Origin of the sequence: Rhodococcus sp. IC4_135, assembly GCF_011602025.1 — a bacterium.
Classification (GTDB): Bacteria; Actinomycetota; Actinomycetes; order Mycobacteriales; family Mycobacteriaceae; genus Rhodococcus_F; species Rhodococcus_F baikonurensis.
This window is the reverse complement of record NZ_JAAOLG010000002.1, coordinates 287,381-343,780: the sequence shown is the minus strand read 5'-3', so window position 1 is coordinate 343,780 and position 56,400 is coordinate 287,381. Positions and strand designations below refer to the sequence as shown.

At 62.8% G+C, this 56,400-nt stretch carries 57 protein-coding genes and 1 pseudogene (2 of these 58 only partly in view); 30 read left to right on the top strand and 28 right to left on the bottom strand.

Features of this window, described 5'->3' with window-relative positions; all coding sequences use genetic code 11:
• The 6 genes in view from G8767_RS06425 to G8767_RS06400 are tightly spaced (at most 25 nt apart) and all read right to left on the bottom strand, a layout consistent with a single transcriptional unit that may run on beyond the window.
• Nucleotides 1-310 carry the start of an ABC transporter permease subunit gene (locus G8767_RS06425; protein WP_166809655.1) on the bottom strand. Its footprint begins 476 nt before the window's first position, so only the first 310 of its 786 coding nucleotides appear in the window; it begins with the start codon at nucleotides 308-310; its stop codon lies beyond the left edge, outside the window.
• A complete protein-coding gene (locus G8767_RS06420) occupies nucleotides 285-1,187 on the bottom strand; it encodes a 2-aminoethylphosphonate ABC transporter permease subunit (protein WP_166809654.1) in 903 nt (300 codons plus the stop codon). Before G8767_RS06420 ends, G8767_RS06425 begins: the two co-directional genes overlap by 26 nt.
• On the bottom strand, nucleotides 1,184-2,359 hold the full coding sequence (locus G8767_RS06415) for an ABC transporter ATP-binding protein (RefSeq protein WP_166809653.1): 1,176 nt from the start codon (nucleotides 2,357-2,359) through the stop codon (nucleotides 1,184-1,186). The genes G8767_RS06420 and G8767_RS06415 overlap by 4 nt, the downstream gene beginning before the upstream one ends.
• Nucleotides 2,360-2,361: 2 nt before the next feature.
• Complete coding sequence (locus G8767_RS06410; protein ID WP_166809652.1) at nucleotides 2,362-3,411, bottom strand: 2-aminoethylphosphonate ABC transporter substrate-binding protein; 1,050 nt, start codon at nucleotides 3,409-3,411, stop codon at nucleotides 2,362-2,364.
• Nucleotides 3,412-3,436: 25 nt separating this feature from the next.
• Complete coding sequence (locus G8767_RS06405; protein WP_166809651.1) at nucleotides 3,437-4,114, bottom strand: phosphonatase-like hydrolase; 678 nt, start codon at nucleotides 4,112-4,114, stop codon at nucleotides 3,437-3,439.
• Nucleotides 4,115-4,139: 25 nt separating this feature from the next.
• Complete coding sequence (locus G8767_RS06400) at nucleotides 4,140-5,267, bottom strand: TIGR03364 family FAD-dependent oxidoreductase (protein WP_166809650.1); 1,128 nt, start codon at nucleotides 5,265-5,267, stop codon at nucleotides 4,140-4,142.
• A gap of 96 nt (nucleotides 5,268-5,363) precedes the next feature.
• On the opposite strand from G8767_RS06400, the gene G8767_RS06395 reads away from it, so the two are divergent.
• A complete protein-coding gene (locus tag G8767_RS06395; RefSeq protein WP_095970707.1) occupies nucleotides 5,364-6,107 on the top strand; it encodes a GntR family transcriptional regulator in 744 nt (247 codons plus the stop codon).
• A gap of 100 nt (nucleotides 6,108-6,207) precedes the next feature.
• Nucleotides 6,208-7,059, top strand: a complete 852-nt coding sequence (locus G8767_RS06390) for an SDR family oxidoreductase (RefSeq protein WP_166809649.1) — start codon at nucleotides 6,208-6,210, stop codon at nucleotides 7,057-7,059.
• A gap of 15 nt (nucleotides 7,060-7,074) precedes the next feature.
• Here G8767_RS06390 and G8767_RS06385 read toward each other — a convergent pair whose 3' ends face one another.
• The 7 genes from G8767_RS06385 to G8767_RS06355 all read right to left on the bottom strand — a co-directional run bounded on the left by G8767_RS06385 (nucleotide 7,075) and on the right by G8767_RS06355 (nucleotide 15,473).
• Nucleotides 7,075-8,202, bottom strand: coding sequence for an NAD(P)/FAD-dependent oxidoreductase (locus tag G8767_RS06385; protein WP_166809648.1), 1,128 nt, complete (start codon nucleotides 8,200-8,202; stop codon nucleotides 7,075-7,077).
• A 9-nt stretch (nucleotides 8,203-8,211) separates the two neighbouring features.
• A complete protein-coding gene (locus G8767_RS06380; RefSeq protein WP_166809647.1) occupies nucleotides 8,212-8,898 on the bottom strand; it encodes a TetR/AcrR family transcriptional regulator C-terminal domain-containing protein in 687 nt (228 codons plus the stop codon).
• 305 nt (nucleotides 8,899-9,203) lie between these two features.
• Nucleotides 9,204-10,364 (bottom strand): serine hydrolase domain-containing protein, encoded by a 1,161-nt coding sequence (locus G8767_RS06375; protein ID WP_166809646.1) that lies wholly within the window; start codon nucleotides 10,362-10,364, stop codon nucleotides 9,204-9,206.
• Between the two features lie 126 nt (nucleotides 10,365-10,490).
• Nucleotides 10,491-11,381 carry a hypothetical protein gene (locus G8767_RS06370; RefSeq protein WP_206028988.1) on the bottom strand — a complete coding sequence of 297 codons (891 nt, stop codon included), beginning with the start codon at nucleotides 11,379-11,381 and terminating at the stop codon, nucleotides 10,491-10,493.
• A gap of 126 nt (nucleotides 11,382-11,507) precedes the next feature.
• Nucleotides 11,508-12,866, bottom strand: a complete 1,359-nt coding sequence (locus tag G8767_RS06365) for an L-serine ammonia-lyase (protein ID WP_166809644.1) — start codon at nucleotides 12,864-12,866, stop codon at nucleotides 11,508-11,510.
• Nucleotides 12,863-14,077, bottom strand: a complete 1,215-nt coding sequence (locus tag G8767_RS06360; protein ID WP_166809643.1) for an amidohydrolase — start codon at nucleotides 14,075-14,077, stop codon at nucleotides 12,863-12,865. Before G8767_RS06360 ends, G8767_RS06365 begins: the two co-directional genes overlap by 4 nt.
• Before the next feature lie 52 nt (nucleotides 14,078-14,129).
• Complete coding sequence (locus G8767_RS06355) at nucleotides 14,130-15,473, bottom strand: DUF3100 domain-containing protein (protein ID WP_124566279.1); 1,344 nt, start codon at nucleotides 15,471-15,473, stop codon at nucleotides 14,130-14,132.
• Between the two features lie 135 nt (nucleotides 15,474-15,608).
• Between G8767_RS06355 and G8767_RS06350 the strand changes: the two genes are divergently transcribed.
• On the top strand, nucleotides 15,609-16,607 hold the full coding sequence (locus tag G8767_RS06350; protein WP_260395226.1) for an Lrp/AsnC family transcriptional regulator: 999 nt from the start codon (nucleotides 15,609-15,611) through the stop codon (nucleotides 16,605-16,607).
• A 35-nt stretch (nucleotides 16,608-16,642) separates the two neighbouring features.
• Here G8767_RS06350 and G8767_RS06345 read toward each other — a convergent pair whose 3' ends face one another.
• Both G8767_RS06345 and G8767_RS06340 read right to left on the bottom strand, forming a co-directional pair.
• A complete protein-coding gene (locus G8767_RS06345; RefSeq protein WP_166809642.1) occupies nucleotides 16,643-17,608 on the bottom strand; it encodes an endonuclease/exonuclease/phosphatase family protein in 966 nt (321 codons plus the stop codon).
• A 47-nt stretch (nucleotides 17,609-17,655) separates the two neighbouring features.
• The gene (locus G8767_RS06340; protein WP_166809641.1) at nucleotides 17,656-19,350 is read right to left on the bottom strand and encodes a SulP family inorganic anion transporter; all 1,695 of its coding nucleotides are present in this window, start codon (nucleotides 19,348-19,350) and stop codon (nucleotides 17,656-17,658) included.
• A 143-nt stretch (nucleotides 19,351-19,493) separates the two neighbouring features.
• Here G8767_RS06340 and G8767_RS35695 point away from each other — a divergent pair, with 143 nt between their 5' ends.
• Both G8767_RS35695 and G8767_RS06330 read left to right on the top strand, forming a co-directional pair.
• Nucleotides 19,494-19,745 carry a hypothetical protein gene (locus G8767_RS35695; protein ID WP_124566276.1) on the top strand — a complete coding sequence of 84 codons (252 nt, stop codon included), beginning with the start codon at nucleotides 19,494-19,496 and terminating at the stop codon, nucleotides 19,743-19,745.
• A 132-nt stretch (nucleotides 19,746-19,877) separates the two neighbouring features.
• Nucleotides 19,878-20,255: an SHOCT domain-containing protein gene (locus G8767_RS06330; RefSeq protein ID WP_095970695.1), complete on the top strand. Its 378-nt coding sequence runs from the start codon at nucleotides 19,878-19,880 to the stop codon at nucleotides 20,253-20,255.
• Here the strand turns inward: G8767_RS06330 and G8767_RS06325 are convergent.
• Together G8767_RS06325 and G8767_RS06320 are read right to left on the bottom strand one after the other, a co-directional pair.
• Nucleotides 20,233-21,678 carry a hypothetical protein gene (locus tag G8767_RS06325; protein WP_166809640.1) on the bottom strand — a complete coding sequence of 482 codons (1,446 nt, stop codon included), beginning with the start codon at nucleotides 21,676-21,678 and terminating at the stop codon, nucleotides 20,233-20,235. The genes G8767_RS06330 and G8767_RS06325 overlap by 23 nt on opposite strands.
• Nucleotides 21,679-21,756: 78 nt before the next feature.
• Complete coding sequence (locus G8767_RS06320) at nucleotides 21,757-22,155, bottom strand: hypothetical protein (protein WP_124566273.1); 399 nt, start codon at nucleotides 22,153-22,155, stop codon at nucleotides 21,757-21,759.
• A gap of 162 nt (nucleotides 22,156-22,317) precedes the next feature.
• Here G8767_RS06320 and G8767_RS06315 point away from each other — a divergent pair.
• Nucleotides 22,318-22,821, top strand: a pseudogene (locus G8767_RS06315) (GNAT family N-acetyltransferase); the annotation flags it as partial.
• Between the two features lie 161 nt (nucleotides 22,822-22,982).
• On the opposite strand, the gene G8767_RS06310 reads toward G8767_RS06315, so the two are convergent.
• From G8767_RS06310 to G8767_RS06295, 4 genes are all read right to left on the bottom strand, one after another.
• Nucleotides 22,983-24,059 (bottom strand): ABC transporter substrate-binding protein, encoded by a 1,077-nt coding sequence (locus G8767_RS06310; protein ID WP_283376259.1) that lies wholly within the window; start codon nucleotides 24,057-24,059, stop codon nucleotides 22,983-22,985.
• Nucleotides 24,060-24,201: 142 nt separating this feature from the next.
• Entirely contained in the window at nucleotides 24,202-25,038 is an 837-nt protein-coding gene (locus tag G8767_RS06305; RefSeq protein ID WP_166809639.1) for an AraC family transcriptional regulator, read from the bottom strand.
• A 54-nt stretch (nucleotides 25,039-25,092) separates the two neighbouring features.
• Nucleotides 25,093-25,419 carry an SMR family transporter gene (locus tag G8767_RS06300; RefSeq protein WP_166809638.1) on the bottom strand — a complete coding sequence of 109 codons (327 nt, stop codon included), beginning with the start codon at nucleotides 25,417-25,419 and terminating at the stop codon, nucleotides 25,093-25,095.
• On the bottom strand, nucleotides 25,416-25,766 hold the full coding sequence (locus tag G8767_RS06295) for an SMR family transporter (RefSeq protein ID WP_166809637.1): 351 nt from the start codon (nucleotides 25,764-25,766) through the stop codon (nucleotides 25,416-25,418). The genes G8767_RS06300 and G8767_RS06295 overlap by 4 nt, the downstream gene beginning before the upstream one ends.
• A gap of 53 nt (nucleotides 25,767-25,819) precedes the next feature.
• Between G8767_RS06295 and G8767_RS06290 the strand changes: the two genes are divergently transcribed.
• From G8767_RS06290 to G8767_RS06270, 5 genes are all read left to right on the top strand, one after another.
• Complete coding sequence (locus G8767_RS06290) at nucleotides 25,820-26,539, top strand: transglutaminase domain-containing protein (protein ID WP_166809636.1); 720 nt, start codon at nucleotides 25,820-25,822, stop codon at nucleotides 26,537-26,539.
• A gap of 29 nt (nucleotides 26,540-26,568) precedes the next feature.
• Entirely contained in the window at nucleotides 26,569-27,426 is an 858-nt protein-coding gene (gene map / locus G8767_RS06285; RefSeq protein ID WP_007734970.1) for a type I methionyl aminopeptidase, read from the top strand.
• Nucleotides 27,427-27,434: 8 nt separating this feature from the next.
• Nucleotides 27,435-28,946, top strand: coding sequence for a cobyric acid synthase (locus G8767_RS06280; protein ID WP_166809635.1), 1,512 nt, complete (start codon nucleotides 27,435-27,437; stop codon nucleotides 28,944-28,946).
• An 84-nt stretch (nucleotides 28,947-29,030) separates the two neighbouring features.
• Complete coding sequence (locus G8767_RS06275) at nucleotides 29,031-29,600, top strand: RNA polymerase sigma factor (protein ID WP_021333021.1); 570 nt, start codon at nucleotides 29,031-29,033, stop codon at nucleotides 29,598-29,600.
• A 76-nt stretch (nucleotides 29,601-29,676) separates the two neighbouring features.
• A complete protein-coding gene (locus G8767_RS06270; RefSeq protein ID WP_166809634.1) occupies nucleotides 29,677-30,510 on the top strand; it encodes a GAF and ANTAR domain-containing protein in 834 nt (277 codons plus the stop codon).
• Here the strand turns inward: G8767_RS06270 and G8767_RS06265 are convergent.
• Nucleotides 30,507-30,932, bottom strand: coding sequence for a DUF6069 family protein (locus G8767_RS06265; protein WP_166809633.1), 426 nt, complete (start codon nucleotides 30,930-30,932; stop codon nucleotides 30,507-30,509). The genes G8767_RS06270 and G8767_RS06265 overlap by 4 nt on opposite strands.
• A gap of 88 nt (nucleotides 30,933-31,020) precedes the next feature.
• Entirely contained in the window at nucleotides 31,021-31,890 is an 870-nt protein-coding gene (locus G8767_RS06260; RefSeq protein WP_240951950.1) for a PhzF family phenazine biosynthesis isomerase, read from the bottom strand.
• A 121-nt stretch (nucleotides 31,891-32,011) separates the two neighbouring features.
• On the opposite strand from G8767_RS06260, the gene G8767_RS06255 reads away from it, so the two are divergent.
• The 3 genes from G8767_RS06255 to G8767_RS06245 are packed head-to-tail and all read left to right on the top strand — an operon-like array spanning nucleotide 32,012 to nucleotide 33,944.
• On the top strand, nucleotides 32,012-32,473 hold the full coding sequence (locus tag G8767_RS06255; protein WP_124566266.1) for a PPOX class F420-dependent oxidoreductase: 462 nt from the start codon (nucleotides 32,012-32,014) through the stop codon (nucleotides 32,471-32,473).
• A gap of 50 nt (nucleotides 32,474-32,523) precedes the next feature.
• The gene (locus tag G8767_RS06250) at nucleotides 32,524-33,141 is read left to right on the top strand and encodes a TetR/AcrR family transcriptional regulator (protein WP_253252882.1); all 618 of its coding nucleotides are present in this window, start codon (nucleotides 32,524-32,526) and stop codon (nucleotides 33,139-33,141) included.
• Nucleotides 33,138-33,944 (top strand): enoyl-CoA hydratase-related protein, encoded by an 807-nt coding sequence (locus G8767_RS06245; protein WP_166809631.1) that lies wholly within the window; start codon nucleotides 33,138-33,140, stop codon nucleotides 33,942-33,944. Before G8767_RS06250 ends, G8767_RS06245 begins: the two co-directional genes overlap by 4 nt.
• Nucleotides 33,945-33,978: 34 nt before the next feature.
• Here the strand turns inward: G8767_RS06245 and G8767_RS06240 are convergent, their stop codons facing one another.
• Nucleotides 33,979-35,010 carry a phosphotransferase family protein gene (locus G8767_RS06240; protein WP_166809630.1) on the bottom strand — a complete coding sequence of 344 codons (1,032 nt, stop codon included), beginning with the start codon at nucleotides 35,008-35,010 and terminating at the stop codon, nucleotides 33,979-33,981.
• Nucleotides 35,003-36,148, bottom strand: coding sequence for a hypothetical protein (locus G8767_RS06235; protein ID WP_166809629.1), 1,146 nt, complete (start codon nucleotides 36,146-36,148; stop codon nucleotides 35,003-35,005). Before G8767_RS06235 ends, G8767_RS06240 begins: the two co-directional genes overlap by 8 nt.
• 26 nt (nucleotides 36,149-36,174) lie before the next feature.
• On the opposite strand from G8767_RS06235, the gene G8767_RS06230 reads away from it, so the two are divergent.
• Complete coding sequence (locus G8767_RS06230) at nucleotides 36,175-36,876, top strand: TetR/AcrR family transcriptional regulator (RefSeq protein WP_240951948.1); 702 nt, start codon at nucleotides 36,175-36,177, stop codon at nucleotides 36,874-36,876.
• A gap of 243 nt (nucleotides 36,877-37,119) precedes the next feature.
• Nucleotides 37,120-37,665 carry a hypothetical protein gene (locus G8767_RS06225; protein ID WP_003942671.1) on the top strand — a complete coding sequence of 182 codons (546 nt, stop codon included), beginning with the start codon at nucleotides 37,120-37,122 and terminating at the stop codon, nucleotides 37,663-37,665.
• A 78-nt stretch (nucleotides 37,666-37,743) separates the two neighbouring features.
• On the opposite strand, the gene mtr is transcribed toward G8767_RS06225, so the two are convergent.
• On the bottom strand, nucleotides 37,744-39,120 hold the full coding sequence (gene mtr / locus G8767_RS06220) for a mycothione reductase (RefSeq protein WP_020969385.1): 1,377 nt from the start codon (nucleotides 39,118-39,120) through the stop codon (nucleotides 37,744-37,746).
• Nucleotides 39,117-40,166: an alpha/beta hydrolase gene (locus tag G8767_RS06215; RefSeq protein WP_166809628.1), complete on the bottom strand. Its 1,050-nt coding sequence runs from the start codon at nucleotides 40,164-40,166 to the stop codon at nucleotides 39,117-39,119. Before G8767_RS06215 ends, mtr begins: the two co-directional genes overlap by 4 nt.
• A gap of 146 nt (nucleotides 40,167-40,312) precedes the next feature.
• Here G8767_RS06215 and mqo point away from each other — a divergent pair, with 146 nt between their 5' ends.
• The 10 genes from mqo (at nucleotide 40,313) to G8767_RS06165 (ending at nucleotide 51,715) form a co-directional block, all read left to right on the top strand.
• Nucleotides 40,313-41,851, top strand: a complete 1,539-nt coding sequence (gene mqo, locus G8767_RS06210; protein WP_003942820.1) for a malate dehydrogenase (quinone) — start codon at nucleotides 40,313-40,315, stop codon at nucleotides 41,849-41,851.
• A gap of 11 nt (nucleotides 41,852-41,862) precedes the next feature.
• Nucleotides 41,863-42,339, top strand: coding sequence for a GNAT family N-acetyltransferase (locus G8767_RS06205; RefSeq protein WP_003942808.1), 477 nt, complete (start codon nucleotides 41,863-41,865; stop codon nucleotides 42,337-42,339).
• 224 nt (nucleotides 42,340-42,563) lie between these two features.
• Nucleotides 42,564-44,528, top strand: a complete 1,965-nt coding sequence (locus G8767_RS06200) for a magnesium chelatase subunit D family protein (protein WP_346842961.1) — start codon at nucleotides 42,564-42,566, stop codon at nucleotides 44,526-44,528.
• Nucleotides 44,529-44,549: 21 nt separating this feature from the next.
• Nucleotides 44,550-45,164, top strand: coding sequence for a cob(I)yrinic acid a,c-diamide adenosyltransferase (gene cobO / locus G8767_RS06195; protein ID WP_019748043.1), 615 nt, complete (start codon nucleotides 44,550-44,552; stop codon nucleotides 45,162-45,164).
• Nucleotides 45,158-46,534 carry a cobyrinate a,c-diamide synthase gene (locus G8767_RS06190; protein ID WP_095970674.1) on the top strand — a complete coding sequence of 459 codons (1,377 nt, stop codon included), beginning with the start codon at nucleotides 45,158-45,160 and terminating at the stop codon, nucleotides 46,532-46,534. The genes cobO and G8767_RS06190 overlap by 7 nt, the downstream gene beginning before the upstream one ends.
• A complete protein-coding gene (locus tag G8767_RS06185; RefSeq protein ID WP_166809627.1) occupies nucleotides 46,518-46,931 on the top strand; it encodes a cobalamin biosynthesis protein in 414 nt (137 codons plus the stop codon). The genes G8767_RS06190 and G8767_RS06185 overlap by 17 nt, the downstream gene beginning before the upstream one ends.
• The gene (cobA, locus tag G8767_RS06180) at nucleotides 46,928-48,154 is read left to right on the top strand and encodes a uroporphyrinogen-III C-methyltransferase (RefSeq protein ID WP_166809626.1); all 1,227 of its coding nucleotides are present in this window, start codon (nucleotides 46,928-46,930) and stop codon (nucleotides 48,152-48,154) included. The genes G8767_RS06185 and cobA overlap by 4 nt, the downstream gene beginning before the upstream one ends.
• A gap of 107 nt (nucleotides 48,155-48,261) precedes the next feature.
• Nucleotides 48,262-49,662, top strand: a complete 1,401-nt coding sequence (locus G8767_RS06175) for an MFS transporter (RefSeq protein WP_240951986.1) — start codon at nucleotides 48,262-48,264, stop codon at nucleotides 49,660-49,662.
• A gap of 80 nt (nucleotides 49,663-49,742) precedes the next feature.
• Nucleotides 49,743-50,171, top strand: a complete 429-nt coding sequence (locus tag G8767_RS06170; RefSeq protein ID WP_047888847.1) for a CBS domain-containing protein — start codon at nucleotides 49,743-49,745, stop codon at nucleotides 50,169-50,171.
• Nucleotides 50,172-50,206: 35 nt separating this feature from the next.
• Nucleotides 50,207-51,715: a protein adenylyltransferase SelO gene (locus G8767_RS06165; protein ID WP_166809624.1), complete on the top strand. Its 1,509-nt coding sequence runs from the start codon at nucleotides 50,207-50,209 to the stop codon at nucleotides 51,713-51,715.
• Nucleotides 51,716-51,727: 12 nt separating this feature from the next.
• Here G8767_RS06165 and yaaA read toward each other — a convergent pair whose 3' ends face one another.
• Complete coding sequence (gene yaaA, locus G8767_RS06160) at nucleotides 51,728-52,471, bottom strand: peroxide stress protein YaaA (protein ID WP_166809623.1); 744 nt, start codon at nucleotides 52,469-52,471, stop codon at nucleotides 51,728-51,730.
• Between the two features lie 55 nt (nucleotides 52,472-52,526).
• On the opposite strand from yaaA, the gene G8767_RS06155 reads away from it, so the two are divergent.
• From G8767_RS06155 to G8767_RS06140, 4 genes are all read left to right on the top strand, one after another.
• Nucleotides 52,527-54,272, top strand: coding sequence for a proline--tRNA ligase (locus G8767_RS06155; protein WP_095970669.1), 1,746 nt, complete (start codon nucleotides 52,527-52,529; stop codon nucleotides 54,270-54,272).
• A 79-nt stretch (nucleotides 54,273-54,351) separates the two neighbouring features.
• Nucleotides 54,352-55,023 carry an O-methyltransferase gene (locus G8767_RS06150; RefSeq protein ID WP_166809622.1) on the top strand — a complete coding sequence of 224 codons (672 nt, stop codon included), beginning with the start codon at nucleotides 54,352-54,354 and terminating at the stop codon, nucleotides 55,021-55,023.
• Between the two features lie 22 nt (nucleotides 55,024-55,045).
• Nucleotides 55,046-55,705: a rhomboid-like protein gene (locus tag G8767_RS06145; RefSeq protein ID WP_021343988.1), complete on the top strand. Its 660-nt coding sequence runs from the start codon at nucleotides 55,046-55,048 to the stop codon at nucleotides 55,703-55,705.
• A gap of 58 nt (nucleotides 55,706-55,763) precedes the next feature.
• Nucleotides 55,764-56,400, top strand: the beginning of a protein-coding gene (locus tag G8767_RS06140; protein ID WP_095970666.1) for an acyl-CoA dehydrogenase family protein. 1,094 nt of this gene lie beyond the right edge of the window; only the first 637 of its 1,731 coding nucleotides appear in the window; its start codon is at nucleotides 55,764-55,766; its stop codon lies beyond the right edge, outside the window.

Sequence of the window (56,400 nt, the reverse complement as noted above, 5' to 3'; positions counted from 1 at the left end):
CGGCGTCGGTGATGCGCCGCAGCCACATCGGCGCCTCACGAGCAGCCAGCGCGGCCCAGGTTCCGACGATCAGAGCAAGCGCGCCCGAGATGAACGCAGTCTGCAAGCTGACGGTCAGGCTGGCGAAGTTCTCGTCGGACAGCGCCGTGGAGAAGTTCTTTCCACCGAGATTCGACGGAAGTGGCCCGGTCCACGATCCGGCCAAGGCAGCCGCGACGACGGTGGCGATCGGCGCGACGAAGACAACCGCGACGACGAGGGCGAAGAATCCGAGTACGAGAGCCCTAGAGCTTCGGGTCCACAGCAGCACGGCTGCCTCCCATCAATCTGTTGAACGTGAATCGGTAGAGGCAGTACAAGCCGAGCGAGAGTGCGACTTGAACCGTCGCGATCACTGCCGCTCCCGGCAAGTCGAAGGTGACGATGCCACGGGTGTAGATGAGGACCGGAAGGGTCACGACGTCTTTTGCTCCGGTGAAGAGCACGATGCCGAATTCGTTGAGCGTCATCAGAAGGACGAGTGAACCACCGGCCAGCAGGGCGGGCCACGCTTCCGGCATCACCACCTGTCGCAGAACTCGGACAGGAGACGCGCCGAGACTGGCCGCAACGTCGAGCTGTTCACGCGGAATCTGGGTGAACGCGGCCAGTAGCGGTCGGACGACAAACGGCGTGAAGAAGGTGATCTCGGCCGCGATGACTCCGAACGGCGTGTTGAGGAAATTGAACGGACCGCTCGCGTCGCCGGTGATGCGGATGATCAACGCGTTGACGGCGCCGGCAGTGCCGTAGAGAAAGGTGAACGCCAGCGTGATCAGGAACGACGGCAGGGCGAGCACTGTGTCGATCAATCGGCCAACCACCTTGGATCCGGCAAACGGAACGAAGGCAAGCACCAAGGCGAGGAAGGTGCCCAGCACCAGGCAGCCCAGCGTCGACGCCACGGCGATCTGGATGGTCCGCCAGAGTGCGGTTCGGAACAGTTCCGAACCGAGCACGGAGGACCACGTGGACAACCCGGTGCCGCTCTCGGTGCTCAGCGATTCCGTGAGGACACGCGCGGTGGGATAGACAGCAAACACGAGGACAAGAAGCAGTGGCGGTAGCGCCCACCCGATCCGGCGCCACGGGATCGGGTCTTTGTGCTGGGGCACAGCAGTTTCGGGGCGTTCCACGGTGGTCGTCATTGGTGGCGATCCGCGGGAACCAGAACGCTGCCGTCCGTGGGCAAGACGACGCCCACTTCTGTGTCGACCGGTCGCTCGTCGTGCCCTGGAACATCTGCGTCGACGCGGACGTCGTCGAGACCATGGACAGCCAGTGTCAGACGCGTCGTGGAACCGCGCCAGACGCTCGAGACGATATGTGCCGGGAATGATCCTCGCGCGCCGACGCCGGTTACGCCCACCGCGTGTGGACGAACACACAGGTAGGCGTCCATCTCGGACTCCCATTCGATGTGCCCGATCTCGGGCTGCGGGGCGTGAGCAGTGAACGGCGTGCCACCGATCGAGACCAGTGCGGAGGTGCCGATGACGCGTGTGACGGTGCAGGGCAGCAGGTTGGCACCCCCGAGGAAGGCCGCGGTGAAGCTGGACGGTGGACGCTTCCACAAGGCCTCGGCGGTGTCGATGTCCGCGAGTCTGGCGTTGCGCATCACTGCGATTCGGTCTGCGAGCGCCAGAGCTTCACTCTGATCGTGCGTCACATAGAGCATGGCGGTGTCAGGTAGTGCTGCGCGCAGTCTCGCCAGTTCGCCGAGCATGCTCTCGCGAAGTTGAGCATCCAGGGCGGCCAACGGTTCGTCGAGGAGGAGTACTCCTGGGCGAATCGCCAATGCTCGGGCAATGGCGATTCGCTGCTGTTGACCGCCGGAAAGTTCGCGGGGAAGGCGCTTTCCGTACGCCGACATCCCGACCATGTCGAGGGCTTCGGCTACGCGAGGGCCGATCTCCGACCGCGGCACGCGATGGGCTCGGAGTCCGAAGGCTACGTTTTCGGAAACTCGCATGTGCGGGAAGAGGGCGTACGACTGAACGACGACGCCGATACCGCGCTGTGCGGGAGGCAGATTGGTGATGTCTCGGGTGCCGAGCTTGACGGAACCGGACGTGGGGCGGACAAATCCCGCGAGGGCCTTCAGCGCGGTCGACTTCCCGGATCCACTGGGCCCCAGCAGTGCCACAGTTTCACCCGGTGCCACTCGCAGATTGAAATCGACGAGGGCATGGGTTGCGGTCTTTCCACGGCCGTAGGCGACGTTGACGCGATCGAAAGTGATTGCCGGAGCGGAATGTTCGATCGCTCCGTGAACACCGACGGTCTCGGGGAGCGTCCGCCCCAGTCTGGTTCTTGCCATGATCAGCTCCCGGTGGCTTTCTGGTAAGCGGCGATGTCGGCGTCGAGCGAGCTGAGGACGTCGTTCCAGTTCGGGGTCCAGACGTTGACGCCCTGCAGAACTCCGGAAGGCGTGTTCTTGTCGCTGGATTCACCGGCGTTGCTTCGGACGTCCTCGCGGACCGATACGCCGAGTGCATCGGTGGCGACGGTCTTCTGGGACTCTTCGGAGAGCAGGAACTCCATCAACTTCTTGGCTTGTTCGCTGCTGGGTGCGCTCTTGGCGAGGCCCATCACGTAGGGCAGTGCGATGGTGGTGCGAGTGCCGTCGGCTCCAGCGGGGAAGAAGATGTCGAACTTCGATCCGTCGTCGGCGATGGACGCGAGGTTCATCTGGACGTCACCGTTGGCGACCAGCAGCTCGCCGTTGCTGACCTTGGGCTGGAGCTTTCCGGTGGAGGACGAGGGTCCGACGTTGTTGGCCTGGAGCTTTCCGAGGTAGTCGAGGGCGCCTTCCTTGCCCATCAGATGCTGGAGCAGCAACAACACCGCGGTACCGTCGCCGGCCTGCCCGGGCGTGGAGTACTGCAACTTGCCCTTGAACTGATCGGTGAGCAGGTCGTCCCAAGATTGTGGGGCGGGTGATGCAGTTGGATTGGCGATGAACGAGAGGTAATTCTCGACGACGGGTACGTACTTGCCGGCGTCGTCCTTCTCGTCGGCAGGAACGGCGGAGGTGTCGATTCCGCTGGGCGCGAGCAGACCTTGAGCGTCGGCCTTCTGGATGAACGGCGGCAGCGTGATGATCACGTCTGCCTGTGGGTTGGACTGCTCCTTCTCGACGCGGGAGACAACCTCGCCGGATCCAGCTTCGACCAGGTTGACGGCGATACCGGTCTGCGCGGTGAAGGCGTCGAATCTTCCCTTGTACCAACCGGACAGGCCGTCGGCGCTGTAGACGGTGACGGTCTCGGTATCTGATCCGGCGGCAGTGCCGGTGCCACCGCAGGCGGTGGTGAACGAAAGGACGGACACGGCGAGAGCGGCCGCAGCGATGCTCGGGCGTAGACGCATGACGATTCCTTTTTCGGAGGTGAGATCAGGAGTGGGTGAGGAGTTCGGCGAACTCCGTCACGGACGGGACGATGTGGGTGGCACCGGCTTCGCGAAGTTGCCGTTCGTCGTGAGCGCCGGTCAGAGTGCCGGCAACGATCGATGCGCCGGAGCGAATGCCGCTGAGCACGTCGTTGGACGTGTCGCCGAGTACGGCGATCTGGTGGACGTCGTCGATCGAAAGTTTGAGCAGGGCAGTCAGAACCAGGTCCGGGTACGGTCGACCGCGACCGGCCTCGGCGGGGGAGAGGGTGAGATCGGCGAGGGATTCCCAGCCGAGCGCGACGAGGAGTTTGTCCTGCGTCGATCGGCTGAACCCGGTGGTCAAGGCAACTTTGATGCCGCCCTCGCGCAAAGTGGTGATGGCTTTCTCGGCGCCGGGGATCGGCTCGGCCAGGCCCTGGTCGATGAGGGAATCGTAAGTGGTTTCGAAGGCGGCGTTCGCGGCTTGGGCGCGGGATTCGTCCCCGAAGATCGCCCGGAACACGACGATCTTCGACTGGCCCATCGTGTCGAGGACGTATCGGCGAGCGGCGTCGGCTTCGGTGCCTTGGGCAGGCAGTCCGCCGGCTTCGGCAGCGGCGGCGAACGCGCGAAGCACCAGTCCGTCGTCGGCGACGGTGGTGCCGGCCATGTCGAGAACGGCAAGGGTGATGGGAGACATGAGAAGTCTTTCTTGTCGGAAGGATTCAGAGACCGAGCTGGTCGGCGGTGTGTTCCGCCAGGGCCGGGCCGAGCGTCATGCCGCGGCCACCGGGACCGGCAACCACCCAGACGTTGTCGGCGGCTTGTGCGCGGTGAACAAGTTGTGAGTGGTCGAGGCACTGGCTGTAGACGCCCGCCCATCGCTTGACGATGGGCGGAAGATCGCGTCCCAGAAGTGTTTCCACGACTCCGGACAGATGGCGATAGGGCGCCTCGTCGACGTCGAAGTCGAAGGGCTCCTCGTATTCGTGGGTGTCGCCGATGGTCAGGCCGCCGTGCAAGCGCTGCACGCACAGGAGCTGCATGCGGTGCTCCTCGGCCGTCGGTTCCTGCGGCTGCACCGTGCGAAGGTGATCGAGGGCAGATCCGGCGAAACCGGGGTAGTAGCGGAAGCTGTCACCGTCCGCGATTGCGGTGGTGAGCTTTTCGCCGAGTGGGGCTGTCTGCATCATCTGCAGGCGCACACGTCGCAACGGGAGATCGCCGGCGAGATCGCGGGCCAATCCGCCGAGTGTTGCTCCGGGGCAGACGATCACGAGATCGGCCTCGAAGTTGCGACCGTGATCGTCACGGATGTGTACGCCGGAGGTGTTCGTCGTGATCTCGCGGGCTTCCGTTCCGGCGTGGAAGGTGTAACGGCCGGTGGATTCGAGGTAAGAACGGATGGCGGGGAGCGCTTGCCGCGACTCGACAGCGGCGTCCAGGGTGCAGTGCAGTCCGCCGAGAAACTTGCCCCGGAGTGCGGGGTTGACGACGCGAACGGCGTCGGGATCGAGAAGTGCGAACCCTCGGTTGTCGGCGTCCGGCCGAGCGAATGCTTCCTGCGCGACCGCGACCTCCTCCTCGGTGCGCATGAGGGTGATGGAGCCGGCCGGGCGGTATCCGACGCCGGGGACACGGGCGGCTAGGTTCGCCCACAGCTCGCGCGAACGCAGCGCGGCTTCCAGTTCGTTGGGAGCTCGCCCGGATACCCAGACCAATCCGAAGTTCCGTACCGTTGCACCGCGGGCTTCGGGCTCGCGTTCGAGATGGATGACATCGTGTCCCCGGCGGATTGCCTCGTCGGCGTGCGTCGTTCCGAGGATTCCTCCGCCCACAATCAAAATTCGCATGTAGAGATAGTGACGTTTGGTCTAGACCAATAGGGGGAATCGAGACGAACTCCAGGTTAACAATTGGTATAGACCGAATTCTTGTACGCTTGCGCCATGAATCAGCAGACGTCCACCGGGCCGGGGACCTCGAGCGTCGTGATCGAACCCGAGTTGAAGTACTACCGGGTGCGCACCGAGATCGAGACCATTCTCAGCGGGCTCGACGAGGGTGATTCCGTCCCGTCGGAGCGGGAACTGGCGGCGCGGTTCACCGTCGCTCGCGAGACGGTCCGTCAAGCGCTTCGTGATCTTCTCGTCGAAGGACGGATCGAGCGGCGGGGTCGGGGCACCGTCGTAGCGAGTCCGAAGTTGGTTCAGCCGCTGTCGATTCGTTCCTATACCGAAGGCGCTCTGAGTGCTGGGCGAGTGCCCAGTCGTAAGGTTGTGACCTTCGAACGAATGTCAGCCGACGACGGTCTCGCGACGGAGTTGGGTATCGAGTTGGGCGACAGCGTGGTTCATCTCGAGCGTGTCCTCTTCGCCGACGGCGAGAAGATCGGGCTCGAATCAACCTTCCTGCCGGACAGCAGGTTCGGTGAGATGCTCGACGCCTTCGACGCGACGACGTCCCTGTACGCGGCCATCCGCTCCATCGGCGTGGTCTTCGCCTCTGCTACCGAACGGATCGAGACGGTGCTCGCGTCACCGCGCGAGGCAACACTCGTCGAGTCCACCACCTCGATGCCGATGCTTCTGTTGCACCGGACGTCCGTCGATCCGGAGGGTGTGCCGATCGAGCGCGTTCGTTCGCTCTACCGTGGTGACCGTATTGCCTTCTTGACGACTCTTCGCGAGTAGGGGGCGTTGAGGGGGTCTGCTGTTACCCGGAACGACAGGCACTCCCAGGGTCGTGGAATCTGTTCTGTACTGGACTCCGTCAAACGAGAGGACAGTGAACATGGCTGACAAGAAGGTCTGGTTCGTTACCGGCGCAGGCCGGGGCATGGGAGTCGACATTGCGCAGGCGGCTCTTGCTGCCGGGCATGCGGTGGTGGCAACGGGGCGTGATGCGGACCGTGTTTCTGCAGCGATCGGTGAGCATGACGACCTGTTGATGTTTGCCTTGGACATCACCGACGAACAAGCCGCATATGCTGCGGTGGACACGGCAGTTGCACGATTCGGAGGAATCGATGTGCTGGTGAACAACGCCGGAAACTTCTACGCCGGGTTCTTCGAGGTTGTCAGTCCGGCACAACTTCGCGCTCAGATGGAGACCAACTTTTTCGGGCCGATCAATGTGACACGGGCGGTGCTGCCGGAGATGCGTAGGCAACGGAGGGGGCATGTCGTGACTGTCAGTTCGCTTGCGGGCCTGGTTGGTCAGGAGTTTTGCGCAGCCTACGCCGCGTCGAAATTTGCGCTGGAAGGCTGGATGGAATCATTGCGATTCGACGTCGAACCGTACGGAATCGGGACGACGATCGTGGAGCCGGGATTCTTCCGGACCGAGCTGCTTGTCGAGGGTGCGTCGTCGATCTGGCCGGAATTGTCGATAGACGACTACGACGCTCGGACTGGAGAGACCGTCGAAGCGTGGAAGAGTATGAACGGTGCCCAGGGTGGGGATCCGGTGAAACTTGCCGCGGCACTTGTGGCACTTGTCGATTCGCCGTTACCCCCACGTCGTTGGGTCGCCGGCGCCGATGCAGTGTCCGTGGTCGAACAGAAAGCCCGCCAACTGCTGGAGCAAGTCGAAGCCCACCGTGGTTTGTCTTCGTCGCTTGCCCACGAGGACGTGACGACCTGATCCGAATTCGTCAGGTCAGGGGTGTGAGGTGAACATGTCCAGGAGCCCCTGGGGTGCGTTCTCGCCGAAGCACATGTCCAGTCCATCAGCCGACTGTTGTGCAGACGCGGCGCTGCGCGGGAACAGTCGCTCTTCGTAGGCAGCAAGTCCTTCTTCCGTGCCGCTGTGTGACGCGATCGCCTCGCCGAGTTCGGCGCCGTCGAGTATTGCCAGGTTCGCGCCTTCTCCGGCAAACGGCGACATGACGTGCGCTGCGTCCCCGAGCAATGTGACGCCTGGAGTACGGCTCCAACTGTGCCCGATGGGAAGGGCATGGATGGGGCGAGGAGTCAGCGTGCTGTCCGCTTCGGCGATCAGTGAACGCAGCGACTCGTCCCAGTCCGAGAAGTGTTCCAGCAGAATATTCTTCGCGATGTGATCGTCGGAGAAGTCGACACTCGCCGTCCAGTTCTCGGGAACTCGCAGGGCGGCATAGATGTGCAGACTGTTGTCGGTCTCACGGTGGGCAAGGAAGCCTTTGTCGGCGCTGAGCGCGAACATCATTCCGCCACCGATTGTTTCGGCGGCATTCGCGTGTTGGTTGTCGGCGTCGTGAAGGTCGAACTCAACGAAAGATATTCCGGTATAGGCAGGAGTGGCGTTCGAAACCAGTGGGCGAATTTTCGACCACGCGCCGTCGGCGCCGATCAGGAGATCGGTGGTGAAGTGGGTGCCATCGGCGAGGTGGACTTCGTGTCGACCGTCCGGCAACGGATGTGCACTGCGGACCTTGGCTCCCCAGTGGATTGTTTCTTGTGGAAGTGAGTTGAGCAGTAGGTCACGCAGCTGGCCTCGGTCGATTTCCGGGCGGTCACCGTCTCCGGTGTCCTGCTCGCTCAGGTGCACGACGGCATTTCGATCGAGGACGCGTGTCTCTTCACCGCCTTGATGAACGAGGGCGCGGAACTCGTCGTACAGGCCGGCGGCACGAAGCGCGATCTGGCCCGAGTCTTCGTGGATGTCGAGCATGCCGCCTTGGGTCCGCGCTGTTGGTCCGGATTCGAGATCGAATACCGCCGAATCGATTCCGTGGAGATGGAGGACTCGGGCGAGGGTGAGGCCGCCGAGGCCGGCACCGATGATTGCGATGGGATAGTGATTCATGGTGGATTCCTAAGAAGTGAGTGGGGTGTTCTCGATGCCCGTGATGAGCGTGCGAAATCCCCAGGACAGACGTGCGGTGGGTTCACCGGCGAGTAGTGCTGTTGCATGGCCTGAGACGAGGGGGTGCGTCTGCGGGTTTGCGTTCCGGATTGCGTCGGTCAACGCGCTCCATTGGGCATCCGAGTCGGCGGAATTGTTCGGCGCCGAGTGTTCGGCAGCCGTGGACGTCGCATACTGCAGCAGCAAGTCCACGCCCCACGCTGCTTGACCCGAAGGGACTTCGCCTTCGTCGAGTAATGCCAGCAGGCGCTCGAGCAGGCGTACGTAGTGAACTCCGCTGGGCCGGGAAACGAGTGCCGACTGGGCGAGACCGGGATGATCGAACAGCACGGCCGTGTAGGAGGTCAAGACCTGTTCGAGGCGGGTTTGCCAAGTGCCGGAAGAATTTTCGGCGAGATCCACGGCTCCGAGTAGTTCGTCGAGAACCGCGGCATGCAGCTCGACAGTATTGCGCACGTACACGTACAGCGACGCCGGGCCGGTGTCGAGTTCGAGGGCGAGTCGACGCATCGTCAACTTCTGCAACCCCTCCGACCGCAAGATTTGCACCGCGGTACCGACGATGCCCTCGCGTGTCAGAGCGGGTTTGGCCGGACGATTGCGACGGCTCGACGGACCTGTTGGCTGAGTGGGCATGACTCCACCGTACACGAACATGTTCGTAACGAACATGTTCGCTGGGTCACGCACTGAACATCCAGCGCTATACAGAGCTGTATCGAGCGTGGCGGGCTACATGCCCGTGCCGCCGGAAAGCATCGCGATCGTCAGTAGGATGCCGCCGACGATCCCCGCGAGCGGGCTGTCGCTGTTGAGTAGCCAGTCGTTCAAGGATCCCATGAGCGCCTCTTTCGGGTTTCGATCTGTCGACGGTCGAGCTTATCGACAGATCGAGCCCGATATATCACTTTCGTTCGAATTGTGGATCGGACCTGAGGTGATCAGCCGTAGACGTTGTCGGGGCTGATCAGCTTGGTGATCGGCACCATCAACGCGCTGGTCAGATCAGTCTCGCCGTCGATGTCGGTGTTGATGAAGACGACCAGGGTGGTGTCCTTCTCGGGCAAGTAGACCGAGACTGTCTTGTAGCCGGGCAGGCTTCCGTTGTGACCGATCCAGCCACCGCTGTTGAACAATCCGAGTCCGTAGCCGGAGCTGTCGTCCCCTTCGCTCAAGTTCACGGTTTGCAGGCGCTGCTTCTGAGTGTCGTCGGTGAGGAGATCGCCCTTGGCCAGCGCCGGAACCCAGATGCGCATGTCGTCCAACGACGAGATCATTGCACCCGCGGCGCCGCCCCACGACGGATTCCAATCCGTCGCCGCGGTCACGGATTCGTCGAGCGTTTGGTTGGTGTACCCCTGTGCGTGTGGTGTCGGGAACGCGTTGGTCATGGGAAAGCTGGTGTGCTCCATCCCGAGTGGTGTCGCGATCTTGGTGTCGATGACGTCCGACAGTCTTGAGCCGGAGACCTTTTCGATCACCATTCCCAGCAGAACAGTGTTGGTGTTCGAGTAGTTGACGGTGGTCCCTGGTCGAAGTTGGAGTGGGAGGTCCTTGACGTATCCGACGAGTTCCTCTGGTGTGAAAGCTCGACGAGGATCCGAAAGATATTCCATCACAAACTGTTCAGATGTCGTGTAGTCCACGAGGCCGCTGCGCATCCCTGCCAGGTGACGCAAGCTGATCGCATCACCTTCCATGACGCCGTCGACGTACTGGGAAATCGGATCATCGAGACCGATCTTTCCCTCGTCGACCAATTGCAGCAGGGCGGTCACGGTAAATGTCTTGGTGACGCTACCGATTCGGTGGTAGAAGTCGGTTTCCATCGGTGCTTTCGTTGCAGTATCGGCGACGCCCGCAACCTTCACATAGTTGCCGTCGGGTCCCCAAATGCCCACCATCGCACCGGGAATCCCGGTCGAATTCACCGCCGCGTCGATGATCGAGTCGAGCTGGCCGGTGATGGCAGAGTCCATGACCTTGTCAGAGGTGGATGTGGGATTGTCTGCGGATTTGTCCGTGCTGCAGCTGATTACAGCTCCGGCAACCATGGCGCTGCACAGGCCGACAAGCATGATGCGTCTTGCTCCGGTTTTCATGAGTCGAACTCTGCCTGTCCGAGGGCGCTCACACATCGACCCCGGGTACGGCAGACGCAGTCCCCAGGTACCTCCTCAACCGGTACCGAGGGACTACGGAACCCTGGCCTCAACCCTTGACAGGGGTCAGAGCCCGCCGTCGAAGAACGCCGCCAGCGCCGGTGCCGGGTCTGCCGCGGTGCCCATATTTGCCACGCAGACAACGATCAATCCCAGCGTGAACAGTGCAGTGAGAATGCCTATCGACCCCGACACGAATCTCGTCCGCCTGTCGGATCGTGCCGTTCTCGCGAAGCGTGCCCACACGACCACGGCCACGGCCAGTGATATTGCTGCCGCGATCAGCGCGATCACCGCCATGGCCAAGTGATACCGCGCGAAGTCGCTGATCATCAGTTCGAGGGCCGGACTTTGCTGATTTCCGGTGCCCGTCGACTGAGCGAGCTGTTGTCGGACCTGCCCGACAGTGTCGCCAAGTGCCCCATCCGTCTGGGCCACGGGCAACATCGAGATCAGCGAAGAGAAGGGCGCAACGACACCTTGGACGTTTGCCATTACGAGTACCGACGAGAACAGTGCGAGGAGTGTGACCAGTCCACCGGCCGAGACGAATGCGAGTTTCTTTCCAGCCGTCAGAGGGCCGGCGTTCACGAACGACATCCAGAGCGCGCGGCCGAGTGAGAGCAGGACGGTCAACAGGATTACCGCAATCACTGCCTTGGCCATGTGGTACCGCTGCCAGTAGTCGACAGCGGACTGCAAACCGGGCGTGAAGCTCTCAACGCCCGAGTTCCAATACTCGACGAAATTTGCTCGGACCGTCTCGACGAGCGCCCCCTGGTTTGCATAGCCCTCGCCGGGACGTGTTGTCAGCATGGCCGGGGCGAGAACGAAGGCTGCGGAGAAGACGGCGGCGGCAGCGATCAGCGCGGCGATCTTGCGGCCGGAAGACAGTATCGGCCGAGATGGCCCCGACGCGGTATGCAGCGGGATTCCTCCAGCGTGATGCGCGGTCATCTGGTCACCGTCCACAAAGTCATGTCACCGAGTGTAGAAATCCGCGCTACGGACTTCATCGTTCGAGAGGATGATATTTCCGGCGGTGGCGTCCGCCCGCGGACGCCGCCGGCGTCGACATCCCCCTCAGCACTCGACGACATTGACGGCGAGCCCGCCTTCACTGGTTTCCTTGTAGCGCACGGACATGTCGTTTCCGGTTTGTCGCATGGTCTCGATGACGGTATCGAGGCTCACCACATGCGTCCCGTCACCCAGGTATGCGAGCTGCGCTGCGGTGACTGCAGTCGAGGCGGCTACGGCATTTCGCTCGATGCAGGGGATTTGGACCAGGCCACCAACCGGATCGCAGGTCAGCCCCAGATGGTGTTCCATGGCAATCTCAGCTGCATTCTCGATTTGTCGTGGCGATCCACCCATGACTGCGCACAGACCTGCCGCCGCCATCGCACAAGCGGCTCCGACCTCGCCTTGACACCCGGCTTCCGCACCCGAGATCGAGGCATTCGCCTTGATGATCGACCCGATTGCGGCCGCGGTGAGTAGAAACGTTCGAACGTCATGCGCGCCGGCGCCCGTCGCACGTAGGTGGTGGTAGAGCACCGCCGGCACGATGCCTGCCGCACCGTTCGTCGGAGCCGTTACCACGCGGCCACCTGCTGCATTTTCTTCGTTGACCGCCATGGCGTAGACCGTCAGCCACTCGCGTGAGGATGGTGCGCAGTTACGTTGTTCCAGTTGAATGTTCGCAGACCGCGCGCGTCGGCGAACTCCGAGACGCCCGGGCAATACACCTTCGGTCTGGGTGCCGCGCTCGATGCAGGCGCGCATCGCGGACCAGATCGCGTCGATGCCGGTGAATGCCCGATCCTGGCCGTGTATCGCGATTTCGTCCGACAAGGCCAGTTCGGCGATAGTTCCGGAGCCGCATTCCGCCAGTAGCTCTTTCGCGGTTCGGTAGCGTGAGTTGATCGAATGCGCGTTTGCTTGCGTCTCCGTTCCGGCGCGCAGTACGAATCCGCCACCGATCGACAGATATGTACGTGTACAGACGATTTCGCGACCGCTGAAGGCGGTCAGGGTCATCGAGTTGGGGTGGCCGTGACGGCGAACCAGCGGCTCGAACACCATGTCCTCGTGCTCGAACACTACGTGTTCGAGCGAGCCACCGACGAGCGTCATCGATCCGCCGTCCGACAGCTCGGCCCATCGGCCGTGAACGTCGGTCGGCTCGCACGTTTCAGGCTCCAACCCACGAAGTCCCGCAATCACCGCGTCGGGAGTGCAGTGACCTATACCGGTGGCGGCGAGTGACCCGTGCAGATTGCAGCGAATCCGGTCGACCGACGCGGTCAAGTCGGCAGCGGCGAGCTCGCCGCCGAAAGCGTGGGCAGCGCGCATCGGACCGACCGTGTGTGAACTGGAGGGTCCGATGCCGATGGAGAAGAATTCGAGAGCGGAAACATAGACTCCGGTGGTGCTCATTCGGCGCTCGTGACGGTGGTCGCTCCTGACTCGCGCTGGGCCGCAAGCGTCAAGAGGGTGGAGCGCGAGTCCCCGCTAGCGGCTCGGATCACAGTGCGCGCCATTGCGATTGCTCCGTGCAGAACGGCTTCGTCACCCGCCGCGGAGCGGGCATCAGCGGCAAACTCGATAGTGTGAGGAACTCCGGTGACGCCGCGCAACGCGATCATCGGGTGGATCGAGGGCACCGCCTTCGACACGTTGCCCATGTCAGTCGAGCCGCCGGTCAGGGGAGTTCGGGCGGCCGCGGTGCGGCCCAGGCTCGCGATCTCCTCGTCCCAGATGGTCGCCAGCACGCGATGTTGTACCAGCTCCTCGTACCGAGGTTCGGCGCGTTCGGTCGACCAGGAGCAGTCGCTGGCCACAGCAGCGCCCTCGAAGCATGCGAGCATGCGACGCTTGGCGTCCAACAGCACGTCGAGTTCTGCGGCCCGAACTTCCGCTCGAACCAATGTCGAGGCCGGAATGATGTTTGTCGCTTCGCCGCCGTGCTCGACGTAGGCGTTCAGTCTGACGTCGGACGGAAGTTGTTGACGGAGAAGTCCGATGGCAACCAAGGCGATCGTGGCGGCGTCACCTGCGTTGATTCCCTTGTGTGGCGCAGCGGCCGCGTGCGCGGCTCGTCCGGAGTAGGTCACGTCGAACCGATCGACTGCCTGCGTTCCGGTGACGGTGCAACTGACGTCTTCACCTGCAGCGCCGTGGACCATGATCGACATCGCCGCGCCCTCCCATGCGCCGCGTTCGAGGAGTAGGACTTTCCCGCCGCCGTGTTCCTCGGCCGGCGTACCGAGGAGGACGACGGTCAGGCCGTGCTCCTCCGCGACCTCACCGAGTGCGACGGCTGCGCCGAGTCCGGCGGCGGCGATGACGTTGTGTCCACACGCATGACCGATGTCGGGGAGGGCGTCGTATTCGGCGCAGACGACGACGCGGAAGGGGCCGGAGCCTCGCACCGCTTCGAATGCCGTCTCGAGGCCGTAGGCGGCGCGAGTAACCGTGAAGCCCGCTTCCTGCGCGGCGTCAGCCAAGAGCGCCGACGCACGATGCTCTTCGAATGCCAACTCTGGGTGAGCATGGATCGTGTGGCTGACGTCGATGAGGCGAGATGACCACTTCTCGATCGTGCTCGAAACCGAGTCCGTGGGGGCGAGGGTGTCAGCGATGGACATGGATATTGCTTCCTTTCAAGATCTTTTGTTTCCAGCGTCTTTCGGTGCAGTCCTAATGCCAGAGGCCGAGCGCGAACTCCGCGACGACCACGGAAAGCAGGTACGAGGCGAGGATCGCGACGATTCCGACCGGGACGATCTTCCAGCCGATCGTCTTGAGCAAGGGAAGGTCCTTGCCGAGGCTGAGACCTGCGACAGTCAAGGTGAGGGTGCAGATCGAGAGAAAGTCGACGGTACCGACGGTGGTCGAGACGAAGTCACCGATGGGGGACCACGGCGTGGTCGCCAAGGCGCCGACGGTGATGATGGCGATCATCGCCGCGATCTTGCCGCGGGTCAGGCGGGCCACGCCGACGCCCAGGAGCAACAATCCGGTGAGGATCAGGTATCCGACGATGATCGATCGAGTTACGCCACCCGCTGCGATCGAGGAGACGATGACCCCACCGACGAACAGAATCGGAACGATAGTGGTCAGCGGCACGGTGACGCTCGGCGCGACCGCTCGTGGGGCAGTGTCAGCTTTCCGTTCGGTGGTCGTCTTCGAGCGCTTGGTGAGTGCGCCGTAGATTCGATCAGCAAGGGGGAGTGCGACATACATGCCGACATACACGCCGAGGAGGCCGGTGATGATGTTGGATGTGGCCGCCACGGCGAGTACCTGGTCGGCCATCTCGGGGTGCGCCGAAACGACGCTCGCGGCAGCGGCAGCCATCATCGAGCCGGATCCGACCCCAGCACCCATCGCCAACGCGAGGGGGTCGAAGATGTTGAAGGACGTAGCCAGCGACGCAATCAGGCTGATCAGCACGGCACCGAACAGAGTGCCGAAAACGTACATCGACAGGACTCCGCGGTACTGGTCGGAATCGGGGCCGTAGCGTTCACTGACCATCGCGAAGGAGCCCTCGCGGTCGATGGAGAAGGTTGCTCCGACGGTCGCCGGTCCCATCCGAAGGAGTACCGCCAGTGGGAGTGCGAGAGCGATAGTGCCGAACAAGTGCCCCAGTTCCTGCAGTAGCAGGGCAGGGCCCGCCTCGAACAACAGTTGGATGTTCGGGCCGATGGTGAAAGACAGTCTTGCGCAGAGCAAGAGAACAGCCAGCCCCATGATTGCCGAGGCTGCGGCCTGAAGATCGAGGCCGAGAGGTTTCCACTTCTGGCTCGAGACGACACCGCCGGCAATCAGTCCCCACACCATGGGCAGGATCGTGATGGCGGCAGCGCCGACGGGAATCACTGCGGGGCCGATCAGTTGGGCGCCTGCTGCAAGCCCGAGGAGCAGAATCACCACGATCCACAGGCGTGGCGACCTCATGGCGAAAACGACCTTGTGCGTCGCGGTCTGATCGCTGACCGGAGAATCGTCATGCGAGACAGGGAATGCTTCGGTCATGTCGGTGTCTTTCTCGAGGGGGCGAACGAACGCAAGATGTAGCGTTCTCGAGGCTCAGGATTTGGTGGACTATTGATGAGATGAAGTTAGGATTGATGCGTTTCGATCCTGTTTCGGTGCAGCATTCTGGTGAAAGTGAGGTCCTCGGTGCAGGATCAGATGCTCAAGGACGACGATCTTCGGCTGTTGAACGCACTGCAGATCAGGCCGCGAGCGTCGTGGTCCGAGCTTTCACGCGCGATCGGTTCCGACCCGGTCACCCTGACCAGGCGTTGGGAGCGTCTGCACTCGCAAGGGATAGCGTGGATCGCTGCCTACCGAGGCGGTCCCATCGTGTCGGCGACTGCGCTCCTCGAGATCGAATGCGCACCGGCGCAGACCCTTGGTGTCGCCGAACAGATCGCGCACGATCCAGAGGTCCTGACAGTCGATCTCACAACCGGCAATCGGGATCTGCTTGTCACGCTCACGTGCACCGACCTCGATCAATTGTCCAGATACGTCCTGGAGCGAACACGATCGCTGCCGATGATCACCGCGATGCGAACACAGATCGTGTCCTCGGCGAACTCCGATGCCCGAAACTGGCGTCTACGTGCTCTCGACGCGGACGAGATCGCCGCGCTCGAGGCGACTCCGCCGGCGAAGATTCGTGGTGTACGCGCCAGCGGAGAGGAACAGTCGCAGCTGTTCGACATCCTTTCCCGCGAACCACGAATTACCGTCTCGGCACTCGCTGCAGCCCTCGGAGTCACGCCGGCACGCGCCGGAGCGTTACTTTCTCACGAGCTGTCGACAGGGCGTCTGGTCGTCCGCACGGAGATAGCTCGGCCCTACTCCGGCTGGCCGGTCTACGCGTGGTACTTCTTACGTCTCGACGGGCGAAAGGAGGCAATTGCTCAGCGCCTTTCCCACCTGCGCGAGGCGAGGCTTGTTGCTTCTACCATCGGCAGCTACGACATCGCGTTGGCGGTGTGGCTGCGCTCGATCGACGACGTGCAGCGTTTGGAAGGTTATCTCGCCGAGCAGTTTCCGGGCGTATCCGTGGTGGACCGGTCGATCGTCCTGCGTACGCCGCATCATCTACATCGAACAATCGATGTGTCGGGTCGAAGCATGCCGAAGCACGGGTGATCCGCAATGCGTTCGCGGGGCGGGTGCTCTTCCGACTAGTCGGGGATCGTCACGTCGACGATCAAGCCGAAGTGATCGGAACCTTCGATCTCGATCCGCTCGAGAGCTTTCGCCTGTCCGCCCCGCAGAAGTACATGGTCGATGCCGACGATCGCGGGATATTTCTTGTCCGCCGGGTAGGTGCGAACGATGCCTACTCCCAATTGGTCTGCGGCATCGGAGTAGCCGACGTCGAGGAGGTCACGAAATTGCTTGTGCGTGAATGTCGTATTGAAGTCGCCACTGACGATGACGGTTTTTTGCGCGGAGGCGGCGTCGAGTGTGTTCCGCAAAGTGCTCAGCTCGGCAGTCCACACGTCGGGAGGGGTCACGAACGCCGGTCCGGGGTGTACCGCCAGAAGGGTGAACGGAGTCGAGAAGCCCACTTCGGCAACAAGATTGGTAGGTCCGAATCCGGTCAGTTCCCGAGTTTCCGTCAGGGGATAACGGCTGTAAACACCTGCGCCACCCCCGCCGGCCTCGTCCGGTACCAAGTAGTGATGCGGCAACAGTTGCTCGAGCCCTTGATCTCTCAGGGACCCTTCGAGTGATGTGGTCAGTTCCTGAACCGTCAGGACATCGACTGCCTTCTCGCGCACCGTCGCAGTCAAACTGACGGGGTCTGCCTGCCCGAAGAGGAGGTTCGCTTGCATTACACGCAGGGACGGCCCGTCGATTTCGGAACTGTTTGCCACATACATGGGACTGATCACCGACGCGCCCACCGCAATCAGCACCACCGAGATCGCCAGCAGTATCCAGCGACGAAAAATCAGGCATATCAGGGACGCGACGAGTGTGACCGCAAGCAGCATCGGGACAAAGGAGGCCACGGCGATCAACGGGTTGATCGGTTTGGTGGAGTACAATGCGATCAGCGCGACAACCCCGACGGCAATACCGCCCACACCGGCGACCTGAGCGATACGGCGTGCCGGAACGTTGTCCGTCGTGAATCCCATACCAAACGGTACCTAATGCAGCCAAGGCTCCCGACTGCCTGGCGTTGTCAGTCGTCGGTTCGGGTGCGGAATGCGTTCACGGCCGCTTCGATGGTCGGGTAGAAGTGTGTCGAGTCGAATCTGTCGCCGACACCGAATCGGATGAGTCGATCCTTGATCGGACCTTTCATCTCCGCGAATGCCAATCGAATTCCTTTGCCCTCCAGAAATGTATCCAGATCGACGAGTTCGTCGACGGCGGTCGTGTCCAGCCCGGTGATCGGTTCGGCGGCAATGACCACCCATTCGACCGGGTCGGGTGCCTTGGCGACGACGGAGCGAACGTACTCGTCGAAGATCTCGCCGTTCGCGAAAAACAGTGGCGCGTCAAACCTCACCAACACCAGGCCGGGGATGCGATGCCCATCTGGATGTCGTTCGACGTCGTGGAATCCGGCAGGTTCGCCGGTCTCGACGAGTTCGGTTCGATGTGGCTGCCATACCTGCGCGATGACCGCTGCGAAGGACAGCCCGATCGCAACAAGGATGCCTTGAAGCACCCCGACCAGGGCGACGCCGAGGAACGCCGCGACGGCGAGGCCGAATTCCACGGTGCTCATGCGCCACATGCGGACCATGCCGCCAACGTCGATCAGTGCACACGCGGCGACGATGACGACGGCGGCCAGTGTTGCATCGGGCAGATATGCCGTGAGTCCGGGAGCGACGAGGACGAACACCAGGACCGCAAGCGCTCCGACAACGCCGGCCAATTGTGTATGTGCCCCACTCTGTTCGGCCACCGGCGTCCGTGATCCGCTCGCAGAGATCGGGAATCCGCCGAAAAGTCCGCCGGCCACGTTCGCGACACCGATCGCCTTCATCTCGGTACTGCCGTTCACGTCCTCGCCGTGTCGGGCGGCGAAGGTGCGCGAGAGAACACCGGTGTCGGCAAAGGCAATCAACGCGATACCGGCCGCCGGCCCGATCAGCTGCCCCACGTCCTGCCAGGTGACTCCGCCGACAGAGGGGAGGGGGAGCCCTTCCGGCAGCGCGCCGACCATGCCGATGTCATCGGTGAGGCCGGCGGCAGCGGACAAGACGATGGCCGCGACGACGGCCACCAGCACGCCGGGAACTACAGGTACCCAGAGCCGGAAGGCGACTATGACGACCAGTGAGCCGATGCCGACGACGGCAGCGAGGGTGTCGACATCACCACCGATCAGTGCTTTCCCGATTTCACCGATTTCACCGACGAGGCCGGGCGCGTCGACGGAGAATCCGAGCAGCTTGGGAATCTGACCAACCACGACAACGAGTGCGATCGCATTGAGATACCCGAGACGGATGGGTTTCGAGAGGAGTTCGGTGACGAAGCCCAGACGCAGGAAACCCCCGATCACGAGGATGAGACCCACAAGAATGGCGAGAACTCCGGCAAGTGCAAGCGCGTTCTCCGAATCGCCGACCACTGCCAGCGGTATGACCGCGGCGGCGATGAGCGGTGCCAGTGACGAATCAGGCCCGAGTACAAGAATCTTCGACGGTCCGACTACCGCGTACGCGAGCAACGGCACGATGGTTGCGTACAGACCGGCGTACGCGGGCAATCCGGCGGCCTCCGCGTAGCCCATCCCCGCGGGGATGAGCAGGGCCGTCAGAACGAGTCCTGCCGTGACGTCTGCGCGCAGCCATTCACGGCGATATCCGCGTGCAGTCGCGATCCCCGGTAGCCGACCTAGACTCTCCGTCCACATCATCCGTCGATTATCCCCCCGCAATTGTCAGAAGTCTCGAACTGTGCCCCATCGGTCGGCCTGGCTACGAGAGGTACCTGAATTGTGTTGTTTTCGAACCCTTTCCGAGTCTTGACGCGCTCGGCTGGACGGACGACCATTAATGAATGACTGGCGACGAAGAGTTGCTTCACGTCGAGCGGGTGATCACTCGCCTGATTTCCCGGTATCCGAATGTTCCTCCACCGGAGATCGAAAACAGAGTGCGAACAATTCATCAGCGGTTCGTGGGCTGTCGGATCCGTGACTTCGTGCCTCTCCTTGTCGAAAAGGCTGCCAGACAAGAGATCTCGAATCGGAGAATCGTGATCTCGATTATGGACGAGCGTTCGGCGAACCTGGACTCACTCGAGCTGTAGCCGGAACGGATGTCGTCGGCGCATACTGAAATGACCTTGGACCAGGGAGTTCTGGCCGAATGCAGAAGTTCAGGCGCGGAAGGTCAGCCTCCCGAACTCCTGATGTGTAAACCGAGTGCAGGGAGCGTTGACATGGAAGGTTTCTGGGAATTCTTCTGGTTCATCTTCGTCTGTTTCGCCTTTGTGGCCTACTTGAGCGTGTTGTTCTCGATCATCACCGATTTGTTCCGTGACCACGAGACTTCGGGCTGGGCCAAGGCGCTGTGGATGATATTTCTCTTCGTCATTCCATTCCTGTCCGCGATGATCTACGTGGTCGTCAAGAACGACGGAATGACGCGGCGGTCGATGGAGGCCGCTCAGCAGCACATACACGCGCAGAGTGATTACATTCGAAACGTCGCCGGGAAGTCGCCGACTCAGCAGATCGCCGACGCCAGAGAGCTTCTCGACTCAGGCGCGATCAACGAAGAGGAATTTCAGGCCATCAAGGCAAAGGCGCTCGCGTAGTTTTCGTATCTTCTGCCCCAGGCCCGGCGTCGTCGGTTCCGGCGTCGTCGGGCCGGGCATCCTCCGCGGCGGCGCGTGCAGGACGAACCAGTATTTCGAGAACTACGAGTGCGACCAGCGCAATGATGACAATCCAACCCACGACCAATCCTGTGGGGTAGCGCCAGAAGAGCAGCAACAGTGCGGCAATGCCGATGATGGCGCAGCGCAGCGGAACACGAAGCTGATCGGCCCACCGCTCCACCTGATTCGGCGTACGCCCTCTGGAGGAATGCCGGACGAAGTCCAATGCCTGCCCATAGCCTCGGCGAACGGCGATTGCCGACGACGACCCACCGACCAGGTAGGCGCCGAGCCCCACCACCACACCGAGGACTGCAACCGCGCGAAGACTCGTGCGCAGTGGCACCAGAACTGTGTCGATGACGGCAGTCGCGGCGTCTGGCGAGAGAATATCGGCAGGGACACTGTCGAGGTAGATTGCACGCCCGATGAGAATTCCGATCGCGAGAACAAGCATTCCCAACGCAATCGACAGACCGACCAGTGACAGCGCGCGGAGCCTGCGACCCGTTGGAGCGACGGCGACAGCGGCTGCTGCGCAAGCGATTCCCAGCCATGGCAGCACTGCTGAGACCTTGTCGAGTGCCGAGATGGCCCGCTGTGCCTTCACGAGTTCGGGGGACTGGAAGAGAACAAATTCCTTGTCCACGGAGGGGATTTTGTCTGCGAAGGCGAAGCCGCGGTCGATCAAGACTGTTTTGACCTTGTCGATGATCGTGCTCAGCGAAATGCTGACGGTTCCGCTCTGATCGACTTCGACGGAGTCGGGTCCGTAGTTGCCGGTCATGACCGCGACGAGAGAGTTGTGCGCAGACCTGTTCGCCTGAATCCACAAGTCTTCGAACTGTTGTGACCGCACGAGTGAGCCCACCGTGTCGTGGACAAAACTCTTCGCCTGACCGGCGATCACCGGGGCCAACCCCACGAGAGCTTGGTCCAGGCGAGGTGCGTTGGCTGCAAGGTTCGACACGTCGGTCAGTGCGGTGAGCGCGTCGGTGGTGAGCCCCTCGACATCGACACGATCGAATATCTCGTCGGTGATCTGATTCGTGATCTCGGCCTGCACGGCGGGATTCTCGCCCAGTGGCGCAACAGTGCTGACGTAACGGTCCGTGTCCAGGATCTGACTTCGGGTGAAGCGCGTGGTCACGGACAAGACTGCGAGTAGCGCGACCAATACGAGCAGAATTACCACGGCGGTCCACCGGAGGCCGTGTCGAGGTGGCCGGGGGACCTGTTCGAGGGGCGTTTCACGGGCGCTGGGAGTGTGCTCGCGAAGCGATGCAACCTCTTGGCGCAGCCTGGCCAGTTCGGCACGCTCGTCCTCGTGGAGTGGGCCGTCGCTCGTGCCGTTTGCCATCATGTTCCTCTCAGGAGGGAAACTGCTGCCGCACAGATGAAAACGTCGAACTTGATAGGTGGATCCGAAACTGTCGCCTCAGATCACGTCGGGATTCCATGTCGCGACAGCCCAGATGACGAACACGTCGAGCGCGATGATGATGATCGACCACCACGGAGAGTGGGGTAGCCAGAGGAAGTTCGCGAGGATCGACAGAGAACAGATGACTATTGCTCCGACCCGTGCCCACGTCGCGCCGGTGAAGAGCATGATTCCGACCGCGGTGACGAGCACACCGAGTACGAGGTGGATCCATCCCCACGACGTGAGGTCGAATTGATAGGTGTATTCGGGGCCGACGACTGTCACGTCGTCCTCGGATATCGCCGAGATGCCTTGGAGAATTTCGAGCACGCCGACGGTGACGAGGAGAACCGCTCCGCCGAGCGCGCTTCCTTTTGCCACACCCTGCTTGACCAGTGAATCCTCGGACATGACCGCCCCTAGATTTCAAGTGCGAAATTGCCTGGCGTAACTCCGTATTTCGACTATTTACGGTGGTGAAGTAGCCCGCCACGGGGCAAATCAAACATTGAGCGCTGATCGTCCTCGCGATATTCACTCGCCTACGAATTCGAAAGAACCTACCGTGGCGGCATGGATATGGCGGACGTGGGCAGGTCGACGGCGACTGCACCTGAGGTGATCCGGACGGACCGACTGGTACTTCGCACCTATCGGCCGGGCGATCACCGGGACCTACTCGTCTTCCACGGGCGCAGCGACGTATGCCGGTACCTGTTCAACGAGCCTTGGGATCTCGCGGCGGCCCGAGAGGCCGTGCAGACCAGGATTTCTCGCCGTGACCTCGTGGCCGGTGCCCTGGCGCTTGTTGTCGAATACGACGGTCAGGTTGTGGGAAGCGTGAGTGCGTGGCTTGTCGACGAGCCCGAGCGCACAGCTGAAACCGAGCGCACAGCTGAAACCGAGCGCACAGCTGAAACCGAGCGCACAGCTGAAACCGAGTGCACCGCCGAACTCGGGTGGGCATTCTCGCCCGAGTTCGGCGGCCGCGGATTCGCGACGGAAGCGGTGACGGCTCTGCTCGATTATGTATTCGCGACTCCCCGATTGCACCGCGTGATCGCGCAGATGGATGCGAGAAACGAATCTTCGGCACGACTCGCGCAGCGTATCGGTATGCGGCGAGAGGGACATTTTCGGCAGAACGCGTGGATCAAGAACGAATGGACCGACACTCTGGTTTTCGCGACACTGCGCAGTGAGTGGCCTTCAGGTGCGTGGTCGGACCGCGTGGGCTGCTACTTGGCGACCAGTTCGGTCAACTGTGGAACGAGCTCGTCGGTTGCCCACGGGACACTCAGAACGCTGACGTACATGGTCGCCGCTGTCAGGCGATTGTCGGTGATCCACAAGTCCTTTCCGTTGGCGATGACCGGCCACCGCGCGAACAGAGTGTTGGCCAACGTGCTGTCGACTTCCGACTGATCGCTTGCCCATCCGAGATACACGTCGGTGTTGATCGTGTCGAGTTTCTCCATGCTGATGCCGAACAGGAAAGAGTCGCCTGCAAAGTTCTTGGCGCCGTTCACCACGTCGGGAGCAACTGTGAGCCCAAGGTTTTCGACGAACTTGACGCGTGGATCGTCGGGGCCGTAGATGGCGGTTTCGGTTTCTCCCTCGCGGATGTAGGACCCGAAGGCAAAGGTGACCCCGTTGAATTCCGGATGGCTCGCCTTCGACTCCTGGACAGTTTCCTCCGCGGACTTGATCAGCGCAGCGGTCTGAGTGGGGCGACCGAGAGCCTTGCCGACATCGGTGGCCAGGTTCTGCCACGAACTCGGCTGGTACGGCTTGGTGTCGTAGGGGAGTGTCGGGGCGATCGAACTCAGGCGCTGGTAGTCCTGCTCGGAGAAACCGGAATACGGCGCAAGAATCAGATCGGGTGCGACATTGAGTATCTGTTCGAACAGGAGCTCCCCGCTGTCGGAGTAGTACGGCGCAGGCGTGGGCAGTGTCTGGCCCGACTTCTCGAGTTCCGCGCGGGTCCACGGCAGGAAGCCGTCGGCGTCGCCGGCCCACGAGTCCTTCTGCATCGCTACCGGGGTGACTCCCAGGGCGATGACGGTGTCTGCCGCTGCGGAATCGAGGGTGAGGACCCTGGTCGGTTCCTTGTCGATGACGGTTTCACCGAATGCGTGCTTGATCGTGACGGGAAACGCGCCGTCCTCGACGGCGGATGCCGACGAATTGTTTCCTTCGGTCTCGGTCGACGACTGCGTGCAGGCGGCCAGAGGCAGTGCGGCCGCCACCATCAGCGCAACGACTATTCGTCGCCTCCGCTGGGGACGAATTCTCTGACGGGCAGATCTGAACACGCGAAACTCCTCGGGATTGATCGGGGAAGTGCTTGCACGACTCAGTGCCTCGAGCACATGAGAGCAGGCTTACCTAAGTGAATGTAGGGCGCGTCCGTGTAGCGAAGGGGCCAGCAGATGTCGACAACAGGTCAGGCTTGCGTCAGTTGACGGCGGCGAGAGCATTGCCAGGGGTGTAGCCGACCGTCTTGCGAAAGGCGGCGATGAACGAACTCGACGTCCCGTACCCGACTCGACGACTGACTGCATTCACACTCATCCCGGTCCCGAGCATTCCCAAGGCCGTACTCATGCGAACCAGGGTGCGCCACTGCGCAAAGCTCAAGGCGAGTTCCGCGGCGAAGATCCGGGTGACCGTGCGTCGGCTGAGATTGAGAACGTGCGCCCACTGATCGAGTGATCGATCGTCGGCGGGATCAGACAGAACTTTGTCGACGAGTATCCGTAGCCGAGGATCGCGGGGGATCGGCACGTCGAAATGCGGGGCCGATGCGGGAGTGAGGAGATCGACGCAGACCTGCTGAGCCCGAAGGCGTTGTTCTGCAGGCATTCCGGTATGGGCGAGGTGGATCAGCAGAACTCGCGCCGCCTCGCTCAGCGTCACGATGCACGGTTCGTTCCAGGCGGGAGTCCACAACTCGGGGGTGAAGAGAGTGGCGCGGAATGCGACGTGGGGATTGGCCTGACCCTCGTGGAGGACCCCGCGAGGGATCCACAGGCCGACGCCGGGCGTGACGGTCCAGAGTTGATTGTCGATGATCATGTTGACGACGCCGCGGTCGGACCAGATGAGTTCGTGCTCGGCATGAGCGTGCTGTGGCCACTGCGTGATGTGGTCGGTCTCGACGATGTACGTCGTCAGTCGAAACGGCGCCGGGACGGCGCGCGCCATCGGAGTGTGGCGTTCGGGTTCCCGTAAGTGCGGACCGTCGTCCAGCTGTGGACCACCGTCGATTTCACGAAGGGCAGGGATCGGCACCGCGGACTACCTCCAAAGCAAAGTTAGGTAAACCTTACACCCTGTTTGCTGGGCTCAGTGGGCCGCACCGAGTTCGATGAGAAGCACGCCTGCCGCGATAAGGCCGATCCCCACGATCATGAGCTTGGTCAGCGGTTCGCGAAAGAGAATGCGGGATGCGATTGCCGTCAGCGCCACCCCACATGCAGTCCAGATGCCGTACGCAACGCCGATCGTCAGGCCCGCGTCGAGTGCGAGCGTGAGGAAAGCGAAAGCGGCGAGGTACCCCACGGCGACAACCGCGAGCCATCGTTTGTCGCTGCCGTCCTGCGACGCCATCCGTAGTGACAACGTCGCGGTGACCTCGGAAATAATTGCAGCGATCAGAAATACGAAGGTCATGCCGGGTCCGCCGGCCCGCTGTCGGCAGCAACCTGGGAACCGAGTTCGACGCACAGCACTCCGCCGATGACCAGGGCAATACCGACGCCCATCGTTGCTGTCAGCGGGTCGCCGAAAAGGAAAGTTGCGAACACGGCGGTCAGGACAACTCCGGTTGCGCCCCAGATTCCGTATGCGACACCGAGTCCCATGCCCTCCCGCAGGACGAACGACAAGGCGGTGAATGCCGCGAGATATCCGCCGACGACCACGATGTACCAAGCGGGGTGATCGAGGGCGGCGCGCAACGACAAAGTCGCAGACACCTCGGTCAGGATCGCGGTGATCAACAGCAGCCATTTCTTCACGGTTCGGATTCTGTCAGGCTCCACGGATTCCGGTCGCGCACTACGGTTGAGACATGACGTGCGTGCTGCTCGGCGGAATCCGCGACGGTGACATCCGCCACGATGTGTCCGGAGGCGACGCAGCCGCGACGCCGATTCTCGACTGGGGCCACGATGACGTGGCCCGCCTATACGAGGACATTGCAGAAGGTGCGATCCAGTCGGCGCAGGAGTTTCTGGTGTCGGCGCATCGCAGCGTCGCTGCAACGATTCGGGCGGTGTACGGACTCGACGACCGGCAACCCGTCTCGGTGACATTGAGTCGAGGGCGCGGATCATGCAGCCAGAGACTTGCCGTGGTCGAAGCGTTGGCTCGCCGCCGAGGTATCGCCACCCGCGTCCGCGGTCTCGTACTTCGCGGGGAATTCTGGTATCCGCGATTTCGGCATCTACGTGCGGTGATTCCGACGTCAGTGCTGCTGGCGTGGCCGGAATTTCTGATCGACGGACGCTGGCAGGACATCTCCGAGATCGTTGCACCTGCGGCAGTCTCATCGGTGCAACCGTTCACGAACACCGGCGAGGAAACACTGTTCGACGCGATCGGACGCGCTCCGATCAGCTGGGGTGGATCGGTTTCGTGTGATTGCTTGGACTTCTCCGAATTCGTCGACCGTGATCTGGGCACTTTCGAATCTCGCGACAAGCTCTTCGAGGAATTCGGACAGACGATGTCGACCCCCGTCAGAATTCTCGTCGATCCGGTTTTCCGGAACTGGAGTGCATCCGGCTGACGCGCGACGCGAGGTCTAGGCTGTTCTGCATGTCTGTGCGTACCCCATTGGTCCCTGGAACCGTCTCTCCCGTCCTCGCTGTGCCCTCGAAGATCGAGCGGCCCGAGTACGCGTGGAAGCCGACCGCCAAAGAGGGCAACGAGCCCTGGGTTCAGACGCCGGAGACGATCGAGGCGATGCGCATCGCCAGCAAGATCGCTGCCGGCGCGCTGCAGGAAGCCGGCAAGGCTGTCGCTCCCGGTGTCACGACCGACGAACTCGACCGCATCGCACACGAGTTCATGCTCGACCACGGCGCATACCCGTCGACGTTGGGATACAAGAGCTTTCCCAAGTCGTGCTGCACGTCTCTCAACGAGGTGATCTGCCACGGAATCCCCGACTCGACCGTGATCCAGGACGGCGACATCGTCAATATCGACGTCACCGCGTACATCAACGGGGTTCACGGCGACACCAATGCGACGTTCCTCGCCGGTGATGTGTCCGAAGAGAACCGCTTGCTCGTCGAGCGCACGCACGAGGCAACGATGCGGGCCATCAAAGCCGTCAAGCCCGGCCGCGCGCTCAACGTGATCGGACGTGTCATCGAGTCATACGCCCATCGGTTCGGGTACGGCGTCGTCCGGGACTTCACCGGACACGGTATCGGCGAGACCTTCCACAACGGCCTCGTGATCCTGCACTACGACGAGCCCGCGGTCGAGACGATCATCGAACCGGGCATGGTCTTCACGATCGAACCGATGATCAACCTCGGTGGTATCGACTACGAGATCTGGGAGGACGGCTGGACCGTCGTCACCAAGGACCGTAAGTGGACGGCACAGTTCGAGCACACCTTGGTGGTCACCGAGACCGGTGCAGAGATTCTCACCCTGCCTTGAGTTCGGAGATGCGCGGCGCTCTGCTGGTGGCGGGCACGACATCCGACGCCGGCAAGAGCGTTCTGGTGGCCGGACTGTGCCGCATGCTGGCGCGTCGAGGCGTCAGAGTTGCGCCGTTCAAGGCACAGAACATGTCGAACAATTCCGTGGTCACGCTCGACGGCGGAGAGATCGGCCGTGCGCAGGCTCTTCAAGCACGAGCGTGCGGGCTCGAACCGAGTGTTCGGTTCAATCCGGTGCTGCTCAAGCCGGGCAGTGACCGGACGTCGCAACTTGTCGTTCGGGGCAAGGCGATGACCACAGTGGGTGCTCGCGACTACATGCAGCATCGACAGTGGCTTCGCGCCGTCGTGGCCGAGGATCTCGAATCGCTTCGATCCGAGTTCGACGTAGTGATTTGTGAAGGCGCGGGTTCCCCGGCTGAAATCAATTTACGTGCAACAGATCTCGCCAATATGGGGTTGGCGGAGGCTGCGCAGATTCCGGTCGTCGTCGTCGGTGACATCGATCGCGGCGGCGTCCTGGCCCATCTGTTCGGGACCGTTGCGGTGCTCTCGCCGAGCGACCAGGCATTGATCGCGGGATTTGTGATCAACAAATTCCGCGGTGACGTTGCACTGTTGGAACCTGGACTGGATCAACTGCGCAGCCTCACCGGTCGACCCACTCTCGGAGTGATCCCGTTTGCCGACGATCTTTGGCTCGACGCCGAGGATTCGCTTGGCGTCACCGGCAACGCCCCGGTAGGGCGCCCTGGCCCACCCGTCGGTTCGGCCTGGCTCACCGTTGCTGCGGTTCGGCTCCCGCGCATCTCCAACTCGACGGATGTCGAGGCGCTGGCATGTGAACCGGGCGTGGCAGTTTCGTGGGTGACCGATCCGTCGCGGATCCGCGACGCAGACCTCGTGGTGATCCCCGGTAGTAAGTCCACCGTGAGTGACCTCGAGTGGTTGCGGAGTACCGGCCTGGCTGACGAGATCATCGCCCGAGCAGGTCGCGGGCAGGCCGTGCTGGGAGTCTGCGGTGGTTATCAGATGCTGGGCACGTCCATCGTGGATGACGTCGAATCAGGATCAGGGATTACCGCAGGACTCGGTCTGCTGGACCTCGACATCGAATTCGCTCCGGACAAAGTGCTGGCGCAGGTAACCGGTTCCGCCGACGGTATCTCGGTGTCAGGGTACGAGATTCATCACGGACGCGTCGTGCGCAACGGGGACCGCCCATTGCTGGCGGACGCGGGCGGTGTGCCGGAAGGCAGTGTGCGAGGGTCTGTTCGAGGGACACATTGGCATGGTCTCCTGGAAAGTGACGACTTTCGGCGCAGCCTGCTGCGTGAGATCGCGGTTCCCGGTTTTGTTGCTGCACCCGACACCTCGGTTGCCGCGGTGCGAGAACAACAACTCGACCTTCTCGCTGATCTCGTCGAGCAGCACCTCGATCAGGATCTACTCGAGAAACTGATCAACGGTGGGGCGCCTGTCGGGCTTCCCGTCATTGCCTCCGCACTCGAAGCCTGAGAGCGCTCCCGCGGGCGTCGGCGTGCACGCGGTAGAATAGCCAGGCCTCACTCCCGCGACGGCTCCCTAGTAGGAGTGTGCGCGGTGACAGATCAATTCGACGGCTTGCTTACCGACTTCAGTGACGAGGTGCTGGTCGACTCGGCAATGCTCGGCGATCATGCGGCCTTCGACGTCATCGTTCGCCGATACGGCCCGCACTTGTATCGATTTGCCCGTCGACTCGTCACCAGTGAGAGTGACGTCGACGACATCGTCCAGGAAACCTGCGTTGCCGCCTGGCGCCAACTTCCGGGGTTTCAGCGGCGCTCGAGCATCAAGACCTGGTTGTTCGCGATCTGTTCTCGCAAGATCTCGGATGTCCATCGAAAAGTCGGCTCCTGCGCCGCCGATGTGGACGGACTTCGGGACGAAGTCGATACTCGATTGCGCGATCCGAGCGAGGAAGTATGCGGCACAGCATTTCTCGACGCTCTTGAAGCCGAACTCGATCGTCTACCGCTGCGTCAGCGTGCCGCCTGGGTCTTGCGGGAAGTGGAGGGCATGACGTATCCACAGATCGCAGTTGTCCTGGAACTGAGTCCGGACGCGGTTCGTGGCCAACACACTCGGGCGAGGCGGAATCTGGGTCTCGCGCTCGACCGATGGCGATGACGACTCGGCGGTTTGACGGGTTCTGTCACCGAACTCACTCTCCTGACGGCCCGGGTAGCTGGAAGAATGCTTCGTCGTGGATACCGCTTTCGACCCCAGAGGCTTCGACCCGAGAACCGAGGATTCGGTGCCGTCGGTAATGCCGGACGATGCGACGGCAACGGGTGCTGACGTCGCCGTCGAGGCTGCGGAAACTCGGCTGACTGCAAGCGCGGTCCGGGAGTTGCTGGCAGCGCTCGGAGGAAGTATCGGTGACGAGGACGAACTCGTGGTCCTGCTCCAGCGGGCCGTCGAAATCGCGAACGACGCCATCGAGGGCGCCGACAGCATCGGCGTCACCATCGATCTGGCCGGGCAGACCTACACCGCCGTGCACACCGATTCGCGAACCTTGCGCGTCGACATCGAGCAATACGACGCCGGCGACGGACCATGTCTGCACGCCGCTCGAACCGGTGACACCGTTGTCGTCGACGCCGAGACCAGCGCGGAACGCTGGCCGCGGTTCGCGGCGGCGGCGAAGGACGAAGGGATCAAGTCCTTTCTCGCGGCGCCGCTCTTCACGCCGGATCAGCGACTCGGTTCGTTCAACCTGTACGGACGCGCCTCAGCGGCATTCGACCGCGTCGACGCGGATGTCATGGAGATTCTCACGACAACGGTCTCACGCGCGATCGGCGACTTCTCTCGTTTCAAGTCCACCAAGGCGGTGGCTGATGCCTTGCAACGTGCGCTCGAGACCCGGGCGCCGATCGAACAGGCCAAAGGCATGCTGATGGCCATCCATCGGATCGACGCCGACACCGCATTTCACATGCTGCGCAAGCAGTCTCAGACGACGAATACCCGGTTGCGCGACGTGGCAGCCGAGATCGTCGAGACGTATTCGGCGCCGCCTACCGCTGTCTAGTTCGAGGGGGACCGACGTACAGCCTCGAGCGCGACGACGACGCCCGCGGCGACAACCACGTGCATCAGCGCGAGCATGACCGTGCTGGCGGCGTCGAAGTCCGCGGCAATGGTCAAAGCGATGGTGCCGAGCGCCACGACTGCACCCACGATCTGGGCGATGCGGATGATCGGCTCCCACTTCAGAGAGATCAACATTGCGACCGACAAACCGACCAGCAGTGGCACCACCGTCAATGTGATGACCCCACCAGGCGCGACGCTCGCCGGCTTTCCCTGATCTGTCATCTCGAAGGATCCGCCCAATGCGAGGCCGATAAACCACAGGATCAGATTGACGACGAGAGCAATTACCGTGGCGCCGAGTACGGCACGTGGCTTGGTGACGTGGAGGTTGTGTGCGGTTGACGTGATTGCAGACATGGTGTTCTCCCGGTTCGATGCGATGGTCTGGTGACGTCGCTCTGGTGAATAGACCCGCCGGCGGGGAGAAACTCATCGCTGAGGTTGACTACTGCCCGTCGACGACGGGCACTGCGGTGCCGGTGACCGAGATACCGCCGTCGACTGGGATGTCGACTTCGAGCACACTGGGACGCCCGACGTGTCGGCCCTGGTGGATGGTGATCCGCCGCGGAGTGGCCGCGGGTTCGAGTTTGCGCAGGTAACCGCCGGCCGACGCCGCTGCGGACCCGGTTGCGGGATCCTCGACGATGTTTCCCACCGGAAACAGATTTCGGGCTTCGAATGTGGAGTCGTCGAGGGGATGCAGGATTGTCACCGTGCCGGCCCAACCCTGGGCGTCCATCAGGGTTCGCATCGCTACGGGATCGAATGTGAACTCGTCGAAAGCTGCCTGCTCTTGTAGTACGACGATCGGGTGAGTGTTGCCGGCATACGAGAGCATTGCGGGATACCGTACGTCCAGCGCGGACGAATCGATGCCGATGAGCCCGAGCAGTGCCGTCAACACCGCGTGATCGATCGGCGAGACCGACGGTTCGACGCTGGTGAAGGTGGCGGTGGATCTGCCGTCCGCGTCGGTCGCCGTGTCGATCGATACCGGTCCGATCGGCGTCTCGAATGTGAAGGTGCCGGCGCCGTCTCTCTCGGTGAGCGCGATCGCCGTCGCGATAGTGGCATGGCCGCAGAACGGTACTTCGGCGATGGGGGAGAAGTAGCGGATCCGGCTGTGACGCGGATTGCCGCCGAGTTCCGGTTCGATGAGGAACGCCGTCTCTGCATACCCGACTTCAGCTGCAACAGATTGTAATTCGGAGTCGTCCAGCCCACGGGCGTCGAGCAGTACGCCGGCCGGATTGCCGCCGGCCGGATCCGAGCTGAACGCAGTCAGCCGGAGAATGTCGTGAGAAATTGCCATGTCGACCATCTTTGTCCGCTGTCGTCCATCGGGGGAAGAGACATCGCGCGATTGCGGTCCGCGATCTTCGAACTGGACTGCCTCCGGAACAAACCGGCCGCACGGCGTCGTTGGTGCAGATATGAGCAATGACACAGACACCGCCGAAGCGTTGTTCGCACTCGTGGCCCAGGGAAAACAAGGCGTGCTGGCAACCGTCAAGCGTGACGGCCGCCCACAGTTGTCCAACATCATTTACCGCTGGGACGTCGAGTCGAAGACTGCTTCGGTGTCCATCACAGCCGATCGCGCCAAGAGTAAAAATGCGATCCGCGATCCGCGGGTTTCCCTCCACGTCAGCGCGCCCGACTTCTGGAGCTACGCCGTGATCGAAGGACTTGCCGTGGTAACACCCGTCGCGGCCGATCCTCACGACGAAGTGTCTGACGCACTGGTCGAGCTGTACCGGGACATCAGCGGCCAGGAGCATCCCGATTGGGAGGAGTACCGCGAAGCAATGGTTGTGGAGCGTCGACAGATCCTCACGGTGCGCGCTGATCACGTCTACGGAATGACGAGGCTCCCCAAACCGTCCGGTACCTGAAACTGCGTTGGTTCAGGTAGGGAGATAACGTTACGAGTTAACATGTAATGGTGAAAACCGAGTCTCCCGCCCGAATCGGACGACCACGCGACCCAGACAAGGACGAGGCTGTGCTGCTTGCAGCTCGCACACTGCTGGCCGAAGTCGGGTATCAGCAGACGACCATTTCGGCGATTGCCAGGACGGCTGGCGTCAATACGCCGGCCATCTACCGCCGCTGGTCGTCACGGGAAGCCCTGATCGAAGAAGCGGTGCATGGTCCCGGCGGACATCCGCTGCCTCGGTCGACCGGTGATTTGCGGGTGGATCTGACGACGTGGGTGCACATCTTCCTGGTCCGTGCTGCCCGACCCGCGGCGCGGGCCGGAGTTCCTGGCCTGCTTGCCGATTCGCGGACGGCGGAGGCGCGACAACGTCTGTTGGCTATCGGTGCGCCGGTTCGTGCAGCGTTTCAGGATCTGCTGGACGACGCGGTGAGGCGTGGTGAGATCCCGGCAGGTGCAGACGCGATGTTCTTGTTCGATCTGCTGGCCGGAACGACGACAATGCAGGGGCTGACCCGTGGGCTCGAGGGTCAGGACGGCTTTGTAGATGCCCTCGCACGATCTCTGTACGTCCTGGCTGCGCATCCGGCCGACGTCGTCGGGACGGAAGCGGTGGGGCAATGATCTCGGTTTCGGTGGACGGCGGCGTTGCCGTCGTGACCCTCGACAGGCCTGACAAACGGAATGCCTTCAACAAGCACATGGGTCGAGAATTGGGGCAGGCGTACCGAAAGCTCGACGAAGACGATTCCGTTCGCGTGATCGTGCTGACCGGTGCGCCACCAGCATTCTGCGCGGGTGCAGATCTTGGCGACGGCGCCGGCACCTTCGATTCACCTGACGGTGAGCAGTTTTCGTCATCACCGGTGGATCCGCCGGCGTTCGAGTTGCGAAAGCCGGTCATCGCAGCGGTGAACGGACATGCGATCGGAATCGGCCTCACCATCGCGATGCAGGCCGATATCAGAATCTTTGCAGCAGACGCCAAGTATGCAATACCGCAGGTTCGCCTCGGTGTATTGCCGGATGCGATGGCGCATTGGACGATTCCGCGCATCGCCGGAATGGCTGTGGCCGCCGACATCCTTTTGACTGGGAGGACGTTCGACGGAGCCGAGGCAATCGCGCTCGGATTGGGTAGCCGTTGCCTGCCCGCTGACGAAGTGCTTTCGGCGGCGTTGGTGATCGCCCGAGACATTGCGACGAACACTGCACCGATGTCGGTGGCACTCTCGAAGCGACTACTCTGGCAGAGCCAGAGCAGCAGCTGTCGACCAGAGACGGTGGCGGCCATCGAAACGGACCTGCATCTACGCGTCATGGGGAAGCCGGACGCGGTGGAAGGGGTTCGAGCCTTCATGGAACGGCGCACACCTCGATGGGTTTCGAATCTTTCCGCCGAGTGGCAGGAAATCCCGTCGGAATGATTCGGGAGCCTTGCGGAAAATCACACGCGGACGACTACGCGTCTCGCAGCAACTGTTCGAGACGATGCTTGCAGAACGCGGTGATATCCGTATGTTCGCCGAGTTTAAGATGTGTGGACAGGCGCAGGAGCGGAACAGCGAGCAGAACCGCAGCCAGTACCTCGTTGAACACAAGGTTCTCGACCCTCCAGCCGGTCAGTTCTTCGTAGCGGGCGATGGTCTCTTCTCGGCTGGGAGTGCCTCGCAAAGGTGTGTGTCCCTCGAATTCGCTACACGCCCAATCGAGAAACAACAGCCAGGCGAGGTCTGCCTCGTGATCGCCGAGGTAGGCCATCTCCCAATCGAGAACCCCGGCGATCGACTGGTCCGGGCCGTAGAGGATGTTCGACATCCGGGCATCGCCCCAGCACAGTGTCACGTGTTCGGGTTGGTAGATGTTCTCCCTCAGCCAGGCCAGTGCTTTGTCGAATATCGGCGGTAGGTCCGGCGATGCCCAACGAACGGCCCAGTCGAGGTAGTTCACCGCCTGTTCGACCGGATGGGTGCCGAACTTGGGGTAGGAGAGGAATCCGAGTTCGAGCTTGTCCGGGTCCAAGCGATGAATCTGCGCAATCGTCTCGACGCATCCCCACCACATCTTCGCTCGGCCTGCCTCGTCGGCGTCGAAGTATGTTCCGGCACTGTGATACGACGGAAAGTCGCTGGGCGCCTCGGCATTACCGATGCGGTCCATGACGTAGTAGGGGCTGCCGAGTGGGTTGTCACCGCTGTCGATCCACCGAACGTGGGGGACTGCGAGGTCGGACTTCGCGAGCCTTTGTGTCACGAGGAACTGGCGGCGGAGACCGTAGTCGGGGAACAGCGAAACCTCCGGTGGACGCCGGAAAACAAAACCACTCGACTCGCCAGTGGCACCATCGAGGTCGAACAGGTATGTCTCCGTCGAGAATCCGCGTTCGGTGCGCTTGAAGTTGACGATCTTGGCGCCTCGAGTACCCGGAATGTGCTCCCGGACAAGTGGTTCAAGGGCGGGTGCGATGTCTTCTGCGGCTGTTCGGTCAGTCATTGTTCGTACCTGTCCGTGTGTTGCTCCAATCGGTGTACCCGTAGCGGGGATTCACGCCCATGAAGACCATTTCCACGAGCCCGTATCCGACTTTGTCTCCCATGCGGACCTCGCACAGCGTCTCGCTGAGCATGCTCACCTGCCGGATTTCATCGAGGTTCGTGATGTCGACGGTGAAGCTGTCGCTGAAGTCCTTGCCGCGGTACATGCCGGAGGCGTACCCCCGGTACTCGTCGTAACCGGCCAGTCCGGGCCAGAAATCGCACACTGGATTCACCTCGATCACGTCGGTGGTCCGGTCCGCTCGGTGCACGGTGAAAGTGCCGGATTCGACCACCCGCATGTCGTCACGGAATTTCAGGTCGTGCTCGACGTCGACGATCGGTAGCGCGTCCTTGCCGGAACCGATCGGAAAGAGCACCTCGCCCTCGAACTGCCAGCGCGCGCCGGTGCTGGTTTCGCGCTGCGCGAAATGCACTACCTCGTCGTCGAATTGGAATATCCCCATGTAATAGAGGACTCCGTCCGGAACCTCGGACGGCTGCAGGTTCGCGCCCTCGGACAGACTGCCGCCGCCACCGCCGTGTCGTACGCCCCACGAGTGATCGCGGCCGAACCACCAGTTGTCCGGATCGATGTCGATGCGGGTGCCGTCGATTTCGATCCAACCCGTGATGGTGCCGTTCTGGTAGAAGCGTCGGGCGTCTTCGCGAACGCGGCCGCGCGTGCGATGGAACGCTGCCGTCTGCTCGTACACCGGGAAGTCGCCGTGGAAGTCGAGTTGCAGGCTCAATCCGTGTTCGTTTGCGTCGACCGTGGAACGTACCTGGCGGAGTGGTTCGACGATTTCATAGGTGTACGGCCCCACACTCCACGCTGCCAGTCCTCCGGTCTGAGGGTTCAACTCGGTGGACAGGCGCACCACGCGGGCTTCCTCACCCTTGCGCGTCACCATCGCGTAGGCGTCGAGGACGTTGCGGTTCGGGTATTTGGCCAGCCCCGTCATGATGCTGATCTCGCCCGTTTTGTCGAAGCCGTACATCACGATGCGTTCGGTCCAGCGCAGGTCACTTTGCGAGACGTGGTCGAGTGTCGTCGGGAGTTGATGAATGAGTAGTTCGTCGTGCGGTGTGATCACGGTAGGTCCTTCTGTCAACGGGGTGGATGCCCACAATCTATTACGGAGCGCTACGCAACGTAATGGTTTTCGGCGAAACCGGTCGGGTACTGTCCGCAGTTGTGGACCAACGCAAGGATCGACGTATCGGCACCGTCGGAGTGGGGCGCCCTCGAGATCCGCAGGTGGACGACGCCATCCTCACCGCCGCCCGCGAGTTGCTGGCGGAGCAGGGTTACCAGAAGACCACGATCACAGCCATCGCGCGAAGGGCCGAACTGGGCACTGCCGCAATTTATCGGCGCTGGGCGACCAAGGAATCCATCATCGAGGATGCGGTCTTCGGAATGCAGGATGCGGCGCTACCGGTGACCACGTCGAATTTGCGTGACGACATGCAGGCCTGGACGAGATGGTTCCTCGCGAGAGTTGCCGAACCGGCAACGCGCGCAGCGATTCCCGGCCTGCTGTCGGCCTACCATCAAGAAGACGGCGCCTACGAACAACTGGTTCGGAGATCGGAAGACCCGGCCCGGCTCGCGCTCGCCGAGCGCGTGCGTGTCGAATTTCCCGAGCGGGCCGACGCGGAAATCGTGTCGACCGCCGATGTGGCCTTCGACATTCTCGTTGCAACCACCATCGTGCGGGGCCTCACGAGTGGCCTCGCCGACGGTGACGCGTTCTGCGCGCGCACTGCGGACGCACTGGTTCTGCTTCTCACGGCCGCCGGTGCCGAGGCACGTCGATGACCAGCTGAACCGAGGCTGTTCGCCTGGTCAGTCGACCGGGGCTTCGGCCCACCCCCACCCGAGCGAACGGTACATCGGTCGCCTCAGATGCGCCGAAAGCCACTTTCGCTCGGAAGGGAGGGGGTAACGAGGGGGTGCAGAGCGAACAAATCGGGCTCGCAGCGGTGGTGTGAATGTATGAGTGGTCATACTTCTGTCGACTCCAGGGTCCTCCACAGTGTGGATCGCGTACCGTTTCCAGACATGGAATTGACTCGAGTAGCGGTGGGCAGTGGTTCGTGCACCGTTCGGATCGACGGGCCGGTCAGCAAGCATGCGGTACTCCTGCTCCCCGGCAAGGGCGACCCCGTCGACTTGTACGACGATGTGTGTGAGCGACTGCATCATTCGGATCTGCGGACCGTCGCGGTGGAATCGATCGAGAATCTCGACGAGACCTCGGCAGTGGTACTGCTGGACGAGTTGAACATCGCCTGGGTGAATCTGGTCGGTCACCGGGAGGGCGCCGATCTCGCGTGGCTGTTGGCTGCACGTCAGTTCGGCCGCTTCGCGAGTTTGATCGCCGTGGACCGTGGTCACCCGTCGGCGAGCGATATTGCCGGCGTTCCGCCGGTCGAGGTTCCGACCACCGTCGTCGTGGGCAGTGGAGGACGGGCCATCGCCGACGCCAGTGGTCGTTTCGTGTACTCCGACTTTCGCGTGACGGAACTTCCGGGTGTCGACGACGTCGTGAAGTCGGCACCGGCCGAACTCGCAACCGAGATCGTGCTGCGTACCAGCCCCTGGTGACACTCTGACCTACGACAAGGCGGGCACTCCCACTATGCGGAGTGCCCGCCTTTTCGGCGTCATGCGGGTTGGTCGTGGTCAGATGTCGAGGCCGAGCAGCGCGTTCTCGACTACTTCGGCCAGGGCCGGGTGGATCCAGTACTGGCCGCGGGCCATGTCCTGAGCTGACAAACCGAAGCTCATCGCCTGGATGAGCGGCTGGATGACGGTCGGGGCCTGCGTACCCATGACGTGGGCGCCGAGGATGCGTCCGGTGCCGCGCTCGGCGATCACCTTGCAGATGCCCTCCTGATCTTCCATCGCCCAGCCGTACGCGACGTCGCCGTATGCCTGCACCTTGACCGTGATGTCGAGTCCGGCGTCGCGAGCCTGCTTCTCGGTCATTCCGACATCGGCGATCTGCGGGTCGGTGAACACTGCAGCGGGTACGAAGCGGTGATCGGTGCTGCGAAGCCCGGACGTGTCCTTCCAGGCGTCCTGGAGCAGGTTGTGCTGAACGACTCGCGCTTCGTGATTGGCGACGTGCTTGAGTTGGTACGGCGAGGAGACGTCACCGAGCGCGAAGACACCCTCGGCGGTGGTGCGTTGGTATTCGTCGACCACGATCGAGCCCTTGTCGTCGAGTTCGACTCCGGCCTTGTCGAGGCCGAGTAGATCGCCGTTGGGCTGCCGACCCACCGCGACAAGGAGGACGTCACCGGAAACGACTGTGCCGTTTGCCAGTTCGACGGCGATGTTGTCGCCGTCGCCGCGTACCGACGTGAGGGGGGAGCCCAGATGGACGTCCCACTTCTGTTCGGCCAACTCGGTGAAGCGCTCGGATATCTCGTCGTCGAGGTGCCTTAGCAGTCGCTGGCTGCGACCGATGATCGACACGCGAGAACCTAACGCGGAGAACACGTGTGCGAATTCGGTGGCGATGAATCCGGAGCCTACGATCACGAGGTGTTCAGGGAGTTCCGGCAGTCGCATGATGTCTTCGTTGGTGTAGTACTTCACACCACTCGACGCGATCTCTTCCGGGATGATCGGACGTGAACCGGCTGCGATGACCACCTGGTCAGCGGTGATGGTCTCGCCGGTTCCGGTGTCGATCGTCTTGTCGCCGGTGAACGTGGCGTGGCCGCGATAGACGGTGGTGTTGGGGCTGTCTTCGCTGCGGTACCGCTCTCCACCTGCAGAAATGGGATCGATGCGGCCGAAGACGCGCTTGACGATGTCGGACCAACGGACGCCGTCGAGCGTGGCGTCGACGCCGTACTTCTCGGCAGTGGTGATGGTGCGTGCCACCTCGGCGGCGTAGACGAACATCTTGGTCGGGATACACCCGACATTGAGGCACGTTCCGCCGAAGGTGCCCTCTTCGAGGATTGCGATCTTCTTGCCGTCGAACCGCTCGTCGGGCAGCGAGTTTCCGGATCCGCTGCCGATGATTGCAAGGTCGTAGTGCGTCACTGCGCGATCTCCTGTGTGTTGCTTGCTGTGCTTGCCGAACTTTCTGCGGTGGGGGTGAGGTGGCCGTCGAGCCACTCCAACCACAGGTCGAGTTCGGAAAAGGCTGTGGCCAAGGGCTTCTCGGTCGAAAGAAACACGTCGTGACGGGCGCCGTCGATCGGGACGATGGTGGTGCGATCGCCGAGGCACCCCGCCCAGCGTGCGATCTGTTTGACGTCGAGAACGGAATCGGCGAGGTCGACGCTCGGGTTGTACGCCTTCGCGAACTGCGACTTCTTCGAGCGCAGGATCAGCGCAGGCACTCCGATGTCGAGGCCGCGGTGAAGTTTCGCGTGACCCGCTCGAACCGCGCGCATCCACCCGAAGGTGACGGGGCAGCCGGCCAGTGGCTTCCAATCGAGGTTGTAATCCCAGACACCGTTGGCCGAAACATGAAGACTGGAACCGTAAGTCGGTAGTCCCGTTCCCGGGATCACGGTCTTTGCCGACACTCGTCCGAGGGCGTCGATCGCTGTAGTGCCGACGTTGCGAACTACCGAAGGCCCCTGAAGGTCGAACCACGGGCTGTTGAGGACCAGCCCGCAGATTCCGGCTCCGGCGCTGCCACCGGGCTTGCGCTGCAAACGGTTCAGCCAGAGCGGAACGATCAGACCGCCGGTGGAGTGCGCCATGAGCAACACCTCGCTGCCCTCGGTCTCGCTGCGGACGATGCGCAGCGCTTCGTTCAGTTCGGCGTCGTAGAGCGCAAGGTCGGAGACGTAATGAGCTGTGTGCCCCGGCTTGAGGGAGCGCCCGCATTTACGCAGATCGAGTGCGAAGAACGCGTAACCCTGTTCGGCGAAATGCTCGGCCAGGTGCTTCTGGAAGAAGTAGTCGGTGAAGCCGTGCACGTACAAGACGGCACGACGTGTCTTCACCGCCTCCTTCTGCGGTTGGTAGCGGACCAGTGTTGCGTCCACCTCGCCTTCGCCGTCCGGATCCGTTCCGAGGGGGATCGTCAGCTGCTGATATCCGTCACCGAGGACGTCTGGAACCCAAGTAGTCACAAATCACAATCTAATCGTCGTTTCGGGTGCGCGTTGTAGAGCACAATTGGGGGTGGTGAACCGCGCGAGTACGCACGGGTAACCTATTCGGCGTAACACAGCAGGCGGATGCGCGCACGGCTAATGACAAGGAAGTCGATTCTCCAGTGTCGAATCAGAACGCGGTAGAGACGAAGACGGATGTAGTGCTCGTGGGCGCAGGCATCATGAGCGCCACGCTGGGCGCATTGCTGCGCCAGCTGCAGCCCGATTGGTCGATCTCGACCTTCGAGCGGCTCGATGCCGTCGCAGCCGAGAGCAGCGACCCCTGGAACAACGCGGGAACCGGTCACTCCGCCCTGTGTGAGCTCAATTACACCCCGGAGAACTCGGACGGCACGGTCGACATCAAGAAGGCCGTCAACGTCAACGAGCAGTTCCAGGTGTCCCGCCAGTTCTGGGCACACGCGGTCGAGCAGGGCGTCCTGACTCAGCCCAAGGAATTCATCAACCCCATCGCACACGTGAGCTTCGTTCACGGTGAGGCCAACGCCAAGTACTTGCGTGCTCGCTACGACGCACTTGCCGGCCACACGCTCTTCCGCGGCATGGAATACATCGACGATCCGGCCGAGTTCAGCAAGCGTTTGCCACTCATGGCCAAGGGACGCGACTTCTCGGATCCCATCGCCCTGAACTGGAGCCAGGACGGCACCGACGTCGATTTCGGAGCGCTCACCAAGCAGCTCATCGGCTACATCGGTAAGACCGGCGGCAAGATGTACTTCGGCCACGAGGTCACCAACCTGACCCAGAACTCGGACAAGTCCTGGACCGTCAAGGTCACCAACCGTCGTACCGGTGAAAAGCGCACCGTTCGCTCGCGCTTCGTGTTCGTCGGTGCCGGTGGCGGCGCCCTGCACCTGCTGCAGAAGTCGGGCATCAAGGAAGCCAAGGGCTTCGGCGGCTTCCCGGTCAGCGGCGCTTTCCTGCGCTGCACCAACCCCGAACTCATCGACCAGCACAGCGCCAAGGTCTACGGCAAGGCTGCTGTCGGCGCCCCGCCCATGTCGGTGCCTCACCTCGACACCCGTGTCATCGGCAACAAGCCGGGTCTGCTGTTCGGCCCGTACGCCGGTTGGTCGCCGAAGTTCCTCAAGCAGGGTCGCGTCACGGACCTGCCCGGCTCGGTCAAGCCGAACAACATCCTCTCGATGCTCGGCGTCGGTGTCAGCGAGCTCGGCCTGGTCAAGTACCTGGTCAGCGAGCTCGCCAAGAACGAAGCCGGTCGCATCTGGGATCTGCGTGAATTCGCGCCCAAGGCGCAGGCGCAGGACTGGGAACTCATCACCGCCGGCCAGCGTGTCCAGGTGATCCGCCGGGCCAAGGGCAAGGGTGGTGTTCTCGAATTCGGCACCGCTGTGGTCGCCGCTGAGGACGGTTCCATCGCCGGCCTGCTCGGTGCTTCGCCTGGTGCGTCGACGGCCGTTCCGGCGATGCTGGACGTGCTCGAGCGTTGCTTCCCGACCGAGTTCCAGGGTTGGAAGGGCAAGCTTCGCGAGATGGTTCCGTCCATCGGCGTCAAACTCACTGACAACGAAGGCCTGTTCAACCAGGTCTGGGATTGGTCCTCGAAGGTTCTCGAGCTCGATTCTGCCGGTGCTTCCGAATCGGCTCCGGTCGCGGATACCGCCGCGACTGTGTGATAGTCCAACCCATGACGGCAACAGCAGCTTTGAAGCGTTCATGGGCACTCGACCTCGACAACAAGACCTTCTACGAGTTGTTGAAGCTTCGAGTGGAGGTCTTTGTCGTCGAGCAGGCCTGCCCGTATCCCGAGTTGGACGGGCGGGACCTGCTGACGGAAACCCGCCACTTCTGGCTCGAGCAGGACGGCCAGGTGGTGTGCACACTCCGTCTGCTCGAAGAGCACGACGACGGAAACAAGAGTTTCCGAATCGGGCGTCTCTGCACGTCGCGTCAGGCTCGTGGACAGGGGCATACGACCCGCCTCCTGCAGGCTGCGCTGGCCGAGGTCGGCGAAGCGCCGTGTCGGATCAACGCGCAGACCTACCTGGTCGAGATGTACGCCAAGCACGGATTCAAGGCCGACGGCGAAGAGTTCATCGAAGACGGCATCCCGCACACCCCGATGCGTCGTGGTGGGGGAGAGCCTTTCGTGGCTGTCAGCTAGTTCGTCGGAGATTTGACCCTGGTCGGCTCATGGGAAAGTGAGCCGACTAGGGTTTTTTCGATACCGAATGCTCGCGGGGAAGTCCTGTTCGATCCAGGCGCGGTCCCGCCACTGTGAAAGATCTCTCCTCTACCGATTGACCGGGAGATCTCAGCCAGGTTGCCGCGACATTCGAGTGCAGCCAAATTCTCGGCGAGGAAACCGAGAGGTGGAGGGATATCGACGTGCGAAGTGAAGAAGATCGACCAGTGGCGGGCTTCCCGTTCAGTGCTGTGGTCGGCCAGGATCAATTGCGATTGGCGCTGATCCTGTGTGCGGTACATCCGGGGATCGGTGGAGTCCTGGTCCGCGGTGAGAAGGGAACTGCCAAGTCGACGGTCGTGCGCGCGCTGACTGCGCTGCTGCCCGCGGTCGACGACGCCGGAACGATGCGACCGGCCCGCTTGGTGGAACTGCCCGTCGGCGCCACCGAAGACCGAGTTATCGGCTCGATCGACCTCGAGAAAGTTCTCCGTGACGGTGAGCGCGCTTTCCAACCGGGCCTGCTTGCCGCTGCTCACCAGGGTGTTCTGTACGTCGACGAGGTGAATCTGCTTCACGACCACCTGGTCGACGTGCTTCTCGACGCCGCGGCGATGGGCCGGGTCCACATCGAGCGTGACGGCATCTCCCATTCGCACCCGGCCAAGTTCGTACTCGTCGGCACGATGAATCCCGAAGAGGGAGAACTACGTCCGCAGTTGTTGGACCGATTCGGTCTGGCTGTCGACGTCGCAGCTTCCCGCGACGTCGACGTGCGCATGGAAGTGGTGCGTCGCCGCCTCGACTACGAGCGTGACCCCGAGGCATTTGTCGCTCGGTACGAATCAGCCGATCACGAGTTGGCAGCCGAAATCCTCACGGCGCGTGAGAAACTGGACTCGGTCGAGCTGAGCAACCGCGAGCTGCGTCGTATCGCCTCACTGTGTGCGTCGTTCGACGTCGACGGAATGCGCGCCGACTTGGTGCTCGCGCGCACCGCGACCGCCCACGCCGCGTGGCGAGGCGACACTGAGGTCACTGCGGAGGACGTGCGGGTAGCGGCGGAACTGACGCTGCCGCATCGCCGCCGCCGTGATCCGTTCGACGAGCCGGGCTTGGACCAGCAGCAGTTGGACGATGCACTCGAGCAGGCTGATCAGGACGCCCAGTCTCAGGTCGAGGACGACGCGCGCGACGGAGAGCCCGAACCTCCCGAGAGTCCCGAAGACCGTGGCCCTGACGAAGACCGTGGCCCGGAAGATGGTGGCCCCGAAGACGGCGGTCCGGACGACGAGGGTCCGGACGACGACGGCCCGGAAGACCCTGACGGACCTGGTGGGGGAGTACGCGCCACCGATCGACCTTCGGCACCACCGGCCGGCGAGTTCAAGGCCAAGCTCCTCGAAGTTCCGGGAGTCGGTGAAGGTGCACCGGGACGCCGCTCGCGGTCCATGTCGTCCCGCGGACGGGTCGTGCGATCCACCCGGGAGCGTGGTCACGGGTTGCATCTGACGAGCACGGTCTTCGCCGCAGCCGAGTCCCAAGTTGCGCGCGGTCGCACTGCTGGACGGCTGCGGCTGGCACCTGCTGATCTCCGCGGCGCGATTCGTGAAGGGCGAGAAGGCAATCTGATCGTCTTCGTTGTGGACGCCTCGGGGTCGATGGCGGCACGCGATCGGCTCTCAGCGGTCACCGGTGCGGTTGTGTCGCTGCTGCGCGACGCTTATCAGCGCCGCGACAAGGTCGCCGTCATCACGGTCCGTGGTCGCGAGGCCGAGCTCGTACTGCCGCCGACGTCGTCGGTGGACATCGCTGTTCGTCGTCTGCAGTCCATGCGTACCGGCGGCAAATCGCCACTCGCAGAGGGATTCCTGCGTGCCCGTGAGGTGGTTCTGCGTGAGCGCCTTCGTGATCCGCAGCGTCGCGCCCTCGTCGTCACGCTCACGGACGGCCGGGCTACCGGCGGCAAGGATGCGCTGCATCGCGCCCGCGTCGCCGCGCACCTTCTTGCCGACGCGTCCGTCGCGTCCATCGTCGTCGATTGCGAGACCGGCCTCGTGCGTCTGGGGTTGGCCGCCGAGTTGGCCCGAGAACTACGTGGCGGATACGTCCGCCTCGCCGAATTGTCAGCGCAGCAGGTCGCGGGTGTCGTCCGCGCCGCAGCCTAGATCCCAGCTCAGGAGTTCGCGATGCCCAAGGGTGTTCCCGAGACAGTTCCCGACGACGGTCTGACCACGCGTCAGCGTCGTAACGCGCCGGTACTTGCCGTGCACACCGGCCCTGGAAAGGGTAAGTCCACCGCCGCTTTCGGCATGGCGCTGCGTGCCTGGAATCAAGGGTTCGACATCGGCGTGTTCCAGTTCGTGAAGAGTGCCAAGTGGAAGGTCGGTGAGGAAGCCGCGTTCCGCGCGCTCGGAAACCTGCATGACGAAACCGGTGTCGGTGGGCCGGTGCAGTGGCACAAGATGGGCGAAGGTTGGTCATGGACACGCAAGGCCGGTAGCGAGGAAGATCATGCTGCTGCCGCGGCGGAGGGTTGGCAGGAGATCGCGAGAAGGCTTGCAGGCGAAGAGCATCGATTCTATGTCCTCGACGAGTTCACGTACCCGCTCAAGTGGGGTTGGGTGGACGTGGACGAGGTGGTGCAGACACTGCGCGATCGCCCAGGCAACCAGCACGTCGTCATCACGGGGCGTGACGCCCCGCAGGCGCTGATCGACGCCGCCGACCTCGTGACCGAGATGACGAAGATCAAGCACCCGATGGATGCCGGCCGAAAGGGTCAACGGGGCATCGAATGGTAAGTCCTTCCACTCCGGCCGTGGTGATCGCCGCTCCTGCCTCGGGTAGCGGAAAGACCACGGTGGCAACGGGATTGATCGGTGCGCTGCGACGGTCCGGTAGCAGCGTTGCACCCTTCAAGGTGGGGCCGGACTACATCGACCCGGGTTATCACGGACTCGCGGCAGGGCGGCCCGGACGCAACCTCGACACTGTCCTGGTCGGCCCGGATCGCATCGGACCGCTCTACCGGCATGGAACCGCCGGCTGCGACATCGCCGTGGTCGAAGGCGTCATGGGTCTGTTCGACGGAAAGATCGACGAGGCCAACTCGCAGCCGTCGGCCGAAGGATCGACGGCGCAGGTCGCATCAATCCTCGGTGCGCCGGTGGTTCTCGTCATCGACGCCCGTGGACACAGTCAGAGTCTGGCCGCCGTACTGCACGGCTTCGCGACGTACGACGCAGGTGTGCGCATCGGCGGCGTCATCCTCAACCGCGTCGGGAGCGCTCGTCACGAGCAGGTGTTGCGTCATGCGTGCGACAAGGTCGGCGTCGCAGTGCTCGGAGTGGTACCGCGGTTGACGGAACTCGAAGTTCCCTCCCGGCACCTCGGTCTGATTCCGGCGGCCGAGCACGGCGCGGCCGCCGTGGCCGCGGTGGACGCGATGTCCGACCTGATTGCCTCGCACGTCGATCTGGGTGCTGTTCGCGCGCTGGCCGCCTCAAACGTCAGCTCTGCTGCATGGGATCCGGTTGCCGAAATCGGTGGGCACGCCGAATCTCGGCCGGTGGTCGCCATGGCTGGTGGACCTGCCTTCACCTTCGGCTACGCCGAGCATCGGGAACTACTGACCGCTGCCGGCGCGGACGTGCAGGTGTTCGATCCGTTGCACGACGAGCTTCCCGCGGGAACTGCCGCTCTGGTCCTTCCCGGCGGCTTCCCGGAAGAACACGCGGTGGACCTTGCGGCCAATACCGTTCTGCTGCAGCAGGTTCGTGACCTGGCGGACGGCGGTGCACCGATCCACGCCGAGTGTGCCGGACTGCTCTACCTCGCGCGCAGCCTGGACGGTCACGGCATGGCCGGTGTTGTCGGGGTGGACGCGACGTTCGGAAAACGCCTGACCCTCGGCTACCGCGAGGCAGTGGCGATCAGCGACTCCAGCCTCTTCGACGCGGGCTCCCGTGTCACCGGTCACGAGTTCCACCGAACGTCTCTCGTCTCGACAGACGCGGACGGTTGTGCCGGCGCGTGGGGATGGCGGCCGTGGGACGGCGGCAGTGTCCGCGAAGGATTTGTTCGCGGCGGCGTCCACGCGTCGTATCTGCACACTCATCCGGTGGGGCAGCCCCAATCGATCGCGAAGTTCGTCGATGCCGCTCGGGGATGACCTCTGTATAGGTGTTGGATTCACGACGAGTGCCACCGCGAAGGACATCGTCGCTGCGGTGAACGCCGTGCTGCGGGGGCAAGCGAGGATCGTGGTCCTCGCCACTGTGACCGGAAAGGCGGCGTCTTCGGCTCTGTTGGCAGCGGCCGATGAGCTGAACGTCCCGATTGTGAGTTTCGACTCGGACGTACTTGGGCGAGTTCGGGTTCCGTCACCGTCGACTCGCGTCGAACACGCGATCGGGACGGCAAGCGTCGCGGAAGCGGCGGCAATCCTCGCCTCCGGGGGTGGCCGGCTCGTAGTGACCAAGACTGCCAGGGATGGAGTGACCGTAGCCGCGGCCCGTAAAGTTCCCTCCAGCTTGAACAAATCTGACGACGAAACGGAGTGCGAGTGAGCGAGTCCACCGCAGACGAGACCAACTACTTGGTCGGCCTCAACCTGACCGATCGACGCGTGGTCGTGTTCGGTGGCGGCACTGTGGCTCAGCGCCGACTCGGACTGCTGGTCGCCTCCGGTGCCCGTGTTCACGTCATCAGCCGCGCATTCACCCCGGCGGTGGAAGGTATGGCCACGGCCGGACAGATCTCTGTGGAAGAGCGTCCGTACGCCGACGGCGACCTCGAAGGTGCGTGGTACGCCATCGCCTCGACCGACGAGCCCGAAACCAATGCGGCGATTGTCGCCGAAGCAGAGCGTCGCCACATCTTCTGCGTGCGCGCCGACAACGCGAAGCACGGCACGGCGGTGACTCCCGCCAGCGCCGAGTACGACGGTATGAGCATCGGAATTCTGGCCGGCGGCGATCACCGTCGTTCGGCAGCCGTGCGCACCGCCGTCGTCGAAGGTCTTCAGTCGGGCGTCCTCGCCGATACGGCCGAGCCTGCTGCTGCGGGTGTTGCCCTCGTCGGTGGTGGCCCGGGTGACCCCGACCTGATCACCGTGCGAGGACGCCGGTTGCTCGCCCGGGCCGACGTCGTCGTGGCCGACCGATTGGCTCCGCCGGAGTTGCTCGCCGAACTCGGTCCGGACGTCGAGGTGATCGACGCCGCGAAGATTCCGTACGGCCGCGCCATGGCTCAGGAGGCCATCAACGCCGCACTGATCGACAACGCGAAGGCAGGCAAGTTCGTGGTCCGCCTCAAGGGCGGGGACCCGTACGTCTTCGGGCGGGGATACGAAGAACTCGAAGCGTGTGCCGCTGCCGGCGTTCCGGTGACCGTAGTGCCCGGAATCACGAGCGCGATCTCGGTCCCGTCGGCCGCAGGCATCCCGGTCACCCACCGCGGCGTCACCCACGAGTTCGTCGTCGTCAGTGGGCACGTGGCTCCGAACCATCCGGATTCGCTGGTCGACTGGTCGGCGCTGGCCAAGTTGCGCGGCACGATCGTGCTGCTCATGGCGGTCGAGCGCATCGATCAATTCGCGAAGTCGCTCGTTGACGGTGGACGCCCCGCAACCACGCCCGTCACCGTGATCCAAGAGGGCACGTTGCGAACTCAGCGTGAACTTCGGGCCGATCTGGCGACCGTTGCTCAGCGCGTCAAGGACGAGGAGATCAAGCCTCCGGCGATCATCGTGATCGGGCCGGTCGCGGGCTTTTCTGTCGACGCTGGGTAACGTGAAGTCTTGTGTCTGATTCCCCAACGTCTGAAACCGCTTCGGCTAACGCTCCGATAGCGACTCGAGTCATCGGGCTCGCCATCATCGTCCTGAGTGGTTTGCAGATGATGGTGGTGCTTGACGGCACCGTCGCAAACCTCGCTCTTGCCCCGCTGCAGGCTGATCTCGGACTGAGCGACAGTGGCCGCAACTGGGTACTGACCTCTTATGCGCTGGCTTTTGGTGGACTCATGTTGCTCGGCGGGCGCCTCGGTGACGCGTACGGGCGCAAGAAGATGTTCATCGCGGGGGTCTCGCTGTTCACGGTGGCGTCGTTGCTCTGTGGTCTCGCCCTGAACGAGGGCATGTTGATCGCAGCGCGGGCGCTTCAAGGCGTCGGCGCGGCCGTGGCCTCACCCACCGCCTTCGCCCTTGTTGCCACGACTTTCGCCGCGGGTCCGGCTCGAAATCAGGCCGTCGCGATTTTTGCCGCCATGACGGGCGTCGGATCGATCGCCGGTCTGATCATCGGCGGCGCATTGACCGAGGTGTCATGGCGTCTGATTTTCCTCATCAACGTCCCGATCGGCATCGCGCTCGTCGGCATGGCGTTCCGCGCCCTTCGAGAGACGAATCAGACGCGTCTGGCGTTGGATGTCCCCGGCGCGATCCTCGCAACCCTCGGATGCACCGGTGTCGTTTTTGCTCTCACCGAAGGCCCGGAAATGGGGTGGGGGAGTATCGCCGTCGTCGGGGCATTGGCTGTCGGCCTGGTCGCCCTCGCAGCCTTCCTCTTCGTCGAGCGAACTGCAGACAATCCGCTGTTGCCGTTCTCCTTGTTCGCCGATCGCAACCGCGTCGCGACGTTTCTGGCCATCTTCTTCGTCGGTGGCGCGATGTTCAGCATGACGGCTTTCGTCGCGTTGTTCGTGCAGGACATCATGCAGTATTCGCCGCTGCGTGCCGGTATCGCGTTCATTCCGTTCGCGTTCGGATTGGGCGCCGCCGCCTCGGTTGCATCCAAGCTCGCAGTGAAGATTCAGCCGCGGTGGCTGGTCCTCACCGGCGTCGTGATCATGATCGTCGGACTCCTCTACGGATCTACTCTCGATTCCGATTCCACCTACCTCGCCAACTTGTTCGTGCCCGTGATCGGAATCGGATTCGGTATCGGCCTCGCGATGGTGCCCTTGCCACTGTGCGCGATCGCCGGAGTCCCCGAGACCGAGATCGGCCCACTGACCGCCATTTCCCAGGTTGCCCAGACACTCGGTGGACCACTGGCGCTGTCGGTGATCGGTGCGATGGCGACGTCCAAGACGCTCTCGCTCGGCGGCACTTCAGGCAAGGCCGCGGACATGAATCCAGCACAATTGATCGCGCTCGGCGAGGGATACACCTTCGCGCTCGTCGGCTGCGCGGTCTGCGCGGTGTTCGCCGGTATCGCAGCGCTTTGCATCAGGTTCACACCCTCACAGGTAGCCCAGGCACAAGCGGCGGAGAAGGCAGCTCAGGGAATCGCCTGATCAGCCCTGTTTATCCGCCTCGCCAGCCGATACGATCGTTGCAGGACGTGCCGAGAGTCTCGACGGATCGGGGTGCCGTGATGCGGATCGCGGACATATTGCGAAACAAGGGCAACAGCATCGTCACCATTGACGCCCACACGACGGTCAACGGGTTGCTGTGCGATCTCGCCCGCCACAACATCGGGGCCATGGTCGTGGTCGACGACGACGCGGTGGTCGGGATCATCTCCGAACGCGATGTCGTTCGACGCCTGCACGAACGCGGCCCGGATCTCCTGGACATCCAGGTTTCCGAGGTCATGACCGCGCTGATGTACACGTGCGTTCCGGCAGATGCGGTGGACAGCATTGCCGCGATCATGACCGAGCGTCGTATCCGCCATCTGCCGGTCATCGAGGACGGCAGCCTTCTCGGCATCGTGAGTATCGGGGACGTGGTGAAGAGTCGCATCGACGAGCTCAAGAGTGAGCGCGATCAACTCGAGTCGTACATCGATCAGGGCTGATCGATAGGTCGTCTCACGGTGACTACTCTCGTGTGATGGCTGCAATCCAGGAATCCACAGCAGGCGCGGTCACCATCGTGGCCGGCCTCGAGAGCACTTTCGCCGACGAGCTGGGCGCTCTGACCGTGCCGTGGCAGGGTGCTGCCGCGCCTGACCCGCAGTTGCTCGTGGTGAACGAGCAACTGGCCGCGTCGTTGGGATTGGACGTGACGGTGCTGCGAAGTGCGGACGGGGTCGGCGTCCTGTCCGGGTCGACGGTGCCGGTCGGGGCCGCACCGGTGGCGATGGCGTATGCGGGCCATCAGTTCGGTGGATACGCACCAATACTCGGGGACGGTCGGGCGTTGTTACTCGGCGAACTCGTCACCAATGACGGGCAGCGAGTTGACTTGCATCTGAAGGGCTCCGGGCCCACGCCGTTCTCTCGGGGCGGCGACGGGTATGCAGTCGTAGGGCCGATGCTGCGCGAATATCTGGTCAGCGAGGCGATGTACGCCCTCGGCATCCCCACCACGCGCGCGCTGTCGGTGGTGGCGACGGGTCGCCACGTTCGCCGCAACGGCGCGGAACCCGGTGCTGTGCTTGCCCGGGTTGCGTCGAGCCATATTCGAGTGGGGACCTTCGAGTTCGCGGCCCGGCAGGGTGAGGTCTTGCAGTCGCTCGCCGACTTCGCGATCGCCCGCCATTACCCGGAGCTGACCGAACTGCCGGCAACGGGTACACACAATCGCTACCTGAAGTTCCTTGAGACGGTGGTCGAGGCGCAGGCATCACTGGTGGCGAGGTGGATGCTCATCGGTTTCGTGCACGGGGTCATGAACACCGACAACACGACAATTTCGGGGGAGACCATCGACTACGGTCCGTGCGCCTTCCTCGACGCATTCGATCCGGCGGCAGTGTTCAGCTCGATCGACCACGGGGGGCGCTATGCATTCGGCAATCAGCCCGCCGTACTGAAGTGGAACCTGGCGCGCTTGGCAGAAACACTGTTGCCACTGATCGATTCCACACCCGACGAAGCAATTTCCGCGGCGTCAGCAGTTCTCGAGACCTTCGACGAGCGCTACGAGGGTCACTACGCGACCGGTCTCGCGGCAAAGCTCGGTCTGGCCCAGCCGTTTGTCGATCGGGCGCTCGTCGACGATCTGCTGACGTTGTTGGCGGAACACGGTGCTGATTGGACGGGCACTTTCCGCGCTCTCGCCGACGAATTGCGCGGAAATTCGGTGCCTCTCGACAACCTCGTGCCACGGGAGCACATCGCGCCCTGGTTGCAGCGGTGGCAGGGAGCCCTGACCGAAAACGGACACGGGGCCGCGGAGACCGCGAGCGCGATGGATCGCGTCAACCCGCTGTACATTCCGCGTAATCATCGGCTCGATGCGGCCTTGCGCGCCGCGACCGACGGTGACCTCGCTCCCTTCGAGAAGCTGTTGGAAGTGGTCACGCACCCGTTCGGCCGACGCGACGAGTGGGCTGACTACACCGAGGCGGCTCCGCAGTCTTTCAGCGAAACATTCCAAACCTTCTGTGGCACTTGACAGCCGAAGCCATCAATCCGTCAGGATGACCAGTTCACGCTCCGACGCGATTTCCACCCGCAGGCCTGCCTTCGACGCCACCCGCGCAACCCCCTTGATATCGGTCGGTTCGGCACGCGAGACCACCAGCGCACGGGCGAGCAGACCCTTGTGGTGCTTGTTGAAGTGACTGACCACCGTCCGGGTGCCGTCCGGCTTTTCGGTGAGCACGGTGGCGATCAGTGCGTCCGGAACCGGTCCGAGGTCTTGGTAGGTACCCGATCGCAGATCGATCACCAGCCCGTCGGCTTCGGCGGCCAGCGCCTTCGGCAGTTCCGGCTTCCACAGTGAGCGGAGCGTGCCCATCCCCGGCAGCTTGGACCCGCCGGAAAGGCGGTAGGCGGGGATCAGATCTCCCGCGCGGACAGCACCGAAAAGAGCGGAACCGATCGCGATCCGATCGAGCGCCTTGGCCTTCTGGGCACGGGTGAACGACTTCGCGTCGAGGGCATCGAAGAGCACTCCGGTGTAGCGCTGCAGCGCGGGCCGCGTCGCGGACACCCACAGCTTGGCGTTGCGTTCCACTTCGTCTGCTTGCGTCGGACCAAGGCCGAGCGCTTCGCACGACGCGTCGACGTCAGCGGCCAGATCGACCAGCGCCTGAACGAGCAATTCGCGCGTTTCGGTCAACTGGGGCACCGACAGTTCGGCCAGATCGAGGGGCGCATCCTTGCCGCCGTCGGACTTGGTTTCTGAGGGAGGCAGCAGTACTAGCACGCTGTAACCGTACCGAGGCCCGCTCGGCCGACTGCGGCGACTATCCTTACACCTCGTGATTACCCGTCTGTCCCACCTGTTCCTGCGTACCCTGCGTGACGATCCCTCGGACGCCGAAGTTGCCAGCCACAAATTGCTGGTTCGTGCCGGCTACGTGCGTCGTATCGCTCCAGGCGTCTACTCGTGGTTGCCGCTGGGATTGCGGGTGCTGCGCGAGGTTGAGCGTGTTGTCCGCGAAGAAATGAATGCCATTGGTGGGCAGGAAATTCTGCTGCCTGCTCTGCTCCCGCGCGATCCCTACGAGGCGTCGAACCGCTGGACCGAGTACGGCCCCAACCTGTTCCGCCTCAAGGACCGCAAGGGCAACGACTACATGCTCGGCCCGACGCACGAGGAGCTCTTTGCTCTGACCGTCAAGGGTGAGTACAACTCGTACAAGGACTTCCCGGTCACCCTGTACCAGGTGCAGACCAAGTACCGTGACGAAGAACGTCCGCGTGCGGGCATTCTGCGCGGTCGCGAGTTCCTCATGAAGGATTCGTACTCCTTCGACCTCAGCGACGAAGGCCTGACGGAGTCGTACCAGGCGCACCGCGGTGCCTACGAGAAGATCTTCACGCGTCTGGGCGTCAAATACGTCATCGTCTCGGCCACCTCCGGTGCGATGGGCGGCAGCGCTTCCGAAGAGTTCCTTGCCGAGAGCGAGATCGGCGAAGACACCTACGTCCGCTGCCTCGAGTCGGGCTACGCCGCCAACGTCGAGGCCGTCAAGACGGTTGTTCCCGACTCGATTCCGTTCGACGGACTGCCCGAAGCCAAGGTGTACGACACCGAGAACACACCCACCATCGACACCCTGGTGGACTGGGCCAACGGTGCCGACCTCGGCCGCACGATCACCGCCGCCGACACTCTCAAGAACATCATGGTCAAGACCCGCCTGCCCGGCGGCGAGTGGGAACTGCTCGGTATCGGCATCCCCGGCGACCGTGAGGTCGACGAAAAGCGCCTCGAAGCTTCGCTGGAGCCGGCCGAGTTCGTGATGATCACCGAGACCGACTTCAAGAACAACCCGTTCCTGGCCAAGGGCTACATCGGCCCGAAGGCTCTGCAGGCCAACGGCGTTCGCTACCTTGTCGATCCGCGCGTCGTCGACGGCACGAGCTGGATCACCGGCGCCGACGAAGACGGCAAGCACGTGGTCGGCCTCGTTGCCGGTCGCGACTTCACCCCTGACGGAACCATCGAAGCCGCCGAGGTTCGTGACGGCGACGCCTCTCCGGACGGAGCCGGCACGCTGGTCTCGGCTCGCGGTATCGAGATCGGGCACGTCTTCCAGCTCGGCCGTAAGTACACCGACGTCTTCACCGTCGACGTTCTCGCCGAGAACGGCAAGCCCGTCCGTCCGACCATGGGTTCGTACGGCGTGGGCGTCTCGCGCCTGGTGGCCGTCATCGCCGAGCAGCATCACGACGAGAAGGGTCTGCGCTGGCCGGCCGAGGTTTCACCGGCCGACGTCTACCTCGTCATCGCGAACAAGGACGAGACCGCTCGTGAAGGTGCAGAAGGCCTCGCCGCGCAGCTCGACCGCGCCGGACTCGAAGTGATCCTCGACGACCGCAAGGCATCGCCGGGCGTGAAGTTCAAGGACTCCGAGCTGATCGGCGTTCCATTGATTGTTGTCGTCGGCCGTGGTTGGGCAGACGGCAAGGTCGAAATTCGCGACCGCTTCACTGGCGAGAGCCGTGAGATCGACGCAGACTCGGCGATCGAGGAGATCATCAGCGCAGTTCGCGGCTGATTCGATCAGCTGTCAGGGCCGCCGCAGCCACCTGTCGAGGTATCTGCGGTGGCCCTTCTTTTCTGCCACAATCGTGGCTATGGAACGCGAACCGGATTGGGCAGAAGTCGACGGCTATCTCGTTTCCACGCTGGTAGGTGAAGATCCGGTTCTCGACGCGGCACTCGCAGCCAACTCCGAGGCCGGTCTCCCGCCCATCGACGTGGCGCCGAACCAGGGCAAGCTCCTCAATCTTCTGGCGCGAATGTGCTTGGCGCGCAATGTCCTCGAGATCGGAACGCTGGGCGGGTACAGCACGATCTGGCTCGCTCGCGCGGTCGGTCCCTCGGGCCAGGTCATCACGCTGGAATTCGATCCCACCCACGCGGACGTCGCGCGGTCCAACATCGAGCGGGCAGGCTTGGCGGACCGTGTCGACATCCGCGTCGGCGCGGCACTCGACAGTCTTCCGTCGATCGCGAAGGAAGAGTTGGGTCCTTTCGACTTGGTCTTCATCGACGCCGACAAGGAGAACAACACCGAGTACGTGCGGTGGGCGCTTGCCCTCTCGCATCCCGGAACCGTCGTCATCGTGGACAACGTCGTGCGTGGGGGACATGTGTCCAACCCGGACATCGACGACGAGCGGGTCAAGGCGAGTCGAGCCGTGCTGGAGATGATCGCGGCCGAGCCGAAACTCGACGGCACCGCTATCCAAACCGTGGGTTCGAAGGGGTGGGACGGGTTTGCCGTTGCAGTAGTGAACGAGTGAGCGCAGACTCGAAGCGGTGAGGATGCTGGGGGCAGCGAAGGCGGCATGGCGGTGGGTGCGCAGTGCTCCCGGTACATACGTCTGGTTGCTTGCCCTGCTGTTCACCACACTGTTCCTGCGGCATCTTCCCGACAACGTCGAGGAACGATTTCTCGGCAAGCGCTCGACCAATCTGCATCACCTCGCCGAAGACCCGCTGCGAGTCCTGTTCTCGAGTGCGTTCTGGCTCGAAGGTGGCGGGTGGTTGGGATACCTGGTTCTGTTCACCATCTTTCATGCCACGGCTGAGCGTTGGCTCGGGACGTGGCGGTGGTTGTGTGTCGTCGTCATCGCCCATGTCGGAGCCACGTACATCAGCGAAGGTGTTCTGTACGAAGGTATTCGGCACGGCTACGTGGCGGAGTCGGCGGTCAACACTCTCGACGTGGGCGTGAGCTACGGTCTGGCCGGCATCATGGGGATTCTGGTGTACCGCATCGTCGATCCGTGGCGGTACGTCTATCTCGCGGGCTTGTTGCTCTTCTACGGTGTACCTCTGATTTTCGCCACCAATTTCACCGCAATCGGCCACATGTCTGCGTTGTTGCTCGGGTTGGCGTGCTACCCGATCACCCGCGCTCGAGCCGGCACGTGGAATCCGATGGACCTGTGGCATTCGCGGAGAATCGCAGGTCTTCCATGAATTGCACCGCGGAAAGTTACCCGCTGGTAGTTTAGCGTCATCGACGAAAGGTAATGACGTGTCTGGCACCGATGGATTGCTCTTCAACCCCCATACTTACGACCCCGCTCAGTTCGATCCTGAGACCCGCCGTTTGCTGCGAGCCACGATCGAATGGTTCGAGAACCGCGGCAAGAAGCAACTGCTTCAGGACGACCTCGACGCAGTGTGGGTTTCCGACTTTCTCGAGTTCGTCGGCAAGGAGAAGTTGTTCGCCACGTTCCAGACTCCGGCGGCGTTCGCCGACGGTGACGAGAACCGTCGTTGGGACGGTGCCCGCAACGCAGCTCTGAGTGAGATCTTCGGTTTCTACGGGCTGGCGTACTGGTACGCGTGGCAGGTCACGATCCTCGGACTCGGACCGATCTGGATGAGTGACAACGACGCAGCGAAGAAGCGTGCAGCACAGGAACTCGCCGATGGTGGAGTCATGGCGTTCGGACTGTCCGAGCGCGACCACGGCGCCGACGTGTACTCCACCGACATGCTTCTCACTCCCGCCGACGGTGATGTCGCCTTCCGTGCGAGCGGCGAGAAGTACTACATCGGGAACGGCAACGTAGCCGGGATGGTGTCGGTGTTCGGGCGTCGTACCGACGTCGAGGGTCCCGAAGGCTACGTGTTCTTCGTCGCCGACAGCGCACATCCGAATTATC

Coding starts and splice junctions, on each gene's coding strand:
- G8767_RS06420 (WP_166809654.1), bottom strand. CDS start 1,187: ATGACGACCACCGTGGAACGCCCCGAAACTGCTGTGCCCCAGCACAAA.
- G8767_RS06415 (WP_166809653.1), bottom strand. CDS start 2,359: ATGGCAAGAACCAGACTGGGGCGGACGCTCCCCGAGACCGTCGGTGTT.
- G8767_RS06410 (WP_166809652.1), bottom strand. CDS start 3,411: ATGCGTCTACGCCCGAGCATCGCTGCGGCCGCTCTCGCCGTGTCCGTC.
- G8767_RS06405 (WP_166809651.1), bottom strand. CDS start 4,114: ATGTCTCCCATCACCCTTGCCGTTCTCGACATGGCCGGCACCACCGTC.
- G8767_RS06400 (WP_166809650.1), bottom strand. CDS start 5,267: ATGCGAATTTTGATTGTGGGCGGAGGAATCCTCGGAACGACGCACGCC.
- G8767_RS06395 (WP_095970707.1), top strand. CDS start 5,364: ATGAATCAGCAGACGTCCACCGGGCCGGGGACCTCGAGCGTCGTGATC.
- G8767_RS06390 (WP_166809649.1), top strand. CDS start 6,208: ATGGCTGACAAGAAGGTCTGGTTCGTTACCGGCGCAGGCCGGGGCATG.
- G8767_RS06385 (WP_166809648.1), bottom strand. CDS start 8,202: ATGAATCACTATCCCATCGCAATCATCGGTGCCGGCCTCGGCGGCCTC.
- G8767_RS06380 (WP_166809647.1), bottom strand. CDS start 8,898: ATGCCCACTCAGCCAACAGGTCCGTCGAGCCGTCGCAATCGTCCGGCC.
- G8767_RS06375 (WP_166809646.1), bottom strand. CDS start 10,364: ATGAAAACCGGAGCAAGACGCATCATGCTTGTCGGCCTGTGCAGCGCC.
- G8767_RS06370 (WP_206028988.1), bottom strand. CDS start 11,381: ATGACCGCGCATCACGCTGGAGGAATCCCGCTGCATACCGCGTCGGGG.
- G8767_RS06365 (WP_166809644.1), bottom strand. CDS start 12,866: ATGAGCACCACCGGAGTCTATGTTTCCGCTCTCGAATTCTTCTCCATC.
- G8767_RS06360 (WP_166809643.1), bottom strand. CDS start 14,077: ATGTCCATCGCTGACACCCTCGCCCCCACGGACTCGGTTTCGAGCACG.
- G8767_RS06355 (WP_124566279.1), bottom strand. CDS start 15,473: ATGACCGAAGCATTCCCTGTCTCGCATGACGATTCTCCGGTCAGCGAT.
- G8767_RS06345 (WP_166809642.1), bottom strand. CDS start 17,608: ATGGGATTCACGACGGACAACGTTCCGGCACGCCGTATCGCTCAGGTC.
- G8767_RS06340 (WP_166809641.1), bottom strand. CDS start 19,350: ATGATGTGGACGGAGAGTCTAGGTCGGCTACCGGGGATCGCGACTGCA.
- G8767_RS35695 (WP_124566276.1), top strand. CDS start 19,494: ATGACTGGCGACGAAGAGTTGCTTCACGTCGAGCGGGTGATCACTCGC.
- G8767_RS06330 (WP_095970695.1), top strand. CDS start 19,878: ATGGAAGGTTTCTGGGAATTCTTCTGGTTCATCTTCGTCTGTTTCGCC.
- G8767_RS06325 (WP_166809640.1), bottom strand. CDS start 21,678: ATGGCAAACGGCACGAGCGACGGCCCACTCCACGAGGACGAGCGTGCC.
- G8767_RS06320 (WP_124566273.1), bottom strand. CDS start 22,155: ATGTCCGAGGATTCACTGGTCAAGCAGGGTGTGGCAAAAGGAAGCGCG.
- G8767_RS06300 (WP_166809638.1), bottom strand. CDS start 25,419: ATGACCTTCGTATTTCTGATCGCTGCAATTATTTCCGAGGTCACCGCG.
- G8767_RS06290 (WP_166809636.1), top strand. CDS start 25,820: ATGACGTGCGTGCTGCTCGGCGGAATCCGCGACGGTGACATCCGCCAC.
- map (WP_007734970.1), top strand. CDS start 26,569: ATGTCTGTGCGTACCCCATTGGTCCCTGGAACCGTCTCTCCCGTCCTC.
- G8767_RS06280 (WP_166809635.1), top strand. CDS start 27,435: ATGCGCGGCGCTCTGCTGGTGGCGGGCACGACATCCGACGCCGGCAAG.
- G8767_RS06265 (WP_166809633.1), bottom strand. CDS start 30,932: ATGTCTGCAATCACGTCAACCGCACACAACCTCCACGTCACCAAGCCA.
- G8767_RS06260 (WP_240951950.1), bottom strand. CDS start 31,890: ATGGCAATTTCTCACGACATTCTCCGGCTGACTGCGTTCAGCTCGGAT.
- G8767_RS06255 (WP_124566266.1), top strand. CDS start 32,012: ATGAGCAATGACACAGACACCGCCGAAGCGTTGTTCGCACTCGTGGCC.
- G8767_RS06245 (WP_166809631.1), top strand. CDS start 33,138: ATGATCTCGGTTTCGGTGGACGGCGGCGTTGCCGTCGTGACCCTCGAC.
- G8767_RS06240 (WP_166809630.1), bottom strand. CDS start 35,010: ATGACTGACCGAACAGCCGCAGAAGACATCGCACCCGCCCTTGAACCA.
- G8767_RS06230 (WP_240951948.1), top strand. CDS start 36,175: ATGCCCACAATCTATTACGGAGCGCTACGCAACGTAATGGTTTTCGGC.
- G8767_RS06225 (WP_003942671.1), top strand. CDS start 37,120: ATGGAATTGACTCGAGTAGCGGTGGGCAGTGGTTCGTGCACCGTTCGG.
- G8767_RS06205 (WP_003942808.1), top strand. CDS start 41,863: ATGACGGCAACAGCAGCTTTGAAGCGTTCATGGGCACTCGACCTCGAC.
- cobO (WP_019748043.1), top strand. CDS start 44,550: ATGCCCAAGGGTGTTCCCGAGACAGTTCCCGACGACGGTCTGACCACG.
- G8767_RS06190 (WP_095970674.1), top strand. CDS start 45,158: ATGGTAAGTCCTTCCACTCCGGCCGTGGTGATCGCCGCTCCTGCCTCG.
- G8767_RS06185 (WP_166809627.1), top strand. CDS start 46,518: ATGCCGCTCGGGGATGACCTCTGTATAGGTGTTGGATTCACGACGAGT.
- G8767_RS06175 (WP_240951986.1), top strand. CDS start 48,262: ATGATGGTGGTGCTTGACGGCACCGTCGCAAACCTCGCTCTTGCCCCG.
- G8767_RS06170 (WP_047888847.1), top strand. CDS start 49,743: ATGCGGATCGCGGACATATTGCGAAACAAGGGCAACAGCATCGTCACC.
- G8767_RS06165 (WP_166809624.1), top strand. CDS start 50,207: ATGGCTGCAATCCAGGAATCCACAGCAGGCGCGGTCACCATCGTGGCC.
- G8767_RS06150 (WP_166809622.1), top strand. CDS start 54,352: ATGGAACGCGAACCGGATTGGGCAGAAGTCGACGGCTATCTCGTTTCC.
- G8767_RS06145 (WP_021343988.1), top strand. CDS start 55,046: ATGCTGGGGGCAGCGAAGGCGGCATGGCGGTGGGTGCGCAGTGCTCCC.